A 57,151-nucleotide genomic window follows, 5' to 3' on the forward strand; every position below is an offset into this window, starting at 1 on the left:
CTTGGGGGGCCCTCGATTTTGGAAGCACCCTCTCCCCAGCCCTCCCCCGCAAGCGGGGGAGGGAGCGCACCTTCTTTTCTGCGCGATCAGCGCATGAAGCCGCCGCGACGGTGGCCGCCGCCGTTCATGTTCGCCGCCTGGTTCATTGACTGCCGGAAGTTGTCGTTGCTGTTGACCATGCGGTTCGGGATCGCATTGAACTGCGGACGATTGTTCAGGACCTGCACCTTCTTCACCGGGGCGCTGTTGGGCTTCACGATGCCGGTGTTGCCGTTGGTGATGCGGATCGGGCGGTTCTTCGTCTGAACATTGATCGGCTTCGCGTCGATCTTCGATCCGCCCTTGCCGACATTCACCGGCATGCTCACGATCTTGCCGGGGATGCGGTTGCCGGCGTCCGGCTTGGTGTTGGTCGCGGGCAGCGTCACGATCTTGCCGATGCCGCCATTGCTCTTGCTCGTGTTGCTCGGCGCAGGCAGGGTGACGATCTGGCCGCCATTGCCGAGCTTGCCGATGCCGTTGCCGTCGACCGGCTTCTGCACGACCGGCAGATTGCCGGTCACCTGCGCGCCATTGCCCTGCTGCATCAGCGGCATGTATTTGGGCTGGCCGAGATTGCCGATCTTGATCGTCGGCGCAATGTTCTGCGGCGCCAGGAACTTGGTCGCCTGCATCAGGGGGATCTGCTTCGGCTGCGCCTGCAGCTTCAGCGCGATCTGCGCATAGGGGCTGTTGCCGTAGCTGTCGTAGAAGCTCTTGTAGGCGAGCGGCGAGTTCGCGAGCACAGCCTTGTGCCAGGCCTGCGAGATCAGGAGGTTCTTGAGCAGCCAGCGGACGTGGTCGCACAGCGGATCGTGCGGATACATCTGGATGAACTCCTGATAGTATTCCGGACGGCCCTCGGACACGACGTAGTCATAGGCCTGGCGCGTCGAACGGCTCGGCAGGCTGGAGGCCATCTGCACGACAGGGGCCTTCACCGGCGGGCGGTTGGCGGCAACCGCGGTGTCGCCGAAGAAGGTGAAGTCACTCGTCAGCGAGGAGCTCTCCCACGGGATCTGCGCGCCGCTCGTGGTCTGGTTGACCTGCAGGCGCACGCGCTTGAACAGCTGCTCGATCGGCACGTTGGGCTCGCGCGCGACGTTCAGGAACGCCTGCGTATAGGGGCTGTGACCGCCCGTGCCGTCGAGCGCCTCGGCGCCCGGCGCCGTCGAGTAGCCGACGATCGATCCGTTCGGCGCATCGACGATCGCAAGGCCGCGGCCGGCATCGTTGACCTCGGGGAACGGGTTGTTGCGGCAGGCATCGAGAATGACGATGCGCATGCGGCTCGGGATCGTCTCCAGCGTCGACATCACGTCGACGAGGCGCACCGAATTGTTGACGAGCTCGGTCGGGCTGGAGACCTTGGCGTCGACGGGAACGAGATAGTTCTCGCCGGCGAGCTGCACACCGTGACCGGCGTAATAGACCATCGCCACCGTGTTGGGACCGCGCGAGGCGACCTTGGCGGAAAAGTCCTGGACGACGCGGAGCATGTCGTCCTGGGTCAGATCGGTCGCGGCGACGACCTCGAAGCCGGCCGAGTTCAGGAACTGCGCCATCGATTGGGCGTCATCGTCGGGGTTCGCAAGCTGCGGCGCGTTCTGGTAGTTCGCATTGCCGATCACCAGCGCCACCCGCTGCTCGGGGCCTTGCAGGGCGGTGGGGGCGGGTGCAACCGGGGCGACTTGCGCGGAAACGGGCCCGCAGGCGAAGCCGAACAGGCTTCCCAGCAGGCTCGCCGTCATCAGGAAAGGCTTTAAGCGGAACATGGCGTGCTCCTTTGGCACTCATCTCGATGCGAGATTGGTTGCGAGCAAGCTTGGCCGCGTTCGAGCCTGTGGTCCGTGATTCCTATCATCAGGGCCGCGTACGTGATCTGAATCACGCTTGGAACCTGCTATGGTGAACGATCGATTGGAGGATAGTCCGCCACATGCTGAAATCGATCGATCCGATCCTGACGCCCGACCTTCTCTGGCTGCTCGCCTCCATGGGCCATGGCGACGACCTCGTTTTCGTCGATGCCAATCACCCCGCCACCCGCATCGCGCAGAGCACCTCATCACAGTGCCTGATCCAATTGCCGGGCATGAGCATGGAGGTCGCCATCCGCGCCATTATGTCGGTCTATCCGCTCGACGATTTCGATCCCGATCCGGTGCGCGTGATGATGCCGGTCGACGATCCCGATCGGGTGCCCGAGGTGCAGCATGCGGTGCTGGCGGAGATCGCGCGCGCCGCCGGTCACCCCGTCACACCCGGCAAGCTCTCACGGGCGGATTTCTATCGTGCGGCAGCGGCAGGCTTTGGCGTCGTGCAGGTGGGTGACAGCAGGGGCTATGGCTGCTTCCTGATCCGGAAGGGCGTGATCAGCTAGCGCGCCTCATCAGCTCCGAGGGCCAGCCTATCCTAACGAGGAGGCCGTCAGGGCCGTTGATGCCGACTTCATACATGCCCCATTCGCGGTGACGCAGCACGCCGCCGGGGCGGATGATCAGATCGTCCACGCGCGCCGCGATGGTCTCGACCTCCGGCGTGCGAATGAAGACGCCAAAGGGATTGTGCTCCGGCACGCGCCACGGGCCGTCCCCGGCTGGCGTGAGATGCACCTCGCATCCCCAGCCCGTCACGATGACATAGCCGGTATCGCCGCCCGTGCGCGCGAAGCCGAGGCGTTCCCAGAACGGAATTGCAGCAGCAAGATCGTTGCTTGGAACGATGGCGAAAGCGCCGACGTGCGGGGTTTCAGACATGCGTTCACTCCGCAATATTATTCGCCCAGCTGCTGCTGCTGCGCTGGCAAGCTTATCGGGACAGGCCGGCATGTCGAAGCGGCAAAAAGCCTCCCACTCGAATTTGAATGGTCTTCCGACAGGCGAGCGTCTATCGTCGATTCATGTCCCGCCTCATGTGTCTATTCGTTGCCATCATCCTGTGTCTGCTGCCCGCCGTCGCGCCCGCTGAGGCCGCGCAAAAGCGTCCCAAGCCGGTCTGGAAGGGTTATGGCTTCCTGCCCGGCTATCGCCAGCCGCTGAGCAACAGCATTCCGCTCTACAAGCAGAAGGACGCGATGCGGCGCCTCGCGCGCAACGACCGGCGCCATTGGTACATCGACCCGGTTCCTCAATATTACCGTTGGGATGGCGAGTGGCATTATTTCGGCCGCCCCGGCTTCAACGGCGGCCGCTACAATGGCGGCAGCTTTGGTCCGTGCTGGACGCGCACGCCGATCGGCCCGATCTGGAATTGCGGGTGAGCGCGCGGCGGTTAGGGAAAGCTGCGGACGACCTCGATCAAGCCGACGATTGCGGCATTGAACGCATCGAGGTCCTCGGCCGTGTCACGAAGCCTGAGCCGCTCGCTGGGACGTTCCAATCGCGCGCAATCTTGATCGCGTAGTCTTCAGTCAGTACCGGATAGAAGATCGGCTGGTCGGGCAGGCGTGGCGGAAATGCGCGCATGCCGGATTGCTGATCAGCTCCAGCTCTTTCGGGCCGACAGGACGCCAGAGGGTGAGGGTGTCTTCGGTGGAAGACATCGCTGCCCCCTTACGAGAAGAACGCGATCTTCTCGGCCTGGGTCATGCGGCGGATCGGGGCGAGCGGGTCGTTGGCCGGCGCGCGGGGCTTCTGCAGGATGCCGCTGGCGAGGATGGTGGCGCCGAGCGAGGGCTCGGGCTGGGACGCGGACAGGGGCGAGGGCATCGGTAGGGTCGCGGTCGACGCTGCGGCGAATGTTGCCGTGGCCGCCATGGCCGGGGCCTGCTGCTCCATTACCTCGGCGGCGGCTTCCGCAATGGCGTCGGTGAGGCGCGCGAGCGAGTCCATCGCGATCGGCGCGTCGGCGGCGGACTCTTCCGCGACGGCTGCGACGACCGGCTCAGATGCGACCGGCTCCGGAAGCTCGGCGGCAACGGGCGCTGCGACATCCGAGGCCATCGGTTCCGGCGTCGGCGCGGCCAACTCGACCGGCTCGATGATCTCGTCGAACTCCGGATCGGGCGCGGCCATCTCCAGCGCGATGGCGTCGAGGATGGCTTCGTCCTCGGCTTCCGCGGCGGCATCGGGCGAGAACGCCTCGGCGGTCTCCGCGAAGGCGGCAGGTTCGGCGATCCGCTCCTCGAGAGCGACGTGTTCAACTGTGGCTGACTCGGGCGCGATGTCGCGTTCCGCAGCCGTCTCCGGCGCGGCGGCAGCCTGGTCGGCCATGGCGAGCGGCTCGGTGGTGCCAGCGTTCTCAGCGGCTGCTTCGGGCGCGAGAGTTGCTGCGATGTCCTGCGGCGTCTCCGTGAAAGCCACGGGGGCTGCGCTGGCCGTCTCGGCGGGCGCGGCCGCCGGCGCAGGCGCAGCCTCGGCGGACGGCGCGGCCTGCGGCGTTGCGCCGCCGTCAAGCTGCTCGACACGATCCCTCAGCAGATCGAAGGCGGCCTTGAGCTCGACGCGGGGGTCGATGGTCGACATCTGTCCGCAGGCGGCCTCGATCGAGGCGAGCTGCGAATCAATAAGGTCGCAGATTCGCCCGTCGGCGCCGATCTCGCGCCAGCGCCAGGAGATCTCCTTGATGATGCGCACCCCGCGCGGGATCGGCGCGAGGCTCGCCTCCATCGCCGCGGGATCGAACGCCGCGATCGCGATCGTCTCGGCCTCGCGAATGGCGCGACGGATCTCGACCAGCGCTTCGGGCAGGCGGTCCTCGACGACGGGTTGTCGCTGCGCCGCAAGGGTTTCTTCGATCCTTGCGACCGCATCCAGCACCATGCTTGTGTCGGCGTTGCGGTTGCGCCTGGCGTATTCGCCGAGGAACCAGCGGCCGCGCGCGGTCTCCATGAAGGCTTCGCGGATCGCGTCGTAATCCTGCTCGTTCGGCTCGGCCGCGCGGGCAGACATGGGCGAGAGGGCGAATGCTTCGTTGGCCATGACAATCTCGTCGCGCAAATCAGTGCGCGCTACTGTAACGATCACCACGATATCGACCGAATCGCAATTGGTTTGATGCAGTCCGACTCACAAATCCCCATCGCGGCAGCGAAGAAGCGGCGATTCGCCGTGAGCCTCGCCCTGTTCTATTCGGCCGTGTTCGCGGTCTCGGGCACGCATCTGCCGTTCTTCCCGGTCTGGCTCAAGGCGATCGGCATCGACGCGGCCTGGATCGGGCTCATCAACGCGCTGCCGGCGATCACGCGCTTCACCACGCTGCCGCAGGTCACGGCGTTCGCCGAGAAGCGGCATGCCATTCGCGCCGCCATGATGGTGTCGGTGCTGGCGACCGCGATCGGCTTCACGGCGGTCGGACTACAGCAGCAGCCGCTGGCACTGTTCCTGATCTATGCGCTGACCTGCATGATGTGGACGCCGACGATGCCGCTGACCGATGCCTATGCGCTGCGCGGTGTCGCCCGCTACGGGCTCGACTACGGACCCCTGCGGCTGTGGGGCTCGGCGGCGTTCGCCGCCGGCTCGCTCGCCTGCGGCTATCTCGTCGACGTCATCGCGGCCCGCGATCTGATCTGGGTCATCGTGGCCTGGGCGATCGTTGCGGTGCTCGCCAGCCTGCTGCTTCAGCCGCTCGACGATGTCAGGCACAGGACGACCGAGAGACATGCCGGCACGGCGCTGCTGCGCGATGCGGGCTTCTGGGCGATCATCGCCGCGGCCGCGCTGATCCAGGGCAGCCACGTCGCCTATTACACCTTCTCGGCCATCAACTGGCAGCTCAATGGGATCAGTGGGCTGACGATCGCGGGCCTGTGGACGCTGGGCGTGATCGCCGAGATCGTCGTGTTCGCGCTGTCGCCGCGCTTCTCGCTGCATCCGTCCACGATGATGGCGATCGGGGGGCTCAGCGCCGTCGTGCGCTGGGTCGTCACCGCCAGCGAGCCGCCGCTGGCACTGCTCGCGGTCGTGCAACTCGGCCACGGCTTCAGCTTCGGCATGACCATCCTCGGCACCATGAGTCTCCTGGTGCGGCGTGTGCCGCAGCACCAGATCGCGCGCGGGCAGGGCTACTACGCCGCGTGCAACGGCCTCCTGGGCGCAGCGACCTCGATCGCGTCAGGCGCGATCTACGCCCGCATCGGCGACGGCCTGTACTACGTCATGGCCGCGATGGCCGGCCTGGGGGCGCTCGTGATCTGGTCGGCGCGGCACCGCCTCATGGGTCATCCCCAGAGCGAAGAATCCGGCGGATAGACCAGGCTGCCGTCATAACGCAGCCCATGATCGCGGTCGCGCGCGAGCAGCAGCGGGCCGTCGAGATCGACGAAGCGGGCCTGCGGGGTGATCAGCATGGCGGGCGCCATCGACAGCGAGGTTGCGACCATGCAGCCGATCATGATCTCGAAGCCGAGCGCCTGCGCGGCATCGGCCATGGCGAGCGCCTCGGTGAGGCCGCCGGTCTTGTCGAGCTTGATGTTCACGGCATCGTAGCGCTCGCGCAGGGGCGCGAGCGAGGAGCGGTCATGCACGCTCTCGTCGGCGCAGACGGCGAGCGGCCGCCTGATCCGTGCCAGGGCCTCGTCCTTGCCTGCTGGCAACGGCTGCTCCACCAGGGTGACGCCGGCTGCGGCGCAGGCGGCGAGGTTCGCTTCCAGATTGGCTTCGGTCCAGGCCTCGTTGGCGTCGACGATCAGCTCCGATTCGGGGGCGGCCTTGCGCACAGCTGCGATCCGCTCCGGATCGCCGGCGCCGCCCAGCTTGATCTTGAGCAGCGGCCGGTGCGCCGCCTTGGCGGTCGCCGCGGCCATGGCTTCGGGGGCCGCTAACGAGATCGTGTAGGCGGTGATGCGCTCTCCGGGCGTTGGGCGGTTCAGCAGGTTCCAGGCCCGCAGGCCTGCCGACTTGGCCTCGATATCAATCAGGGCGCAATCCAGGGCGTTGCGGGCCGCACCGGGGGGCATGGCGGCCTGGAGAGCCTGCCGCGTGAGCCCGCCCGCGAGGGCCTGCTGCATGGCCTGGATGGCGGCCAGCGTCGCCTCGGGCGTCTCGCCGTAGCGGGGATAGGGCACGCACTCGCCGCGGCCGGTCAGGCCGTCCCGGCTGACCTCCGCCACGACGGTCACGGCCTCGGTCTTGGCCCCTCGGCTGATGGTGAAGCTGCCCATGATCGGGAAGCGCTCGATTCGCGCCGCCAAGGCAGCAAATTTCAAGGAAGTCATTTTGAACTCTGGCGAAATCTGAACCGGCTAGTTACCTCTATCAACTAACATTAACCACTTGGGGATACCTTCTCTGGGTAAGGGCGCGTGCGCAACAATCTGATTTTCTCCGCCCCGGTACGGGAGCGGATATCTTGAGCAGCGATCCGAAGCTCGAACGGATTGCCAAGGGCAACGCGCTGGCACTTTGCGCTACCGGGACCTGGACCGCGAGCTTCGCGCCGGTCCTGGAGCGGATGGTGGCTGACGCCGAGAAGCTCGCAGGCAGCCCGCAAAGCATCTTCATCGACGTCTCCGAGGTCGCCAAGCTCGACACTTTCGGGGCATGGCTGATCGAGCGGCTGCGCCGCAGCCTGACCCAGGGCACCGTCGAGGCGCAGATCGCGGGCCTCTCCGCCAATTATTCCAGCCTCGTGGACGAGGTGCGGCGGGTGCGGGCGACCCCAGTGGTCGACAGCAGCACGATCACCATCTCCGGCATGCTGGAGCAGATCGGCCGGACCGTGGCCGGTGTGGCCGGGACCGTGACAGGCCTCGTCGACATGCTCGGCGCAGTGCTCGCGGCGGGGGTTCGCGTCTTGATCCACCCGCGCTCGTTCCGCCTGACCTCGACCGTGCACCACATGGAGCAGGTCTGCTGGCGCGCGGTGCCGATCATCGTGCTGATCACCTTCCTGATCGGCTGCATCATCGCGCAACAAGGCATCTTCCATTTCCGCCGCTTCGGCGCCGACATCTTCGTCGTCGACATGCTGGGCGTCCTGGTGCTGCGCGAGATCGGCGTGCTGCTGGTCGCGATCATGGTCGCGGGCCGCTCCGGCAGCGCCTACACCGCCGAACTCGGCTCGATGAAGATGCGCGAGGAGATCGACGCGCTGCGCACCATGGGCTTCGATCCGATCGAGGTCCTGGTGCTGCCGCGCATGCTGGCGCTGGTGCTGGCGCTGCCGATCCTCGCTTTCCTCGGCGCGATGGCCGCGCTCTATGGCGGCGGCCTGGTTGCCTGGCTCTACGGCGGCGTCGAGCCCGAGGCCTTCCTGCTGCGCCTGCGCGACGCCATCTCGATCGATCATTTCATCGTCGGCATGGTGAAGGCGCCCGTCATGGCCGCCGTGATCGGCATCGTCGCCTGCGTCGAGGGGCTCGCCGTGCAGGGCAGCGCGGAATCGCTCGGCCAGCACACCACCGCATCGGTGGTGAAGGGCATCTTCTTCGTCATCGTCATGGACGGCGTGTTCGCCATCTTCTTCGCCTCGATCGGGATGTGACGATGGCAGGCGAGATTCAGGATCCCATCATCCGCGTCCGCGACATCACCGTGCAGTTCGGCACGACGCGCGTGCTCGACGGGCTCAATCTCGACGTCAAGCGCGGCGAGATTTTGGGCTTCGTCGGCCCATCGGGGGCGGGCAAGTCGGTGCTGACGCGCACCATCATCGGTCTCGTGCCGAAGGTCGCTGGCTCCATCGAGGTGTTCGGCGTCGACCTCGATTCCTCCAGCACGTCGCAGCGGCGCAACGTGGAGCGTCGCTGGGGCGTGCTGTTTCAGCAGGGCGCGCTGTTTTCTTCGCTCACCGTCGGGCAGAACATCCAGTTTCCGATGCGCGAATATTTGCGCGTCTCGCAGCGGCTGATGGACGAGATCACCATGGCCAAGCTCACCATGGTCGGGCTCAAGCCCGAAGTCGCCGAGCGTTTCCCGTCCGAGCTCTCCGGCGGCATGATCAAGCGCGTGGCGCTGGCACGCGCGCTGTCGCTCGATCCGGACCTCGTCTTCCTGGACGAGCCGACCTCGGGCCTCGACCCGATCGGCGCCGGCGACTTCGACGAACTGGTCAGAACCCTCCAGCGCACTTTGGGGCTGACCGTTTTCATGGTAACCCACGATCTCGACAGCCTTTACACCGCATGTGACCGCATCGCCGTTTTAGGGAACGGTAAGATCATTGCGGCAGGGTCGATCGCCGACATGCAGGCCTCGCAGCATCCCTGGCTGAGGCAGTATTTTCATGGCAAGCGCGCCCGCGCGGTCATGGGTTGAATAGCTGGGTTGAGTAGCCGGAGCACCTGATGGAAACGCGGGCGAATTACGTATTGATCGGCTCGTTCACGCTGGCGGTGATCGCCGCGGCGATCGGCTTCGTGCTGTGGTTCCAGTCGCTGCACACCACCAAGCAGCGCAGCCCCCTGCGCGTCGTGTTCGAGGGACCGGCTGCGGGCCTGCGTAACGGCGGCAGCGTCAACTTCAACGGTATCAGGGTGGGCGAGGTGGTCTCGGTGAAGCTGGACAACCCGCGGCGGGTTGTCGCACTCGCCATGATCGAGAACAACGCGCCGATCCGCAAGGACACCCTGGTCGGCCTCGAATTCCAGGGCCTCACCGGGGTTGCCGCCATCTCGCTCAAGGGCGGCGACGAGGCCGCCGCACCACCGCCGCTCGACCAGGATGGCATCCCGACGCTCACCGCCGATCCCAACAAGCTCCAGGACGTCACCGAGGCGATCCGCGGCACGCTGCAGAACATCAACAAGATCGTCTCCGACAATCAGGAGTCGGTGAAGAACTCGCTCAAGAACCTCGAGACCTTCACCAACTCGCTGGCGCGCAATTCCGAGAAGATCGACGCCGTGATGGCCAAGGTCGACGGCGTCATGCTCAAGGCCGACAGTCTCATGCTCGGCCTCAACACGCTGGCCGGCGGCAAGGACGGCGGCGAGCTGTTCCAGGCGGTGAAGTCGATCCGCGAGCTCGCCGACGATTTCGACAAGCGCTCCGGCGCGTTGATGGCCGACGGCCGCCGCACCCTCGGCGACATCAGCCGCGCCGTGAACAATTTCGACCGCAACCCGACCCGCGTGCTGTTCGGCGCCAGCAACTCGTCGCAACCCGCCCCGCCGCCCGAGCCGCCGAAGCCGGCGGCGGCGCCGAGGCGGTAGGCGATAGGGAGGCCTCTTCCCTTCTCCCCCTGTGGGAGAACGTGGCGCGCAGCGCCGGATGAGGGGTTGCATCCTCATATTCAACTGAGAGAGATGCGCGCGCCGAGAGAGACCCCTCATCCGGCGCGCTTCGCGCGCCACCTTCTCCCACAAGGGGAGAAGGAAGAAGAGAGCTCCGCGGCGGCAACTGTCTCCGAGACAGCATCGACTTCGTCGCCAGAGCGCAACGACGAGCTCAAACAAAAACGGAGGCCGTGAGGCCTCCGTTTTCATTCGCTATTCGTTGCGATCCTCGCTCACCCCAGCCGGCCCGCCGCATGCGCGAGCAGCGTGTACACCAGCCCCGTTTCCGAGGTGAGATGGCTGCGCAGCTCCTGCGGGCCGCGGCCGTCGCGGGCGACCTCGTCGAGCAGGCGCTCGAACTCGGCGACGTAGCGGTCGACCGTGCCCTTGAAGTTGCGGTCGGCGCGGTACTTGCGGGCGACCTCGTCGAACGCCTTCTGGCCGGCGGGCGTGTAGAGGCGCTTGGTGAAGGCCTTGTTCTCGCCGCGCTGGTAGCGGTCCCACATCTCGGCGGCGAGGTTGCGGTCCATCAGCCGGCCGATGTCGAGCGACAGCGATTCCAGCGGATTGCCGCCACCTTGCGGGGCCTGCGGCAGCGGCGCGGGTGCCGCGCGGCCGCGGGCGGCCTCACGGCCGGTCGGAGCGCCCTGGTTGGCGTCCGTGCGGCTCAGCAGATCCGACAGCCAGCCGTCGCGGCCCTGGTCGGTGCCGCCAGGTGCAACCGGCGGTGCTTCGGTGCGGCGCGAGGGAGCCGGCATGCCGAGGTCCGGCGGCGGCAGCGTCGAGGCGCTGCCGGTGTCGCGCATGCGCGTCTCGGCGGCCCGGCCGCCGACGGCCGCCAGCACCGGCTCTTCCTGGCGCTGCACGCTGGCGCGGCCCGCCGTGGTGACGTCGAGGCCGCGGCCATGCTGGGCCACGATGCGGTTGAGCTCGGCGAGGGCCTCGATCTGGTCGACGATCACCTTGCGCATCTGCGCGGTGCTCTCGGCAGCCTCCTGCGGCATCTCGAGCACGCCGCGGCGCAGCTCGTTGCGGGTGGCTTCGAGCTCGTTGTGCATCTCGAAGGCCATCTGCTTCATGCTGGAGACGAGGTTGGTGAACTTCTCGGTCGACTGCTTGAACATCGCATCCGCCTCGTCCGTGGTCTGGCGGTAGATGTCGTGCATCGCCTCGATGGTCTGGCGGTGCTCCTCCTCGGAGGCCGCGCGCACCGCCTCGAACTGGCGGGTGATCGCGGCCGAGCCTGCGCCGGCGGTCTCGGCGACCACGCGGGCGATGTCGCGGGCGCGCTCTTCGGCGGCCGCAAGGGATTCATCGAGCAGTCCGGTGAAGCGCGACAGCCGCTGGTCGAGATCGGCGGTGCGCAGGTCGATGGTGGTGACGAGCGATTCCAGCGCCTGCTTGCGTTCGGCGAGCGAGGCGGTGGTGTTCTTGTTGCTCTGCTCGACCACCTGCGCGGCCTCGACCAGCGCCTGGCCGTGCTTGTCGAACTGGATCGACAGCTCGCCGAGATCCTGGAGCGCCTTCGTGGTCTTGCTGTTGAAGACGTTGAGCTGCTCTTCCAGGTTCTGCGTCGCATCGCCGTTGCGCGAGGTGACGTCGTTCATCGCCGAGACAAAGTCGGCGACGCGCGTCACCAGCGCCCGCTCGAGCGAGTTGAGGTTGTCGTGCGCACCGGTCAGCACCTCCTGGAGCAGGATGTTGCCTTCGCGCAGACGCTCGAACAGGGCCACCGTGTCGGTGCGCAGGATCTTGCTGGTCTCCTGCATCTCGGTGACGGCCGCGATCGAGACCTGGCGCGACTGGTCGATCGCGGAACGCGAGGCCTGCTCGAGGTCCTTGAGCGACTTGCCGACCGCGCTGGTGGCGATCTCGCTCGCCGCGTTGATGGTGCGGGCGACTTCCGAGCCGTTGCCCATCATGGTCTGCGAGAAGGCCTGGCCGCGCGTCTCGATCGACTTCAGTGCATCGGAGGTGACGCGGTCGATGTCGAGCGTGAGCTGGCTGGTCTTGGAGCCGATCGCGTCGACGAGCGCGCCGCGCTTGGCGTCGATCATGTTCGAGAGGCGGTCGGCCTGCTGCTGCACATAGGTGACGATCTCGTCGGTCTTGCCGGTCATGGCCTGGCCGAAGCTGCTGCTGGCGGCGAGCACGGAGCGCTCGACGTCGGCCGAGCTCGACTTGACCCGCGAGCTCGCCTCGTTGGAGGCCGAGATCAGCGCGTTCTGGGCGTTGAGCGCGCTGGTCTGGATGTCATTGGTCGCGTTGGCAGCCGCCGCGCTCAGCGTCCGCTCGATCTCGGTCGAGATCGTGCGGATCTGGCTCGCGGCATCAGCCGAGGTCGAGGTCAGCGAGATCTGCGCCTCACGCGCGCTGCTGAGGATGGTCGAGGCGGTGTCGGCGCCGACCGCGGTCAGCGTGCGCTCGATGTCCGTCGTCAGCGACTTGATCTGGCTGGCCGCATCGCTCGAGGCGGAGATCAGCGAGCCCTGGGCCTCGCGAACACCGCTGGTGAGCGCCTCGATGGTGGCGCCGCCGGCGGTCGCCAGCGCCCGCTGCATCTCGGCCGCGAGCGAACGGACCTGACTGGTTTGTTCGGCCGAGACCGCGAGCAGGGTGGTCTGGGCGTCGCGGGCGCTGCTGGTGATCGTCTCGGCGGTCGACTGGCCGACCTGCGAGAGCGAACGATGCACTTCGGCCGCGAGCGACTTGACCTGGCTCGCCGCATCCGAGGATGCCGTGACCAGCGTGCTCTGGGCCTCGCGGGCGCCGCTCATGATGGTCTCGGCGGTCGAGGTGCCCGCCATCGTGAGCGAGCGCTGCACGTCCGAGGACAGCGCCTTGATCTGGTTGGCGGTCTCGGTCGAAGCCGCGACCAGCGCGCTCTGCGCATCGCGGGCGCCGGCGGTGATCGATTCCGCCGTGGTGGTGCCGGCCATGGTGAGCGAACGCTGCACGTCGGCGGTGAGAGTCTTGACCTGGTTGGCCGCGTCCGAGGACGCGGTGACGAGGGTGGTTTGCACCTCGCGGGCGCCGGCCAGGATCGAGGCTGCGGTGGCAGCGCCTGCTGCCGACAGCGTGCGTTCGACGTCGACCGCGAGGCCCTTGATCTGGTTGGAGGCATCGCCCGATGCCGCGACCAGCGTCGACTGCGCTTCGCGGGCGCTGGTCAGGATCGAGTTCGCCGCACCGGTGCCGACCGCGGTCAGCGCCTGCTCGACCTCGGCCGAGGTCATCCTGAGCTGGGCGTTGACGTCGGAGGAGACCGTCAGCAGCGACTGCTGAGCGGTGCGCGCGCCGGTCTGGATCGTCTCGCTGGTGTTGACGACGAGGTTGGTGAGCGAGCGCTCGGCGTCCTCGACATGCGAGCGGATCGCGGTCGAGATCATCTCGGCGCGGGACATCATGTCCTCGCTGGCCTGGCGTCCGCTGCTCTCGATGCGGCCGGCGACGGCCTCGACGCGCGAGCCGAGCAGGTCCTCGAACTGCGCCACGCGCACGTCGATGTCGCTGGCGACCGAGCCGACCTTGGTCTCGATGGCCTGATGGATCTCCTGGAAGCGCGCCGTGACCGTGTCGGTCAGGTGCGTGCTGCGTCCGTCGATGATCTCGGTGACGCCGGTGATGCGGCGGTCGACCGCCTCGATCGCCTGCGCGGTGCCGTCCGTGAGCGTCGAGCTCAGCAGCGTCAGGCGCGTGTCGATCGACTGCACCGCCTGCGAGGCGCCGTTGGTCACGGCGGTGGTCAGGTAGGTGAGGCGGGAATCGATGGATTCGAGCGCCTGCGTCGCGCCGCCGGTGAGCGTCGTCGTGAGATGCGTCAGCCGCGTGTCGATCGACTGGATGGTCTGGGATGCGCCGTCGGTCAGCGAGGTCGCGAGGTAGGTGAGGCGGCTGTCGATCGACTGGATCGCCTGCGCGGCACCGTCGGTCAGCGACGTCGCCAGCGTGTTGATGCGTCCGTCGATGGTTTCGGTCATGGACCTCGCGCGGCTGTCGAACGACTGTTCGAGCGCGGCGACCCGGCCCACGAGCTGCTCGTCGAAGGTCCTGATGTGGCCTTCGATCGTGCCGTCGAGGCTGGCGATCTTGCCGTTCAGCGAGGTGTCGAGATTGCTGACGCGTTCGCCGACCGTGGTCTCGAATTGCACGAGGCGCTGGTCGAGCACCGCCGTGATCTCGCCGCCGTTCGCCGTGAAGCGGGTATCGAAATTGTCGACATAGGTCTTCAGCGTCTCGGCGATGTCCTGCGTGCGCTGGCCCATGCGCTCGACGATCTCGCCGCCGAAGGTCTTTACGGTGCGGTCGAACTCGGAGATGTGGCGCGTGATCAGCGCGCCCAGCGTGCCGGAGTCGCGGGCGAACTTCTCGACCAGCTCGGTGCCCTGGTTCCTCACCAGCTCGTCGAAGGCGCTCATCTGCAGCGACAGCGAGTCGTGCGCGGTCTCGGTCTGGCTGACGACCTTGGCGACCAGGGTGTTGACGGTGGCGTCGAGCGCCTCGCTCGCCTTGTCGCCGCTCGTCAAGATGTGGTTGGCGAGCCGGTTGCCGGCGTCGTCGATCTTGGCCGAGAGGTCGTTGGAGCGCAGCTCGAGCTCGAGCAGAAGCGAGTCCGACGAATTCTTCAGGGAATCGTGCACCTGCTCGGTGCGCTCGGAGATGCCGTCGACGATCGCGGCGGAGCGCTGCTCGAATTCGCCGGTGATGCGGTCGATACGCTCGTTCAGCATCTCGTGGACGCGGTCGGCGAGGTCGACGAACTCGTCGTGGACGTGGCCGGTCTTGAAGTTGAGGCTGGTGGTCAGCCGCTCGCTGGCGTCGAGCACCGCGCGTGTGGTCTCGTTGCTGGCTTCCTCGAGCCGGTCGAGCAGGTCGCCGCCGCGCTCGCCGAGCGCCAGGATCATGTTGTCGCCGGCATTGCTCAGCGCCTGGGTGATGTGCGCCCCGCGCTCTTCGAGCGCGCCGGTGATCGATTTCGCAACCTCGTCGACGCGGGAGGCGATCGCATCGGAGATCAGCGCGATGTCGTGGCGCAGATCGATCTGCACGCCGGAGATGGCGCTGCGGACCTGCTCGGCCTGGCCGACCAGATTGTCGCGCTGATGCGCGATGTCCTGGAGCAGGGCGCGGATGCGCACCTCGTTGTCGCTATAGGCGCGCTCCAGCGCGGCGACCTCGTTCGCGACCAGCGTCTCGAGCTCGCCGGCGCGCGCAATCGCGCGCTCGATGCCGTCGCCCATCGCCGCGACCTCGCGGCGGATGGCCTGGCCGACGGTGACCATGGAATCGGAGGCCGAGCCTTCGGGCTCGGAGAAGCGGATTGCGACCTGCGCCATTGCCTGCGCGATCATGCGCATTTCCTGGCCGCGCCAGACGAGGCTGGCGAGGAAGTAGAACAGCATGATCGGCGCGAAGACCATCGCGATCAGGCCGGCGATGACGAGGACGCCGCCGCTCTGGCCCATGGCGGCCTGGATCGAGGGCAGGAAGCCGACGGTCAGCGCGGCACAGGCGGCGAGCCAGACGCCGGCGAAGATGGTGGCGAAGGTATAGACGCTGCGGGCAGGGCGGCCCTTCTGAAGCGCCTGGAGCAGCTGGCCGATGGTCTCGCGGTCGTCATTCGCGGCGCGGCGCGATGAGAGCGGCTCCTCGACCGTATCGAACACGGTCGACCGCTCATTGGCGGCCGGTCGCGGCTCGAAGCTCGGCTCATCGAAGATCGGAGGCGCGGGCGGCACCGGGGGCGCCGCTTCGTTGCGCGCGGTGGCGTTGCGGCTGGTATCGGCAGCCGTGTCACTGATGTTCAGGGCTTCCTGGATCGCAGAAAGCGCAACTTCTGTGGGGTCTTTGACCTTTTTCGGAGTGTTCGCCATGTTCAGTCCGAGCCCTCGTTACTTGTACGCGTCCCCCCCGCGAGCCCTGCGCTCGGCGCAAGCCCACAGACCGGATCATGCCGCTTGCGCGGATCTCCGAGCCGTCCCCACCCGGACGGCTTGTCCGCCAATTTCCGCAACATCCTATTGGCAGAGCGTCGCGAATGAAATGCCTGCGATTAAGACAATCTTAATCATCGTTAACAGGAGCGCGCCCTAACGCCTTAGCAATAAATGCAATTCTCCACCGAACTCGGCAGATTGCGGCAACTTTCCGTCAACAAACGGGCGGATCTGCGTCAAACGGCTCGAACATTTCGTTAACCATTTTCGTGCTTGGCTGGGGGGAACCTGACCGCCGGACCGGCGGCCGCCGCGCGATGCCGGGGCCTGCGCCATGACGCCTGAACTGCAACGGATGGACTGGATGCCTTCGCCCCCGCTTGCACCGATCGACAGCCCGCTCGACCTCGATCACCTCTCCCGGATGACGCTCGGCGACATTGAACTGGAGCGGGAAGTGTTGGCGATGTTCGCCGAGCAGGCGGGCCGCCTGCTCGCGGCGATGGCTGCGAGTCCGGCCGATGCCGGCGCGCTCGCGCACAAGCTCAAAGGATCGGCGCGCGGGATAGGCGCCTTTGCGGTGGCCGATGCCGCAGCCGGCCTGGAGTGTGCGATCCGGACCGGCCATGGCCGGTCCCATGCCTTCGCCGCTCTGAAAGAGACGGTGACCGAGGCCCGCGCCGCCATCGAGGCGATCCTGAAGCCGTAAGCCGATACGGTCGGAGACGGGCTCCTAGTCTTTTGTTTTGACGCGTTTTCTTCCCGCAAAGCGGGATTCATTCTTCGCATCAAAACGCTATGGCGCCGGGCTAACCGACCCGTTATAGGACAGCCCGGACCCTCCTTCATTCCCAGCACCGCGGCAGTACGAGCACACATGGCCAAGATTCACTTTGTCGACCACAAGGGCGAAACCCGCACGGTAGAAATCGAGAACGGCGCAACCGTGATGGAAGCCGCGATCCGCAACAGCATTCCCGGTATCGAGGCTGAATGTGGCGGCGCCTGCGCCTGCGCGACCTGCCATGTCTATGTCGACGAAGCCTGGCGCGAGAAGGTCGGCAGCCCGACGCCGATGGAAGAGGACATGCTCGACTTCGGCTTCGACGTGCGCCCGAATTCGCGCCTGTCTTGCCAGATCAAGGTTTCCGACGAACTCGACGGTCTCGTCGTGGCGACGCCGGAACGTCAGGCCTGATCGTCCCTCGCTATATCAACTGCGCGGTGCCGCGACCTCGATTCCGCGCTTGTGCCAGGGTCTGAGCTTCTCGATCACCTCTGCGGTGAGCGGCGCGGGGCGCCGCGTGGCCTCGTCGAGCAGGACGCCGACCGACGTCGCTGACGCAATGCACTTCCCGTTCGAGAACACGACCTGTTCGAAGGTCACGGACGTCCGTCCAAGCTTCACCACCCCAAGGCCAAGCTCGATCGTATTCGGCCAGTGCAGCTCGGCGCGAAAATGCATGTCGAGCCGCACCATGATCCAAGCGAGGCCCGGCGGGGTCAGCCCGTATTCGGGAAGCTTCATCAGCGTGACGCGGCCGGTTTCGAAATAGGTGGCGTAGACCGCGTTGTTGACGTGCTGGTTCGGGTCAAGGTCGCCGAAGCGGACGTTGTCGCTGAGGCGAAACGGAAAGTCCTCAAGGCGCGGCGTCATGTCGAGGCGGGCTGGTGCGTTCACCGGTTGATCTCCGTCATATCCAACCTCGTTACAACCCAGTTATTTTGGCCCGGCAAGTGGGCGCGGCTGCGGGGCGCTCCCGCTTTTATGCCTTCCCTGTTCCATCCCCGTTGGCTAGACAGGCAGGGTCACCTCTGCCCGACGGGCGCCGTCCAACCGATAACGACCAACAAAGAGACGACATGAGCGACGTGATCAAAACCGATGTGCTGATTATTGGCGCCGGCCCTTGCGGTCTGTTCGCCGCCTTCGAGCTCGGCCTTCTCGACATGAAGACGCATTTTGTCGACATCCTCGACAAGGTCGGCGGCCAGTGTGCCGAGCTCTATCCGGAAAAGCCGATCTACGACATTCCCGGCATTCCGCATGTCTCCGGGCAGGGACTCACCGACGCGCTGATGGAGCAGATCAAGCCGTTTCACCCGACCTTCCATCTCGGCGAGATGGTCGAGACCGTGGAGAAGATCGGCGATCCCGCCTTCCGCTGCACCACCGATGCCGGCAAGGTGTTCGAATGCAAGGTGGTGGTGATCGCGGCCGGCGGCGGCTCGTTCCAGCCCAAGCGTCCGCCGGTGCCGGGCATCGAGGCCTATGAAGGCACTTCAGTCCATTACGCCGTGCGCAAGATGGAGACGTTTCGCGACAAGAACGTGCTGATCGTCGGCGGCGGCGATTCAGCGCTCGACTGGACGCTCAACCTGCATCCCTTGGCCAAGCGCATCACGCTGTTGCACCGACGCGACGAATTTCGCGCCGCGCCCCACAGTGTCGAGCAGATGCGCGCGCTGGTTGCCGGCGGCAAGATGGATCTGCGGCTCGGCCAAGTCACCGCACTCTCCGGTGCTGACGGCAAGCTCGCCGGCGCGACCATCAAGGGCAACGACAACAGCGTGAGCGAAATTGCCTGCGATACCATGCTGCCGTTCTTCGGGCTGACCATGAAGCTTGGCCCGGTCGCGAACTGGGGCATCGCGCTGGAGAACAATCTGGTGCCGGTCGAGACCTCCGCGTTCGAGACCAACGTCCCCGGCATCTTTGCCATCGGCGACATCAACACCTATCCCGGCAAGATCAAGTTGATCCTGTGCGGCTTCCACGAGGGCGCGCTGATGTCGCAAAAAGCCCATCGCTACGTCTATCCGGAGAAGCGGCTCGTGTTCCAGTACACGACGTCGTCCTCCAGCCTGCAAAAGAAGCTCGGTGTCAACTGAGGGAACGCAGCGGGGAGGCGGTGCCCCATGTTTCTGGTGCTGGAACCGTTCGCGAAATCGCCGTAGTCTGCGGCCATTCCGGTTGTGGAATAGCAAGGTGATCTAATGCGGATTTTTTCCAGCTTTCGGCTGCTCTCTTTCCTCGCGCTGGCATTGTCGCTTGCGACGGTGAGCCCATGTGCGGCGCAGAGCGCCGAGCCCACGGCGGCGGGCCTCTGGCAGAAGGTCGAGGACGGCAAGACAGTCGGATGGTTCCTCTTCATCGACCACAACGGCGTCTTCGAAGGTGTGATCGCAAAGACCTTCCCGCGGCCAACTGACAATCCGAACGAGGTTTGCAGCAAGTGCACCGACGATCGCAAGAACGCGCCGGTGCTCGGCATTTCGTTCGTCCGGAACATGAAGCGCGAAGGATTGAAGTACGAAGGCGGCAACGTGCTCAATCCGCGCGACGGTCAGATCTGGAAGGCCAACATGCGGATCAGCCCCGACGGCCAGACCCTGACGCTGCGCGGCTATCTCGGCATCGCGCTGCTCGGCAAGGACGAGACCTGGACGCGTCTGCCGGATGCCAATATCGCGCAGATCGATCCTGCCATCGTGGCAAAATATCTCCCTGCACAGGCTGCCGTTGCGAAGCCGGCGGCGCCAGCGGCGAAGAAGGGCGGTGCGATGATGGCGCCGCCGAAGCAGTAGAAGCGTACTTCGCACCCTCTGCCGCTCGACTGCCGTAGCGTCGGCGCATGGTCGTTCCCCGCCACTCGCTCTCGCCTTCGGCGAGCCAGATGACAGGCTCAGCGGGGAAGCCAGTACGATATCGCTCCCCCCCTCATCCCTGAACGGCCCGTGCGGCCACGTTCGCCGAATGGCGACCGTGTGCCGGGTCCGCTCCAGTAGTTCCCCGGAATGCACGCTGGCGCCGGATTTGCATAGCTGTCAGCAAAGCTGCTGGGGAGCGAGTCGCCGTCTCCACGCCCGTCGCGCACCACGCGGAGGGTGGACGGCAGCGTTTGCCTCGCGGCGATCACTTCGACCGCGGAGACGACATGAGACCTGCCATATCAGGTGCTGCCACGCTGCTGGGGTTGACGACGCTGCTTGCGGCTTCGGCGCTGGCGCGCGACGACGGCCGCTACGCCAACTCGCCGTTAAAACCCTGGTTCGAGAGTCTGCACAGCGAATTCGGGCAGTGCTGCTCGGATGCCGACGGCTACGTCATTGCCGACGTCGATTGGGAGTCGGATCGCGGCCGCTACCGCGTGCGGATCGACGACGAATGGGTCGTGGTGCCCGACGGTGCCGTGATCACCGTGCCGAACAAGTTCGGCCGCACCATGGTCTGGAAGCACTATATCGACGGTCATCCGCGCGTGCGCTGCTTCATGCCGGGCAGCATGACGTAGCCGCCATCAATCTTCGATGCCGTTCCGGGGCGGCGCGGCAGCGTCGAACCCGGAATCCGGAGGTCGTTGCGCGAGATTCTCAGGTGTGCAATTGCGCACCAGAGTTCGCACGTCGTGCGCCGCGGAATGACGAATGAGCAGCTCAACGCTCTTGCAGATCAAGCTGCGGAGATTTGACCGGGGCGGCGGCCGCGGGAAAGCGCAGGCTCATCGTCGTGCCGCAGCCGGGCGCGGAAGAGACGATCAACTCGCCGCCATGGGCGGCCATGATCTCGCGGACAATCGACAGGCCGAGGCCCGCGCCATCGCCGGCGGCGTTGCCGGTCTGAAATGGCTCCAGCAGCTTGCCTTCCGCGCCGTCGGGCAGGCCCGCGCCGTCATCTTCAACCGAGATGCTGCCATGACCGACCGTGGCGACGATGCGTCGCGCACCACGGGCGTGGATGAGCGCGTTGCCGACGAGATTGGCGAGCGCGCTGCGAACGGCGGCGTCGACGCCCTGGACCAGGAACGGACCATCCCCGTCACGTTCCAGCGCAAGCTCGATGCCGGCATCCAGCGCCGAGGGACTGAAATCCGCGAGTACCTCCAGCGTGATCTGGGCCAGGTCGATCGGTCGCGTCTCGATCGTATGATTTTGCAGCCTCGCCAGGTCGAGCATGGCGGAGACCAGCGAGGTGAGGCGGCGGACATCGCGTACCAGCTCGGCCTTCAGGCCCGGCTCGGGCACGTCCTCGATCTTCGCGCGCAGCAGCGTCAGGGGCGTGCGCAGCTGGTGCGCGGCATTGCCGAGGAAGCGGCGCTGCATCCTGATATAGGCATCGATCTCACCGAAAGCGCGGTTCAGGGCCTCGACCAGGGGCTTCAACTCGGAGGGGACCTCGGACAGCGATATCAAACCTTGCGGGGCCGAGGGATCGATCGCGAGCGCGCGGCGCGCGACCCGTTCGATGCCGCGCGAGACGAAACGTGCAGCGAGCGCCGAGCCGATGGCGACGGTCGCCGCAAAGGCCAGTGCCACCAGCAGGATTGAAAAAATGCGGCGGGCGAGGAAGTTTCTCGCGATTCGGCCGAAGCGGACCTGAGGCTCGCCGAACATTATCGTGAGCCGCAACGAGCCCCGTTGCGCAACGGCGAGACAGAAGGTGCTCTTCTGGTCGAGCGTGCTGAAGACGGACGAGCCGACGGGCCCGCGATACGGAAAGGCGAAGGGGAGGGCAGGCCGGTGTTCGCTGCCGTACTCGCTGACCAGATCGCCCGCCGACACCACGTACCAGAGGTTCGGGCTGTCCCCCTTCAATTCCTCGAGTGCGGGAGTCGAACGTACCGTCAGGGTCTGCGCGTCGATCACCGTGGCGCGGTCGAGAAGGTTCGCTACGACCCCGCAGGCCCTGAACTCGCGTTCCTCCATCGGGTATCGCCAGACGAAGATACCGACCATGATCAGAAAGATCGCTGTGGCGGCGATGCCGAGCGAGAACGCAAACGTCCGGGCGATCGATCTCATCGCGGTGTCGCCAGCCGCAGGATGTAGCCAATGCCCCGCATGCTGCGGATCTCGACGTCGCCGCCGAATGCGGCCAGCTTCTTCCTCAGGCGCGAGACCTGCGCTTCGAGCGTGTTGGATTCGATCTCGTCGTCGAAGCCGTAGATCTCCTCGATCAGCGCGGCGCGGGTGATGACGCGGTCGCGGCGCATCAGGAGGGCGGCGAGGATCAGTGCCTCGCGCCGCCGCAGCAGGATCTTCCTGTCGGCGACCACGACTTGGTTGCTGCCGAGATGCAGCTCGACATTACCTAGCGAAAGCACGGAGGGCGCGAGCAGCCGGGGCCGTCGCAACACGGCGCGCACGCGCGCTATCAGTTCCTGAGGCTCGAACGGCTTGCCGAGATAGTCGTCGGCGCCGCCGTTGAGGCCCTCGACGACGTCTTCCTTGGCGTCCTTGGACGTCAGCATGATGATCGCCGGGCGCTCCGGCGACTGGCTCAGCGCCGTGACGACCTGGAGCGCATCGCCGTCGGGCAGCATGCGGTCGACGATCGCGAGGTCATATTTGAAGTTCTCCAGCGCCTGGCTGGCCTCCGCAATCGAGCCGACGAGGTCGACGATACCGTGCAGTTGACCGAGCAGCCGGGTGATATAGGCGCCGATCTGCGGTTCGTCTTCGATCACGAGGGAGCGCACGCGGGGTCGTCCTTGACTCTGCTGGGGTAACAAAAACCCTGACCGTGACGCTCCCTGACCGACGCCTGGCGTTTCGGCTCGTGCGCTAGGGTTCCCATTAGGGTGGCGAGCTTGGCGAATAAAAGGCAGGAACGGGAGAGTTCGCGGGCACTGCCCGTCAAGATTTGAGGGCGCGGCTGCGGCGCGGCAATGTTCGGGCAATGTTGATCCGGCGGCGCCTGGCGCGCGACGTCTCGGACGACGGCTCTCGCCTTGCAATCTTGGGGCAATTTTGCCGGACCACATGCTGTGGCTCTGAACCACACGAGTCGACCAGGCCCGCAAGGCCGGTCCGGGGGCCCCGCAATGATGTTTTTCGAAGAAGCCGCTCTCCGCCTCACGGCGACCGCGCGGCGGACGACAGCCTGTCTCGCTGCGCTCGGTGCGATCTTGACGAGTGCGCAATCTGCATCGGCGCAGAGCGCGTTCACGCTGCCAGCACCACCGTTCGAACTGCCGATGCTGCCTTCACCGTCCGGAAATTGGACCGTCATGGTCGGCATCGGCGGCGAATACACGCCTGACTTCGTCGGATCGAAAAGCAGCAAGTTTGTGCCGATTCCGATTTTCGCCATTCGCCGCGCCGGGTCGATCGACCAGTTTCGCGGTCCGCGCGACAGCGCCAGCATCGCGTTGCTCGACGTCGGCAATTTTCACGCCGGGCCTGCGTTCAAATACGTCTCCTCGCGCAAGAGCGACAAATATTCCGAGCTGACCGGCCTCGGCAATGTCGACGCCGCCTACGAGCTCGGCGGTTTCGTCGAATATTATCCGGTCGACTGGCTGCGCCTGCGCAGCGAGCTGCGTCAGGGTTTCGGCGGCCATACCGGCACCGTGGCCGACGTCTCGGCCGACGTCATCGTCCCGCTCATCCAACGGCTGACGATCTCGGCCGGCCCCCGCTTCACCTGGAAGAGCACCAACGCGACCGCGCCGTATTTCGGCGTCGACGCCGCGCAGGCCCTTGCATCGGGGTTGCCGATGTACGATGCCAGGGGCGGCGCACACTCTGTCGGCTTTGGAAGCCAGATCTCCTATCGCATCAATCCGCAGTGGGAGGTGCATGCCTATGTCGAGTACGAGAAGCTGCTTGGCGACGTCGCGGACAGCCCGCTGGTGAAGCTGCGGGGATCGTCGAACCAGACCACCGTTGGCCTCGGCGCGTCTTATTCGTTCGATTTCAGAATCCGATAGGTCGTCATGCGCCGCATTGCTTTTCTATGGGTTGGCCTCGCGGCCGCGTGTATCGCCCTTGGCGCTGCCGCGGCGTTCGAGACGCGCGCGACGAAGCTCCAGGCGATCAAGACCGTCGGCATCGTCTCGGCGATCGGCGAGGAGATGAGCCTGACGCAAGCCGGCCTGACCGCGATCGGCAACACCGGGCAAAGTGTCTCGATCAGCGCATGGGGGCTGGACGAGCTGATCGTCCAGCAGGCGACGAAGCTGCTCAGTGGACGTTTTCGCGTGCAGCCGGTGAACTACAGGCGCGCAGCCTTCGCGGCGATCAGGGATTCGGCGGTTGCGCCCGTCAATCTGCTGCGCAGCGATCCATTCAAGGAACTCGTTCGCAGCGATGTCACGCCGCAGGGACTGGATGCGTACATCGTCATCACCCGGGCGAGATCGAAACTTGGAAACGGCCGCAACGTCGAGGGCGTCGGGCTCGCCGAATACCGGACGCTGCTCGCGGACTACGGCCTGATCCACGCGCTGTACGAGGTCCGCGTCATCGACGGCAAGACGTTCGACGTGATCGAGAAGCGGGCGGCCGCGCCGCTCGACAACACCGGGACGGTGAGGATCGCCGGCCCGAGCGGATCGATCGATGAACCGCTCAAGGGCTCGGTTTCGAGCGAACGGCTTCGCGCGGCGATAGCGGACCTCATCATCCGCAGCCTGCCGCTGACGCTGGGCGACATGCACCTGATCGACGGTCCGTGACCCCTCAGGTCACGGGCGCCGGATTGAACAGCGTCAGATCGTTGTGAATGCCCCAGCGGTCCGACCACGGCTTGGTGCGGCCAGAAGCGACGTCGAGGATCAGGCGGAACAGGTCCCAGCCGCATTCCTCGATGGTCTTCTCGCCGGTGGCAATGCTGCCGGCGTCGAAATCGATCAGGTCCTTCCAGCGCCGCGCCAGCTCGCTGCGGGTGGCGACCTTGATCACGGGCGCGGCGGCAAGGCCATAGGGCGTGCCGCGGCCGGTGGTGAACACCTGCAGCGTCATGCCGGAGGCGAGCTGCAGCGTGCCGCAGATGAAGTCCGAGGCGGGCGTCGCCGCGAACAGCATGCCCTTCTGCGTCGCCTTCTCGCCGGGCGAGAGCACGCCGGTGATCGCGCTCGAGCCGGACTTCACGATCGAGCCCAATGATTTCTCGACGATGTTGGCGAGTCCGCCCTTCTTGTTGCCCGGCGTGGTGTTGGCGCTGCGATCGGCGCCGCCGCGGGCGAGGTAAGAATCGTACCAGGCCATCTCGCGCACCAGCGCGCGGCCGACATCCTCGTTGACCGCGCGCCGGGTGAGCAGCTGGATGGCGTCACGCACCTCGGTGACTTCGGAGAACATCACGGTGGCGCCGGCGCGCACCAGGAGGTCGGCGGCGAAGCCGACGGCGGGGTTCGCGGTAACGCCGGAGAAGGCATCGCTGCCGCCGCATTGCAGGCCGATGACGAGATCGGAGGCCGGGCAGGTCTCGCGCTTGCGGGCGTTGAGCACCTTCAGCCGGGTCTCGGCCTGGGTCATGATCGCATCGACGATGGCGCCGAAGCCGTCGAAGGCTTCGTCCTGCATGCGCACGATGGCATCGCCCACGCCCTCCGGCACCAGCCGTTCCGGCGCCAGCTTCTCGCAGCCGAGGCCGACGACCAGGATCTCGCCGCCGAAATTCGGATTGAGCGCGAGGTTCTGCAGGGTGCGGATCGGCACCACCGCGTCGGGTGCATTGATGGCGACGCCGCAGCCATAGGCATGGGTCAGCGGCACGACGTCGTCGACGTCAGGGTATTTCGGCAACAGCTCGGCGCGGATGCGCTTGACCGCATATTCCATCGTGCCCTTGACGCATTGCACGGAGGAGGAGATGCCGAGGATGTTCTTGGTGCCGACCGAGCCGTCCGGATTGCGATAGCCCTCGAAGGTGAAACCTTCGAGCGGCGGCAGCGGCGCGGGGACGGCAGTCGAGATTTCCAGTCTGTCGAGGGCAGGAGCCTCCGGCATGCGAATGCGCGCTTCATCCACCCATTCGCCGGCCTCGATCGGCGACAGCGCATAGCCGATGATCTCGCCATAGCGCATGATTGGCGCATCTTGCGCGATGTCGACCAGCGCGGTCTTGTGCCCTTGCGGCACGAAGGCGCGCAGCGTCAGTCCGCTGGCGAAGCGGGAGCCCGCGGGAAGCCCGAAATCGTTGACCACGATCGCGACATTGTCGCGCTCGTTGAGCTTGATGTAGCGGGGCTGCTCTTTCGCTGCGACGTCCTGGTCCATTTGCGCTTGTCTCCGAAGCCGCAGGGTGGGCAAAGGCGCAACGCGCCGTGCCCACCATGCTTCACGCCCAAACGTAGGTGGTGGGCACGCTTCGCTTTGCCCACCCTACGAGATATTCCCCGCGGTTAGCCCGGGAACGTATAAGCCGTCTTCACCGTCGTGTAGAACTCGCGCGCATAGGAGCCTTGCTCGCGGGCGCCGTAGCTCGAGCCCTTCCGGCCGCCGAACGGCACGTGATAGTCGACGCCGGCGGTCGGCAGGTTGACCATCACCATGCCGGACTCGCTGTTGCGCTTGTAGTGCGAGGCGTATTTCAGGCTGGTGGTGCAGATCCCGGAGGCGAGGCCGAACTCGGTATCGTTGGAGATCGCGAGCGCCTCCTCGTAGTTCTTGGCGCGGATGACGGCGGCGACGGGGCCGAAAATCTCCTCACGCGCGATGCGCATGTTGTTGCTGGCTTCGGTAAACAGCGCCGGCTGAAGATAGTGACCGGGGTTCTCGCGCTTGAGCAGCTCGCCGCCGAAGGCCAGCTTGGCGCCCTCGTCCTGGCCGATCTTGATGTAGCGCAGGTCCTGGTCGAGCTGGCTCTGGTCGACCACGGGGCCGATATGCACGCCGGCCTTGAGCGCGTCGTCCACCGACAGGCCCTTGAGCCGCTCGGCCATCGCCGCGACGAAGCGGTCGTGGATGCCTTCGGTGACGATGAGACGGGAGGAGGCGGTGCAGCGCTGGCCGGTGGAGAAATAGGCACCGTTGACGGCAACCTCGACGGCGGTCTTGAGGTCGGCGTCGTCGAGCACGACCAGCGGATTCTTGCCGCCCATCTCGAGCTGGAACTTCTTCATGGGGTTCGACAGCACGCAGGCCTGCGCGATCTTGCGCCCCGTTTGCACCGAGCCGGTGAAGGAGATCGCGGCGACATCGGGATGCTCGAGCAGCGTCTGGCCGACCACGGAGCCGGAGCCGACCACGAGGTTGAACACGCCGGCCGGAATCCCGGAGCGGGTGATGATTTCGGCGAGCGCATGGCCGGAGCCGGGCACCAGCTCGGCCGGCTTGAACACGACCGTGTTGCCGTAGCAGAGCGCCGGCGCGATCTTCCAGGCGGGGATCGCGATCGGAAAATTCCAGGGCGTGATCATGCCGACGACGCCGACCGGCTCGCGCGTGAGCTCGACATCGAGGCCGGGACGCACTGAGGCCCCCTTCTCGCCGATCAGCCGCAGCGCTTCGCCGGCGAAGAACGCGAAGATCTGGCCGGCGCGCGCGACCTCGCCGATGCCTTCCGGCAAGGTCTTGCCTTCCTCGCGGGCGAGCAGGCGGCCGAGCTCTTCCTTGCGGGAGAGGATCTCGGCGGAGATCTTGTTTAGCGCGTCATAACGCTCCTGCGGGGTCGAGCGCGCCCAGGCGGGGAAGGCGGCCTTCGCGGCGGCGATCGCCTTCTCGGTCTGCGCCTTGTCGGCCTTGGCATATTCGCCGACGACATCGTTGGTGTTGGAGGGGTTGATGTTCCTGGTGACGCCGGAGCCCTCGACCCATTCGCCGCCGATGAAGTTCCTCAGGATCGCTGTCATCTTTTCCTCCTTGTACAAGGGACATGATCCTATCGGAAAACCGGTGTCCGCTTTCCCGGGATCATGCCTGACGTTTCTTATCGCACGAGGCACGGACGCTTGTCGTCGAAGGTCCAGCCGGGGATCAGGTCCTGCATGGCCATAGCGTCATCCCGGGCGCCGAGTCCATGCTTCTTGTAGAGCTCATGCGCGGCCTCGATGGCGGCGCGGTCGATTTCGATGCCGAGACCGGGGCGATCGGGCACCGCGATCTTGCCGCCCCTGATCTGGAGCGGCTCTTTCGTCAACGCCTGGCCGTCCTGCCAGATCCAGTGGGTATCGATCGCGGTGACCTTGCCGGGGGCGGCGGCGGCGACATGGGTGAACATGGCGAGCGAGACGTCAAAGTGGTTGTTGGAATGCGAGCCCCAGGTTAGGCCGTTGTCGCGGCAGGTCTGGGCCACGCGCACGGAGCCTTGCATGGTCCAGAAATGCGGATCGGCGAGGGGGATGTCCACCGCGCCCAGGCGCAGCGCATGGGAGAGCTGCCGCCAATCGGTGGCGATCATGTTGGTCGCCGTCGGCAGCCCCGTTGCGCGGCGGAACTCGGCCATGATCTCGCGGCCGGAGAAGCCGGCCTCGGCGCCGCAGGGATCCTCGGCATAGGCGAGGATGCCGTGCATGCCCTTGCAGAGCCTGACGGCCTCGTCCAGCGACCAGGCGCCGTTCGGGTCCAGTGTGACGCGCGCGTTCGGGAAACGCTTTGCGATGGCCGTGACGGCCTCGATCTCCTGCTCGCCGCGGAGCACGCCGCCCTTGAGCTTGAAGTCGGCGAAGCCGTAATGGTCGTGGGTCGCTTCCGCGAGCCGCACCACGGTCTCGGGCGTCATCGCTTCCTGATGGCGCAGGTTGAACCATTCCGCCTTGCCGCTCTCGCCCGCGACATAGTCGAGCTTCGACTTGCGGCGATCGCCGACGAAGAAGAGATAGCCGAGCGTCTCGACGCTCTTGCGCTGCAGGCCTTCGCCGAGCAGGGCTGCGACCGGCAGGCCGAGATGCTGGCCGAGCAGATCGAGCAGTGCGGCTTCGATCGCCGTGACCGCGTGGATCATCACGCGCAGGTCGAAGGTCTGCTTGCCGCGGCCGCCGGCGTCGCGATCGGCGAAGGCGGCACGGACATCGGCGAGGATGTTGTTCATGGCGCCGACGGTCTTGCCAATGACGAGATCGCGGGCATCCTGCAGTGTCTGCCAGATCCTCTGCCCGCCCGGCACCTCGCCGACGCCGGTGTGACCGGAATTGTCGGTGAGGATGACGATGTTGCGGGTGAAAAACGGTGCATGCGCGCCGCTGAGATTGAGGAGCATGCTGTCGCGGCCCGCGACCGGGATCACCTGCATCGCTGTGACAACAGGTGCGCCAGAGATCTCAATCCGGGCCATCGCGAGCTCCTCCCCGTTGTCTTGGTTATTCTGCCGCCTGTTGTGTCGATCGGATGGCGGGCAGATTCTTCACCAGTGCGGTCAGCTCCGCCATCTCCTGCTCGGTGAGGTCGGTCAGCGGCGGCCGGACCGGGCCGGAGTCGCGGCCGATCACCTTCATGCCGGCCTTGATGATCGAGACCGCATAGCCCTTCCTGCGGTTGCGGATCGCGATCAGCGGCAGGATGAAGTTCTTCAGGCCGGCATGGATCGTCTCATGGTCGCGCCTGCGCACCGCGGCGTAGAAGCTGGTGGCGAACTCCGGCACGAAGTTGAACACGGCCGAGGAATAGGTGGTCACGCCCATGTCGAGATAGGGCAGCGCGAAGGTCTCCGCAGTCGGCAGGCCGCCGATATAGGTGAGGCGATCGCCGAGCTTGGTGTAGACGCGGGTCATCAGCTCGATGTCGCCGATGCCGTCCTTGTAGCCGACCAGGTTCGGGCAGCGCTCGGCGAGGCGCGCCAGCGTGTCGGGCTGGAGGATGGCGTTGTCGCGGTTGTAGACGATGACGCCGATCTTCACGGCGGCACAGACGGTCTCGACATGGGCGGCGAGGCCGTCCTGCTCGGAATGGGTGAGATAGGGCGGCAGCAGCAGCAGCCCATCGGCACCCGCCTTCTCGGCACCGATGGCGATCTCGCGCGCGATCGCGGTGCCGTAGCCGGTGCCGGCAAGCACGGGCACGCGGCCCTTGGTCTCCTCGACGGCGACCTTGACGATCTGCGGGACCTCAGATGGCGTCAGCGAGAAGAACTCGCCGGTGCCGCCGGCGGCGAACAGGCCGGCAACGTCGTAGCCGCACAGCCAGTCCATGTTGGCGCGGTAGGTCGCCTCGTCGAAGGAGTAGTCAGCCCTGAACGGCGTGACGGGGAAGGACAGGAGGCCGGATCCGATCGTCTTGGCCATTTCCTGCGGGGTCATCTTGCTCACGGGCGCGGCTCCCTTCGTGCGTGTTGCGGAGGACGCAAAGCCTGCGCGTCCATGCGCCGAGGTTTAGGAGACCGTTCGATGCGCGTCCAAGCCAAATCCTATATCGACCGATGCGGATTGAGCATCAATCCTCCGGCAGCTCCGCGGAGGACAATTCGCCGGCGGTTTTGACCAGCGCCGCCAGCAGCGGATTCTCGTCCTCGCGCCGCCAGACCATGAACAGCTCGACGGGCACGCGGTTGCGCAGCTTCAGCGGCCGCAGCCGCACGTCGGAGATCTTCAGGTTCGCGGCTGCGGCCGGCACGATGGCAAGGCCGAGGCCGGCGCGCACCATCGCGAGGATCGAGTGGATCTGGCTGAGATGCTGGACGTAGCGCGGCAGCACGTCGGCGCGGGTGAACAGCGCGACCAGGAGGTCGTGGAAGTAGCGGCTCTCATAGGGCGAGTACATCACGAAGGGCTGGTCGTCGAAATCCTTGATGGCGATGCTCTCGGCGTTCGCCAGCGGATGCTTTCTCGGGATCGCGGCGAGCAGGGGCTCGGCGACGACGCGGCGGCTGGTGAGTTCGGGACGCGCGATCGGCGGCCTCAGCAGGCCGGCATCGATCTGGCCGGAGGTCAGTGCCTCAAACTGGTCGCCGGACACCATCTCCTTCAGCGAGAAATCGACTTCGGGCAGCTTGGCGCGGCAGGCGGCGACGAGCTCCGGCAGGAAGCCGTAGGCCGCAGCCGCGGTGAAGCCGATCTTGAGCGAGCCGATCTTGCCGAGTGCGATGCGGCGGGCGACTTGCGAGGCGCTTTCCGCCAGCTTGAGGATGCGCCGCGCCTCCGGCAGGAAGCTGCGCCCGGCAGGGGTGAGGCGTACCGAGCGGCTGGTGCGTTCGAGCAGCGGCGCATCGATGATGTGTTCGAGCACCTGGATCTGCCGGGACAGCGGCGGCTGGGTCATGTTCAGCCGCGCAGCGGCGCGGCCGAAATGCAGTTCCTCTGCCACCGTGACGAAGCAGCGGAGCTGGTTGAGGTCGAACATCGATACATGCCTTAGATGGATAAGGCGTTTCCCCGGCACTTCTAGCATCGATCACCCCCAATACAAAGGCGGCGGCTGGTGAGCCGCCGCAAGTTGCCTGGTCAAGCTCCCGTGAGAGCCCTCAGGAGGAACCTTTGAGCACCACCCGCTCGATCTTGCCGACGATGACGAGATAGGCGAACGCCGCCACCAGCGCGTTGAGGCCGACGAACACAAGCGCGCCGTTGAACGAGCCGGTCGCGGCCAGGATGTAGCCGATCACGATCGGAGTGGTGATCGAGGAGAGATTGCCGAAGGTGTTGAACAGGCCGCCGGAGACGCCGCCGGCCTCCTTCGGCGACGTGTCGGAGACGACGGCCCAGCCGAGCGCGCCGATACCCTTGCCGAAGAAGGCGAGCGCCATGAAGCCCACCACGAGCGCCTGTCCGTCGACATAGTTGCAGGCGATGATCGACATCGACAGCAGCATGCCGCCGACGATCGGGATCTTGCGCGCCATGGTCAGCGAGCCGGTCCCGCGCAGGATCGCATCGGAGATGATGCCGCCGAGCACGCCGCCGATGAAGCCGCACAGCGCAGGAAGCGTCGCGACGAAACCGGCTTGCAGGATCGACAGCCCGCGTTCCTTGACGAGGTAGACCGGGAACCAGGTCAGGAAGAAGTAGGTCAGCGTGTTGATGCAGTACTGGCCGAGATAGACGCCGAGCATCATCCGGTTGGAGAGCAGCTGGCGGATGTGGTCCCACCCGGAGCCGGATTGCGCTGCGCGCTCCTGCTTCGGATCGTTCCTGGGCACATCGAGATCGACCAGCGCACCGCCGTTCCTGATGTAGTCGAACTCGGCCTCGTTGATCGAAGGATGCTCCTTCGGACCATAGATGGTCTTGATCCAGACGAGACCCATGACGATGCCGAGCGCCCCCATCACGAAGAACACGAAGCGCCAGCCATAGGCGTGCGCGATCCAGCCCATCAGCGGCGCGAAGATCACGGTCGCGAAGTATTGTCCCGAATTGAAGAAGGCCGACGCGGTGCCGCGCTCGTTGCCGGGAAACCACGCCGCGACGATGCGGGCATTGGCGGGAAACGACGGTGCTTCCGCGACGCCGACGAGGAGGCGTAGCGCGAACAGCACGACGACGGCCGGGCCGGCGCTGAGGAAGCCGACCCAGCCCTGCATCAGCGTGAACAGCGACCAGATGATGATGCTGAAGGCATAGACCAAGCGCGAGCCGTAACGGTCGAGCAGCCAGCCGCCCGGCACCTGCGCCACGACATAGGACCAGCCGAAGGCCGAGAAGATCCAGCCCATGGCGACGGGATCGAGATGCAGCTCCCTGGAGAGCGCAGGGCCCGCAATCGACAGCGTGGCGCGGTCGGCGTAATTGACTGTCGTGACCAGGAACAACATGGTCACGATGAACAGCCTGACGCGAGACCTCCCCACGTCCGCGGCGGACACCACTGCGCTCATCATGCGCCTCCTTAGAACTCGAACATTTCCTCGAGGCGAGTCCTAGAGGCGCGCGCGGCAAAGTGTCCAAGTTCAAGGGAGTATCGATCGATGCCGTCTTTGGATCGATGGAACGGCGGGTGAGGGGAACGACCGGGGTGTTGGCAAACGTGCCCACCACGCACACCGCTGTCATTCCCCGCCACCGGGTCTCGCCTTCGGCGAGCCCGATGACAGGCTCCGGCGGGGAATCCAGTACGCCGCGGCGTTTCGATTCATCACGACCGTTACGGAGTACTGGATCGCCCGATCAAGTCGGGCGATGACCATAGAGGTTGTGGAGACAGTGCGCCGCTACTGCTGTGCGCTCGGCAATAGCTGCGGCAGGAATCCGCGCGTCACGTTCGGCGGTACAGCATCGAGCCCCAGCACGGCGCTCGCGGCCGGCAGCGCCGCATCCGCCATGGCGGCGTGACCTTCGGCGCTCGGATGCACGGCGCCGCCATAGACGGCGGAGAGCACGCCCCAGGTCGCATCGTGAATGTCGGTCGGCTGGCTCGCCGCCGGCAAGCCCTGCGGATAGGTCATCGCTGCGAAATAGCTGTCATTGGCGTCGCGGATCCAGCGCGCGCGGGGGAGGTAGGCGCGATACTCCGAGGCGCCGCGGCCGCACAGCATCGGCTGGCTCGCTGCGCTGACGATATCGGGATTGAAGCTCTGGCCGTTCTCGGCAAAGCAGGCCCGGTCGAATTCGGGGTCATTGCCCGAATGGGCGCAGAAGCCGTGGTCGGCGAACGTGGCCTGGTGCGCATCGACGAAGGTCATGCGGTCGGCTTCGGGATCGCGGCACAGCGCCCCGCGGGTGCAGGTTGCGAGCCCCTTCAGCTGCGGCAGGAATTCCGTGTCGACGAAGGTGGAGACGCGGGCGAGGCGCTGCGGATCGGCGTTGAAGGACGGATGGATGTCGAAGCCGGCGCGGCCGCCGCGGCAGGGAACGCCGCCGTCGGCGAGCGCAGGATTGGCGTAGGAGACATAGACGACGCGTGAGAGGTCGCCGCCGACGAGCGGCTTCAACGCCTCGCGCAGCTTGACGAAGCTTTGCGGCAGCTCACGCGTCAGCGCATCGCGAGAATCATCGACACTCGCCATCACGCCGGAGCGGCGGAACAGCGTCCGCTCGGTCGCGGTGTCGACGATGACGTCGGCGACGAGGCCGGAGAAGTAGACGTCGTTGGCGCCGACCGAAAGCAGCACGAGATCGAGCGTTCGATCGGGCTGGCGCTTCTTTGCCGCGGTGAGCGCTTCGCGCAGCTCGGCGACCTGCGCGTTCACGCTGGTGTTGCAGACGCCGGTCTTGCCGGGCGGGCATTCGCGGGCGCGCTGCGAGCCAAGCAGCCCGTCGGCAATGCTGGCGCCGGTGCAGGCGAGCGGCAGGAAGGTCACGGCGATGTGGGTGTAGCGCACCGCGAGCGCCAGCGCGGTGCGGGTTTGGTAACTATAGAGCGAGCGGTGGCAGGGCGCGTTGAACCAGAGCGCGCTGTAGCGCTGCCAGTTGGCGAGCGTATCGGGCGCCTCGCAGGCGCGGCCGCCCTTGAAGCCGTGGCGGCTCGGCCGGTAGTACTGTGCGCCTGCGGTACCGAGATAGGAGCGGAAGCAAAATCCTTCGTCCGAGAGTGCCAGCGGCCGGTCCGGATTGCCCTCGCCGGAGGCGATGCTGTCCCCGAGGCCGGCGACGAAAATGTCGCGGACACGGATCTCGGTCTGGAGGCGCTGGGTCGGATCGGAGCCGGCGGAGACATCGACGGTCGCGACCGTCTGCCTGCCGTAGCGGACGCGCAGATTGATCGGCTCGGCGCAGTCGAAGGTCGATTGTTGCGGCCCGTCGCCGTCGTCGAACGACCAGGCGCAGGTGGCGCCGACCGGCACCGCGCCGGTCAGTCGCACCGTCACCGGATGGTCGATCGGGGTGATGTAGTTCTCTTTGACGTTGTCGCGGGTACAGGGCTGGTTGACCCGGCCCTGGAGGTCGATGCAGAGCCGGTTGACCATGTTGCGGGCCCAGCCGCGGCCCTCGCTCTGCAGCTCCAGCGATTGCTCGGCGGCGAGGATGCTGCGGTTGCGCGCGTTCTCGACATGGAGCAGGAAGTCGCGCTCCTCGCGGAACAGCCGGAAGCGGTTACGCACCTCCCAATCGATCTGCATGGCGCCCGCATCCTGCGCGGCGGCGCGCTCGGACGGCAAGGCGGTCAGAAGCCCGGCAAGCAGCAGAGCGCCCGCGGCGAGAGTACGAAGGGATAAAGGGATCATAGCCCGGTCTTCAACGGCAAAGTTGAGGCGGAAATAAGAGAGCATTGCTCCGCCGCCCGCAACCTTTGTCTGCGCCGGCTCCTTAGCGCTTGTTGGCCTGCCGCAGCAACCGCTCCCGCTCCATCGGTGTCACCTGCTTGGGCAGGTTGGCCTGCGCGCAGGCCTCCGCCAGCCGCCGCCGCTCCTGCCAGGGTTCGACCACGTTCATCCAGAGCTCGCGCGCGCCCATGATGGAGATGGCGAGGCCGAACGGGATCACGAAATAGAGGATGCGGAACACCAGCAGCGTCGCCAGAAGCTGCTCGCGGCCGAATTCGGGCAACGCCACCAGCATGGCAGCATCGAACACGCCGATCGAGCCGGGGGCATGGCTGGCAAAGCCGATCAGGGTCGCCAGAATGAACACGACGGAGAGCGACATGAAGTCGATCGGCGGGTTGGCCGGCATCAACAGGTACATGGCCGTGGCGCAGAAGCCGAGATCGACCACGCCGATCAGGATCTGCACCAGGGTCAGCGGTGCCGATGGCAGCACCACCTTCCAGCCCTTCTGGCCGAGCTCGCGGCGTTTCTCGCCCATGCAGAGCCAGACCAGATAGGCGCCGATCGAGGCGAGGCCGCCGAGAGCGATCAGACGGTTGATCGACGAGGGGAGCTGATCCATCGCGGAGGCGGCGTCCGGATGGATGGCCATGCCGATCGAGAGCACGAAGATGTTACCGAGCCAGAAGGTCAGGCCCGACAGGAAGCAGATTTTGGCGACGTCGATCGCGTTGAGCCCGTAGTCCGAATAGATCCGGAAACGGATGGCGCCGCCGGTGAATACCGTCGCGCCGATGTTGTGGCCGATCGAATAGGACGTGAAGCTGGAGAGCGCCGCGATGCGATAGGGCACGTGCTTCTTGCCGATCGTTCGCAGTGCAAAAAAGTCGTAGAAGGTCAGCGTGCAGAACGCGAAGAAGACGCAGATCGCCGCCAGCCCGATATTGCCGCGGGGAATCTCCGTCAGCGCGGTCAGGATGACGCCGGTATCGATGCCCTTGAGGGTCCGCACCAGCGTGGTGATCGCGAAGGCGATGATGAAGACGCTCGCGGCAATTCCAAGCCGTCGCCAGCCGATCCATCTCTTGAAGCCGCGTTTCAGCGCGGGCAGCAGTCCGTGCATTCATCCTCCCGGCGGGGGGCAAGACCGACCGGGCCAGGCATTGGCCGGTCGGACGCGATCATGGCCAAAGGCAGGCATCGATCGCTAGGCATGATCAAGCTCATTTAAGGCAAAATCAGCGGCTTGTGCAGCCCTTGACAACAATAGGTTCTGCGTTGGACGGCCACTTTTGTCATACGCGGTTCACATCGGATGCGCGTTAAGCATATGAGTCGTGAAACCGGCTCCGCTCGCGCGTTTGGTGCGCCGACACGATTTCAAATCCTGGCGCCGTCCGCATTGTTCCAGCGCAAACGGTATCGGCGCTTTTTGGAACGTCGATGCCACGTGCTCGTTAGGTTTCATCAGCAATCGAACATGGCGGAATATGCGGCTTTTCGTGCAAGCCGGCGCCTCCGTGTTCCCCGAAACCCCGAGAGGATCGGAACGATGGGACTGTTCACAAAAGACATCAAAACCATGAACGACCTGTTCGTGCATCAGCTTCAGGACATCTATTACGCCGAGCAGCAGCTCACCAAGGCGCTGCCGAAGATGGCAAGCAAGGCCACCGATCCGCAGCTGAAACAGGGCTTTTTGACGCACCTCGAGGAAACCAAGCAGCACGTCGCTCGACTTGAGGAAGTGTTCAAGATGCACGGCGTCGCCGCGAAGGCAGTCGACTGCCCGGCCATCGACGGCATCATCGAGGAAGCCGACGAGACCGCCGGCGAAGTCGCCGACAAGGCGGTGCTCGACGCCGCGCTGATCAACGCGGCGCAGGCCGCCGAACACTACGAGATCGTGCGCTACGGCAGCCTGATCGCCTGGGCCAAGCAGCTCGGCCGCAACGACTGCGCCAGCGTCCTCGCCAAGACGCTGGAGGAGGAGAAGGCGACCGACAAGAAGCTGACGACGCTCGCCGAGAGCAAGGTGAATCTGCGCGCGGCGAGCTAGCCGTCACGGTGCAGACGGGAAAGCGCTGCGCGGCCACGCGCGGCGCTTTCTTTTCGACGTGTATGCTATGAGCGCGCTGGCGTGGGTCGGCGGAGCAGGTCAGCCGCGTCGCAACGCGAAATGCGCGCCGCAAAATGCCATCACGGCACCGAGGCAGAGCGCGGCGAGCCCGGCCAGCACGCCCGAGACGGTCGGGATCGGGCTCGGCGCCGAGGCCGCCTGGCCTGCTCCCGCAAGCAAGAGCACGCCGACCGCGATCAGGAATTGCCGCATCCTTTGCGGGATCTGTCCGGAGACGGCGCTCTGCATCAGGCTCGCCGTGAAATAGCCGCCGGAGAAGCCGACCGTGGCGATCAGCCACCACGCGATCGCCGCGCCCGTCGGCATGAACTCCTGCGTGTCGGAGCGCCAGAGCCCGCCGAGGTCGAGGCCATAGCGCGCGCCCAGCATGTGGACCGCGAGTGCGAGCAGCACGCCGGAGATCATAGCGGCGCCGAGAATCAGCCGGCGCGGAAAAAACATCGTCTCAGCCATGCCTCGCTTGTAGGATGGGCGAGGGCGATCGCGCAAGCGGATCGCGAATGGGACCTGTGATCGATATGCCGGGAGCTGAAGCCGATGCGGCCACGAGCTACGCCTACAAGGCCTCGCTGATCGGGTCGGCGCATCGTTTCGAGCTGACGGAGCAGGGGCTGTCCTGGCACATCGCCGGACGCTCCGGCCTGTGGCGCTACGACGAGATCTCGGCGATCCGGCTGTCGTTCCGCCCGGTCTCGATGCAGCAGCACCGTTTCCGTGCCGATGTCAGCCGCACCGGCGGCGGGCGCATCGCGATCCTGTCGACGAGCTGGCAGACCGCGGCGCTGATGGCGCCGCAGGACACCGGCTTCCGCGATTTCATTCTCGCGCTGCATGCGCGGATGGCGCAGGCCGGCAGCCGGGCCGAATTGACCGCCGGCCTTGGCCGCAGGACCTATGCGGCGGCGCTGGCGTTCCTGGCGGTGCTGACCGTGGCGATGGCGGCGCTGTTGATCCGCGCGCTTCTGATCGGCGAGTTCGCCGGCGCTCTGTTCATCCTCGGCTTCGCCGCGCTGTTTGCCTGGCAGGTCGGCGGCTTCGTGTGGCGCAACAAGCCGCGGAGCTACAGCTTCGATCGCGTGCCGAAGGCTCTGCTGCCTTGACCGCAATCGGCCGAAATCAAACGTGACTTCGCGTCGCGGCGCCGGCGTCGCATCTTGCGTTCATGTCAGTCATGGACCGCAGCACCCGTCTGCCGACGGCAGATGAGATCGCCAGAATCAACCGTACGCATCTGGTCGACACGCCGCTGCGGTCAGCCGACCTGCTGTTCATGTTCGGCACCCGCGAAGACGTTGGCTTGCGCGCCGGCACTGCCGCAAGGCTCTGGCGCGAGGGGCTGTTCCGCTGGTCGATTGTCAGCGGCGGTGTAACGCCGGGCTCGGAGCAATCCGAGTGCACGATCATCAAGGCGGCGATGATCGCGGCGGGCATTCCGGTGGACCTTATCCTTGAGGAGCATCGCGCGATGAACACCGGCGAGAACGTGATCTTCTCGCTGCCGGTCATCGATGCGGCGCTCGGACTGCGGAACATCCGCAGCGTGATCTGCCTCGGTAATACCTGGACCGCGCGGCGTTACCCGATGACGCTGCAGCGGCACTGGCCGGAGGTCGAGAAGATGCTGCTCACCGTCGACAGCTTCGCGACGCCGCGTGCGCTCTGGCATACCGATGCCGAATTTCGCCGCCGCATGCTGCACGAATGGGACAAGATCGAGCCTTACAAGGCGAGGGGCTTCATCGCGGATTGGCCGGAGGTCTGAGCTACTCCGTCGAATCGAAATCCTCTTCCTTGGTGCCGAGCAGCGAGGCGATCGTGCGCAGGCCGGAATCGAGCTGCTCGGGCGACGGCGGGGCGAGGGCGAGCCGCACCGCGTTTGGTGCATGACCATGCGCGATCGCGAAGGTCGAGGACGGCGTCAGCGCGATGCCGCGCCTTGCCGCCGCGGCGACGAAGGTCTGCGAACGCCAGTGCGGCGGCAGTGTCAGCCAGAGGTGATAGGAGCGCGGATCGGCGGCGAGCTGGTAGCCGGCGAGCAGCCTTGCGGCGGTCTGCTGGCGGCGCGCCGCGTCGATGCGCTTCAGGCGCGTCAGCTCGGCGACGGTGCCGTCGGCCATCAGCCGCTGCCCGGCCGCCAGCGCGTGGCCGGAGGCGATCCAGCCGCCGGTGCGGACCGCGCTCATCACGCTTTCTCGCAAGTAAGGCGGCGCGACCAGGATGCCGAGCGCGAGGCCGGGCGCGACCTTCTTGGACAGGCTGTCGATCACGATGCAGCGGTCCGGCCCGAGCGCGGCCAGCGGCGCGTCGTCGGCGAGGAAGCCGTAAACGGTGTCCTCGATGATGGGAAGATCGAGCTTTTCGGCGACGCGCATGATGTCTGCGCGCCGCGTCGCGTTCATGGTGACGCCGAGCGGATTCTGGATGATGGGCTGGAGATACAGCGCCGACAGGTGCGCCTCGCGGTGCGCCTTCTGGATCGCATCCGGCCGCGCGCCGTGCTCGTCCATCGGAATCGGGACCAGCGTCACACCCAGCCGCGCGGCGATGCTCTTGACGTATGGATAGGTCAGCGCCTCGACGCCGCAGCGGCCACCGGTGGGAACGAGCGCCGCAAGCGCGGCCGCGAGCGATTGCTTGCCGTTGGCGGTGAAGAAGATCTGGTCCGCCTGCGGCGTAAAATCCTTGCGCGCGAGATAGGCGGCGGCCGCATTGCGCGCGCTCCTGGTGCCGGTGCTGGTCGAAACGCGTAGCGCGGACTCCAGCGCGTCGACGCGCTCCAGCCCCGCAAGGCTCTTGGCGATCATCGCCCATTGCTGCGGCAGCAGCGGGTAATTGACCTCGAAATTGATGCGCGCCTCGGCCGGCTCGCGCGTCGTCTCGACCTGGCGCCTGATGTCGCCGGAGATGAAGGTGCCGCGGCCGACCTCGCCGACCACGAGGCCGCGGCGGAGCAATTCCGTATAAACCCGGCTCGCGGTCGAGACCGCGATGCCACGGTCATAGGCAAAATTGCGCTGCGGCGGCAGCCGGTCGCCGGGCCTTAACGTGCCGTTAGTGATATCGGCCGCAATGGCATCGGCAAGCTTCACGTACTCGAACTTGGACATTATTGCACCGAGAGCAATGTTTTGCTTGCTCCGAGAAGTGTACCGGAGCATTTAAGTTCCATCAAGATCCGCGATTGAGCCGAGGGGAGCGAGAGCAATCCAACGGCAAACGAGGTGCAGGCGCTGACAGCGTCCGCGCCAAAGGCATCGGCTTCGCCGCGGAACGACACGCCGGAGAAGAAAAATGACCACGATTTCGCAAACTGCCGGGCGGAGTTTACGCCCATCCTCGTCGGGCGGGTTTTTAGGTGCGCTCGCTCATGGCGTCACCGCGCTGTTCGACCGCCTCGAGCGCCGCTCCGCCGTCAAGACGCTGAGCGAGCTCGACGACCGCGCCTTGCGCGACATCGGCATCAATCGCAGCCAGATCGAGGACGCGGTGTACGGGCAGTTCAAGGCCGAGCTGTCGCGGTATCTGTGAGACTCTCGTATCCCGGACGCGTTGCAGCGCACCGTCGAAGCGAACGCTGCGCTGCGTCCGGGGCGCGAGAGTAGCGTTTTCGTACACAGCTGTCTCAATCTCGTCGTTGCGAGCGCAGCGAAGCAAACCAGAATCTCTCTGCGGAGGCAGTCTGGATTGCTTCGTCGCAAGGGCTCCTCGCAATGACGGAGCACGGGTGAAGGCGTCGTTCGCTCCTTCGCATCTTCATCGCAGACACGCCTTCGCAGCCCCGCGGCTGATCTCGCCCGAGCTTTGCTTCGATATCTCACCCTCTGAAATGAAAGAGGGCGCAGGGAAGACCGGGAGCCCGCAGGCACCCGAGGTCCACTGTGCGGAATCTGCGTGGTGAGAAGCTGCACAGCGGCATTCAGGTGTAGCCAGGACATCCCGGCCTTCCCTGCGCAGTGGTTTGACGGCTTATGTCGTGCTCTCCCCGGGGAGCGATGCACTATTGCCCCCGTCGCCTTGCGGATGACTGACGCGCGTGCCCGGTCGGGCCGCCACATCACCGCAACACTTGGCGCACAGACCCCGGGCGCCAGGACCACACGATTTTGCCGTACGCTGGAATCACACCGGTCGTGTGCGCGACGGCTATGCTCACAGTTGCCTGCCCTGCAAAACCCTTCGCGCCGATGTGACCCGCGTCCACCGCCGCCCGGCCCGCGTCGTGACGATCGCGATACGCCCCTCTTCCTTGGGCCGGGTTGCGCAACGCATACGCCGTTTCCGAATTTCGGTAAAGCGGAATATTCTCGCTGGCGCGCATTGACCAGCAGCTTGGGTGTTTTGTCCGGCGGGCAACGCGATATCTTGTGGCCGAGGGCCTCGGATTTCGCTTCGTTCCATCCGAGCTGCAAGGCTATATCCAGGATCAACCGGACAAATACTCGAGGTCTAGACGATGGCCTACAGCTTCAATTCCTTGCCGTGGCACGATGCCGAGTTGCTGGAGTTGACGATTGACCGACGTGACTCTGGGGTGCGTGATGAGGTTCGCCTTCAAGTCATTTGGCCCGACGGCGGCCGTGCAACCATATTGTTTCGCGATTGCTATGCCGTGACGGCCGAGATGAACTTCGGCATCATCGGCGAAGAGCGAATTTTCAGCGCTTCCCTGATCGAAGATGATCCGGGCTTAACCTCAATTCGAAGCCAGTGGAGGCCACTTGGCGTATCGCTGGAAATGCTGCGCTGCTATGGGCTGGAGATGTCTTCGACATCCAGCCTCTTACGAATCTACGCCGAGAAGTTTGAAGTCGCGTAGTCTTGTAGCCCGGATTACGCTTCGCTCCATTCGGGCTACAAGCTGGTGCCTTATTGCCGAATCAGGCGACCCTGACCTGGTCCCACACGCCGCCATAGGCCCGACCGTCTATGGGCTGGTCGGGTTTGCGGCGGGGTCTCGTCGGCGCGCCGCGTTGGCGTCGATGCCTCACGTCCAGACGCTGCGCATGCGCGACGACCCTGCCGGCGAGCAGGGCGATGCGCGCCGCTGACTGTTTGACAACGAATAGGATCGTCGTGACGCGGCCCATCACGCCGAGCAGGATCAGCACCGAGAAGATGTCGATGTAGGCGAGGAAGTCGCCGATCAGCATCAGTTCCGGCGGAATCGGGATCCTGTGGTAGTAGGCCAGCACAAGGATCACGACGGGGATGAAGGCAATGACCTTCCTCACCGTCAGTCTGTCCAGCAGTGCGGCCAACTGCACGACGAGCACTTCCCATAGTGCATCGCTGATCGCGAGCGGGACCTCGTAAGTCCATCTCCGCCACCATTGCTTCACAACATTGCTCCGAGCTCAATGCCTCACCACCAGCACCGAGCACTTCGCGTAGCGCACGACGTGCCCGGCGTTGGAGCCGAGGAAATAGGTGCGCATCGCCGGCCGGTGCGAGGTCATCACGATCAGGTCGGCCTTCATATTCGCGGCTTCCTCCAGGATTTCGTGGTAGATGCCGCCCTGGCGCACGATGCTGGAGATGCGGCTCGGCTCGATGCCGGACTCGCGCGCGACGATGGCCAGGGCCTCCTCCGAGGTCTGGCGCTGCTGCTCGTCGAAATCGGCCGGGACGTATTCGGCCAGCATCACCGGCGTCATCGGCAGCACGTTGAGCAGGCGCACCGTGCCGCTCCAGGTCTCGGACAACGTCGCCGCGGTTGCGATCGCCGGCTTGGCGAGATCGGTGTCGGCGAGGTCGATGGGCACGAGGATGGACTTGAACATCTGCGCCTCCAAATCTTTCGGTCAGCACGTCTTGCCGGTACGTCGCGCGATCATCCCGATCGAAGCAGCTTGGGACTGACGAATAGCACCAGCTTGCCGCGGCGGTAGGCCACGTCACCCCAATCCTTGACGTCAAAGTCGAAGATCGCAAGCCCCGCGGTGGGCAGGTTGTCGCTGAGCGCCTTGGCGCCATCAGGGTCGCCGCCGCCTATCAGCATCAGGGCGGCCTCGTGCATGCCGGGGTTGTGGCCGATCAGCAGCAACTGCTTTGGGTCGGCCGGGGCGGTTGCGGTGCGAATGGCTTCCAGGATTTCCGCGGAATCGGCGCCGTAGAGTTCCGGCAGGACCTCGACCTGCGGCACGGGGACGCGGTCCTTCATCGCCTCCCAGGCGATGTCCCAGGTCTGCCGAGCCCGCACGGCATGTGACACCAGCACGGTATCGGGGAAGGGGGGATGGGCGGCGATCCAGTCGCCCATCCGCGCAGCATCCTTGTGGCCGCGCTCGTCGAGCCGGCGGTCCTGGTCACGGCCGCTCGGCGCGTCGGTCTCGGTCTTGGCGTGACGCAGCAGCATCAAACGGCGCATGGCATTCTCGAATCGTTGTGTGTCCAGGATAATCTACGGGCGCAGGTCGAGAACAAGGTGACAAGCGCCGGACAGATCCAAGAGCGCGGTGAGATTGGGACGAATCGCCATCGCGCCTTAGAGTTATCGTTTTGAGCATGATCTCCGCGCAAACGCATTTTGCGTTCGTGGAGAGGGAAAACCGCTGCATACTTCTTCGGATCATGCTCTAAGAAAACGACATGAGCGAGACTTTCACAAGCGTGTCCCAGGAAGAAGCCGGCCTTCGCGACCGCGTGCGGCTGACGTTCGATCTCGACGCCGACATCTGCGTCATCGGCGCGGGGCTTGCCGGCCTTTCCATCGCGCTGGAGGCGGCCCGGCTCGGGGCCAGCGTCGCGGTGCTCGAGGGCCGGCATATCGGTTGGAACGCCTCCGGCAACCAGCTCGGCACCGTGATGCCGGGTTTCGCGCTGCCGCTCACGGACCTGATCGAGCGCATCGGCTTCGAGGACGCGCGCGAGTTGTGGGCCCTGTCGAAGGAAGGTGCCGAGTTCGTCCGGGCCAACGCCACGGAAGAGAACATGCCGGGCATCGGCCTCAGCGACGGCGTGCTGGAGGTCTCCAACGTCGATACCGGCGACCGGCTGATCAGCCGGTTGCAGATGCTGAACGAGGATTTCGATACCGAGGTCGAGGGCTGGCAGGCCAATCACGTCCGCGGGCTGCTCAAGACCGACCGCTACTTCCACGGCGTGTATTATCCCAGGGCGTTTCAGGTCGACGGACGGAAATATGTGCACGGCCTTGCGGCGCTGGCGCGGCGGGCAGGCGCCCGCATCTTCGAGGACACGCCGGTCGTCAGCATCGATCATTCCGGCATCCGCAAGCGCATCGTCACGCCCTCGGCGCGGCTGCGCGCAACCCACATCGTGCTCGCCGGCAACATTCATCTCGGCGCGCCCCTGAAGCGCCTTTCGGAGACGCTGCTGCCGGTCTGGCGCTATGCCGGCGTCACCGCGCCGCTCGGCGAGCGGCTTCATGAGATCATCGCCTTCAAGGGATCGGTGATGGATTCCGACGGCGTCGATCATTTCAGGATCGTCGACGGCGATCGGCTGATGTGGGAGAGCCCGGAGACCACCTGGGCGGCGCGTCCGCAGCGCTTCGCGGGCGCCGTGAGGCGGCGGATCCGCACGATTTTTCCCGAGCTCGGCAATGTCGAGATCGCCGACATGTTCGGCGGCGTCACAGGCCAGACCGTGCACGGCATGCCGCAGATCGGCCAGCTGCGCAAAGGACTCTGGGTGGCGAGCGGGTTCGGCCGCCAGGGCATGAACACCTCCGCCATGGCCGGACAGATGATCGCGCGCAGCATTCTGCGCGGCGATGAGCGCTGGCGGCTGTTCTCGCCGTTCGAACTGGTCTGGGCGGGCGGCGCCACGGGGCGCGTCGCCGGCCAGCTGGTCGGGATCTGGAGCAGGGCGAGTTCCGCCGTGGCAGGCTCGCTCGCCCGCTATCGCGAACGTGCAAGGGTCAAGGACAGGGAACGCGAGGCCCGCCTCGCCAAGGCCAACCGGGCCGCCGGCACCGGCCCGCGCCGTCCCCCGCCCGGCGTTCGCCCGCGGCCGGCCCCGCCGAGACCTGCGGCCCAAGACATAGCGATAGAACAGGTCGAACAGGGCAGGGAACCGGCCTCTCACGACGCCGGCATCTCGCGATAAGGTCCAAGAAAAATCCCGCCCGGAAGTGTAACATCAGCCGTTAGAGCCCGTATCTCAGGGCGTGGACTCCCCGCGCACGGAGAATGAGATGGTTGACCGCCGCATCCTGTTGACGACTGTTGCCGGCCTGTTTGGCCTTTCGGCCTTCCGCTGGCTGAGAGCATCCCCCGCCGAGGCCGGCGAGAAGGCCGCGGAAAAGTTCGAGATTGTGAAGACGGAGGCCGAATGGCGTGCCCAGCTCACGCCGCAGCAATATGAGATCCTGCGCAACCACGGCACCGAGCGGCCCGGCTCCAGCCCGCTGCTGAAGGAGCACCGCAAGGGCATTTTCGCCTGCGCCGGCTGTGACCTGCCGCTGTTTGCGTCCGAGACCAAGTTCGAGAGCGGTACGGGATGGCCGAGCTTCTACCAGCCGATCGAGGGCAATGTCGGCAAGACCGAGGACCGGACCTACGGCATGGTTCGCACCGAGGTGCATTGCCGCCGCTGCGGCGGCCACCTCGGCCACGTCTTCGACGACGGCCCGAAGCCGACCGGCTTGCGCTATTGCATCGACGGTTTCGGGCTGGTCTTCCATCCGGCGGCGGCGTCGGCGACGTAGTGAGTTGAAACGTCATTCCGGAGCGATGCGCGAGCATCGAATCCGTAATCTCGAGGTTCCGGATTCGGTCCTGCGGACCGCTCCGGAACGACAATGTGCCCCGGCAATTGTTGCCGGCCCGGCAATTGTGCCCCGGTCGTCCGACCGGGGTCTTTTTGTTTAAGTTATTGATTTCCTGAAGATCCTCGCATTGGCATAGGCCTTGCGACGTCTCTTCCGACTGCGGCCATGGTCGACCGGCCGCCGGGATCGGATTTGGAGACAAAGTTATGGGTATCTTCGATGCAATGAACACCTCGGTGGGTGGCCTGCAGGCGCAGTCGTTCGCGCTGCAGAACATTTCCGGCAACATCGCGAACTCATCCACCACCGGTTACAAGGGCATCGGCACCAGCTTCGTCGACCTCATTCCCGACTCATCCGTTCCGAGCAAGCAGGTCGCAGGCGGCGTTCAGGCCAACGCGAAGGCCACTATCACCACGCAGGGCACGATCTCATCCTCCACCGTCGCCACCAACATGGCGATCACCGGCGACGGTTTCTTCTCGATCCAGAAGGCCAGCGGTGTCGTCGACAACGTGCCGGTGTTCACGGGGGTCACCTACTACACGAGGCGTGGCGACTTCCAGCTCAATGCCAACGGCAACCTGGTCAACGGCGCCGGTTATTACCTGATGGGCGTCACGGTCGACCCGAAGACCGGCAACCCGACCGGCAGCGTGGCGAACGTCCTGCAATTCCAGAACAACTTCATTCCGGCGCAGGCGACCACCTCGATCCAGTACGCGGCGAACCTGCCGACCCAGCCGAACACGGTGGCGAAAACCACCGCCTCGACCGGCACGTTGCTGGCGGCCGGTGGGCTCAATCCGTCCGATTTCGCCGCCAACCCGCTGCCGGTCGGCACGCCGCCGGCGCCCTATGCCAACGCAACGGTGTCAGGCGCGGCAGCAACCGGCAACATCCGCTCGGCCTATTCGTCGACGGCGGCGACGGGCACGGTTGCGCTCCAGAACAATTCGTCGGCGGTCGCCTCGACAACCACGTCCCTTGACAACGCCGCCGGCACACATCTCGCCTCCAGCATTCTGACCGCGTTGAGCGGCCAGACGCTGACCATCAACGGCAACACCGTCACGTTCAACGGCGGCACCACGGTCTCGACCGTCGGCAGCAATACGACGATTGGTCTCGGTGCAGGCACGACGGCGACCGTGGCCGACATCCTGAATGCGATCCAGACTGCCGGCGGCGCCGGCGTCACCGCTTCGCTCTCGGTCAGCGGCAATATCCAGATCTCGACCGGCACCGGCACTGACGTCGCGATCGGCAGCGGCACGGCCGCCACCGCGCTCGGCATCAGCAGCGTGACGCGCGGCGGCAACGTGCTGTCCTCGCCCGCGATCTCGGGCGCGACCGTGCTGAGCGGCACAGCGACCGCCGGCGGCGCCCAGGTGCTCTCGTCCGGCTTCTCCGCCGGCGACACCATCACGGTCAACGGTCAGACGCTGACATTCATGAACTCGGGCGCCGCGGGACCGAACCAAATCAACATCACCGACAACGTCACGACCCTGCTGGGCAAGATCGACGCGCTCTCCGGCGCCTCGGGGTCGTCGGTCAGCAGCGGCGGCGTGATCACGCTGAACACCGGCACTGTCTCCAACCTGTCGGTGTCGAGCTCCAACAGCGCTGCCTTCTCCGCGCTCGGCTTCACCTCGACCATCACCAAGAATCGCGACGGCGGCGGCACCGCCGGCACCGGCGGCGTGATCGGCAACGACATCGCCACCTTCACCAAGGAATCGATCAGCGGTGGCGCGGTGACCGCCTACAACGCCGCCGGCACGCCGGTGAACCTGCAATTGCGCTGGGCCAAGACCGACAGTGCCTCGCTGGGCGCGGGCCATTCCGATAGCTGGAACCTGTTCTACCAGACCGACCCGAACGCAACCGGCACGACCGTCGGCTGGGTCAACACCGGTCAGACCTTCACCTTTGCCGCCGACGGCTCGCTGACCTCGCCGAGCGGCTCGGGCATCACCATCAACAACGTCACCGTCAGCGGTCAGTCGCTCGGCTCGGTCGCCTTCAACATCTCCTCGGGCGGGCTGACGCAATATGCCAGCACGAGCGGCGCGGTGACCATCAACACCATCACGCAGAACGGCTATGCCGCCGGTCAGCTCCGCTCGGTTGCCGTCAACAACAATGGCGTCGTGGTCGGCACCTTCTCGAACGGCCAGAACCTCAACCTCGCTCAGGTGCAGCTGTCGCATTTCAACGGCACCAACTATCTGAAGGCGCTCGACGGCGGCGCCTACGCTGCGACTGAACAGTCGGGAGACGCCATCGACGGCGCCTCGGGCACCATCAGCGGCTCGTCGCTGGAGGGATCCAACACCGACATCGCCGACGAATTCACCAAGCTGATCGTGACCCAGCAGGCCTATTCGGCCAACACCAAGGTGATCACGACCGCGAATTCGATGGTGCAGGATCTCTTGAACGTATTGCGCTGATCGGCGCGTAACGTAACCAAAGGCGGGTCAGTGACATGGGTTTGAGTTCAGCCCTCGCCAGCGCGATGAGCGGCCTGCGTGCCAACCAGGCCGCGCTCTCGATCGTCTCATCAAACGTCGCGAATTCGCAGACGCCGGGTTACGTCGTCCAGACGCCGAACCAGATCGAGGTCACCACCGGCGATTTCGGCTCGACGGTGATGACCACCGGCGTTAGCCGCGCGCTCGACAGCTACGTGCTGAACCAGCTGCGGACCGAGACCGGCGGCAGCGGTTACGCCGACCAGATGGCCAACATCCTGAAGCAGCTTCAGAATGTCTATGGCACGCCCGGCAACAGCGGCACGCTCGAAGACGCACTGAACAAGTTCACCACGGCGCTTCAGGCGCTCTCGACCAGTTCGGGGGCGTCGTCGGCGCAGACCGTCGCGCTCGGCGCGGCGCAGGCCCTGGCGCAGCAGCTCAACGTCACCACCACGGGCATCCAGTCGCTGCGCTCCAACGTCGAGCAGGATCTCGGCAACTCGGCGCGAGCCGCCAACGCGGCGATGCAGCAGATCGCCGACATCAACACCAGGCTCCAGGGCCTGTCGGTCAACGATCCCTCGGCCGCCACGCTGATGGACCAGCGTGACCAGGCCATCAACACGCTGTCGAAATATGTCGACGTCCGTGTCACCACCGACGGTTCGAACCAGACCAACATCTACACCACGACCGGTATTCAGCTCGTCGGCGCCGGGCTGGCCTCGGAATTCTCCTTTGCCTCCGCTGGCGCGCTGTCGGCGACCTCGCTTTACAACATCGACCCGGCCAAGTCCGGCGTCGGCGCGTTCAACATCAAGCTGCCGAACGGCTCCCAGGTCGATGTCGTCGCCAACAACGTCGTTTCGTCCGGCCAGATCGCGGCCGACCTGAAGCTGCGCGACCAGACACTGGTGCAGGCGCAGGACCAGATCGACCAGCTCGCCGCCACGATGGCGAGCGCGCTGTCCGACAAGACCACGGCCGGAAGCACGGTCACCGGCCCGCCGGCCGGGTTCGATCTCGACCTTGCCGGCGCGGCGCCGGGCAACACCGTCAACATCACCTACACGGACACGGCGACGAACACCCAGCGCCAGATCACGCTGGTCAACGTGACCGATCCGGCCGCGCTGCCGCTTCAGAACGCGACGAACGCCAATCCGATGCGGATCGGCGTCAACTTCTCCGGCGGCATGGGAGCGATCGCCTCCGCGCTCAACACCGCGCTGTCGGGCGCGCATCTGTCGTTCTCCGCCGCCCCGGCGCCGGCGACCGCCACGACGCTGCGGGTGACCGACGACAACACCGGCCTCGCCAAGGTGAGCGCGGCGTCGACCACGAAAACGATCACGTCGCTGACCTCGGGCAATCCGCAGCTGCCGCTGTTCACCGACGGCGGCCAGGCGCTCTACACCGGCGCGATCACGGCGTCCGGCTCGCAGATGACCGGCTTTGCCGGGCGCATTGCCGTGAACACGCAGCTGGTTTCCGATCCGAGCCGGCTGTCGGTCTACAACACCTCGCCGGTGACACCCGCGGGCGACACCACGCGTTCGGACTATCTCTATTCGCAGCTCACCAATGCGGTGTTCTCCTATTCGCCGCAGACCGGCCTCGGCTCGGCGAACCAGCCCTTCACCGGCAGCGTCTCGAACTACCTCCAGCAGTTCCTGAGCGTCCAGGCCAACGCCGCCACCCAGGCGACCCAGCTCCAGCAGGGCCAGAGCGTCGTCGTCTCGACGCTCCAGGCCAAGTTCGACTCGACCTCCAGCGTCAACCTGGACTCGGAGATGTCGAACCTGATCCAGCTTCAGAATGCCTATGCCGCCAACGCCCACGTCATGTCGGTGGTGCAGAGCATGATGAACACGTTGCTCCAGGCTCAAGTGTAACAAGTAACAGGGCTCTGAAAGATGTCGATCAGCAGCATCAACTACTCTTCGTCGATTCTCGGCGCACAGATCCGCAACATCAATCAGCAGCTCACCGACCTGTCGACCCAGCTTTCGACCGGCAAGCTGTCGCAGAACTATGCCGGCATGGGCACCAACGAGGGCTTTGCGATCGCCGGGCGCGCGCAGCTCTCCAATATCGCCGGCTATACCGACACGATCACCAACGTCAACGTCAGCATCAACCTCGCCAATACCGCGCTGCAGTCGCTGACGAAGATCCGCAACACGGTGCAGACGGGCTCGGCCAACACCGCGCAGGACCTCAACGTCAACGGTCAGACGATCGCGCAGAACACTGCCGCGGCGCAATTCGGCTCGATGGTCGGCGTCCTCAACACGCAGACCGGCAGCCGCTATCTGTTCTCCGGGACGGCCGTCAACACGCAGTCGGTTGCGGATGCCGGCGACATCATCAACGGCACCACGACGCAGGCCGGCTTCAAGACCGTCATGGCGGAGCGCCAGGCCGCCGATCTCGGCGCCAGCGGCATGGGACGGCTGGTGCAGACGCAGCCGACGCCGAGCTCCGTGCAGGTATCGGAGGACGTCGCCGGGTCGCCGTTCGGGCTCAAGATCAAGGCGGTGTCCTCGACGCTGACGGGCGCGACCGTTACCGGCCCGAGCGGCTCGCCGGTGTCGTTCTCGGTCGATCTCAACGGCGTCAACCCGAACAACGGCGACAAGCTCAGCATTCAGTTCACCCTGCCGGACGGCACCACCGAGCAGATCGACCTGACCGCCTCGACGGCGACGCCGACGCCGCTCGGCAGCTTCGCGATCGATGCGAGCACCCCCGTCAATCCGAACAACACTGCGACCAACCTCAATACCGCGCTGAACACCGCGATCACCAAGCTCGCCAACACCTCGCTGGTGGCGGCATCCGCGGTCGTCGCCGGCGACAACTTCTTCAACACCGCGAGCTCCGCGATCGGCACGCCGGTCAACAACCAGGCGGCGCCGCCGGCCCCCGTCACCGGCGCGACGGCGCTGTCAGGCACGAGCCCCTCGGACTCGATCTCGCCGGGCTTCGTCGCCGGCGACACCATCACCGTCAACGGCACCACGCTGACCTTCGTCAGCTCGGGAGCGACCGGCGACCAGCTCAACGTCACCGACAGCATCCAGACCCTGCTGAGCAAGATCGACCAGATCACGGGGACGTCGAAGCCCTCGACGGTCCATGGCGGTTCGATCACGATCAACACCGACGACGCGGCGAGCCTCAACATCACGAGCTCGAATACTGGGGCGCTGGGTTCGCTCGGCTTCGGCGCGACGCCCGTGACCGCCACGCAACCGCCGCTGCGCGTCGGCTCCTCGCCCGCGAGTTCGGCGACGACGCTGGTGAACGGCTCGGCCACCACCGTGAAGTGGTACCTGGGCAATGACGGGCCGGGGTCGCCGCGCTCCACGGCGACGGCCCGGGTCGACGATGCCGTCACGGTGCAATATGGCGCGCAGGCGAACGAGGACGCGATCCGCCGGCAGTTGCAGGCGATCGCGGTGTTCGGGACCTTCTCGACTTCGCCGACCGGCCAGTATTCGGGCGGGCAGGTGTCGGCGCTGAGCCTGCGGGTGACGCAGGCGCTGACGCAGCAGCCCGGCCAGCAGCGCATCGAGGACATCCAGACCGACATCGCGATGGCCCAGAACACGATGAAGGACGCGACCACGCGCCAGACCCAGGCCAAGGCGCAGCTCCAGGGCATCATCGACCAGGCGGAATCGGCCTCGCCGGACCAGGTCGCGAGCGAGATCCTGGCGCTCCAGAACGCGCTCCAGGCGTCCTACCAGGTGACCTCGAACCTCGCGCAGCTGTCGCTCGTCAAGTTCCTGTAAGGGGACGTTAAGGCGCCGTTAACCATGCCTGTTTACCTCTTGGTGAGGATTGGAGCGGGGCGGGGCGGTCGATGTCGGACAGGATGCAGCTGGTGGTGGCAACGCCTTGCTTCGGCGGGCAGGTGTCGAGCATCTATGCGAGCTCGATCTTCGCGCTGCAGCGCGCCGTGCACGGCATGTCCAACCTCGAGCTCAAGGTGCACCTGCGCGACGGCGACGCCCTGATCACCCGCGCGCGGGCCAATTTGGCCGCGATGTTCCTGGACGATCCCAAGGCGACGCATTTCCTGTTCATCGATGCCGATATCGGGTTCAAGCCGGAGCAGGTGTTCCGGCTGATCGAATGCGGCGCGGACGTCGTCGCCGGCTGCTATCCGATCAAGCGGGTCAACTGGGACAAGGCCGCGCGTGCGATCCAGTCCGGTCGGGCCGACGTGCCGGCCGCCTCGCTCGACTACGTGCTCGAGATCGAGGATCCAGACCGCATCGTCGTGGTCAACGGCTTCACCCGCGTGCGCTACGCCGGCACCGGCTTCCTGATGATCCGGCGCCACGTGCTGGAGGCGATGTGCCGCCACCCGGCCTATGCGAACCTGCAATTCTTCCGCGAACATTCGCACGACACGCTGACGGCGAGCCAGAACCGGTTCGCGCTGTTCGAATGCATGATCGACCCCGCGACCGGCACGTATCTTTCCGAGGATTTCGCCTTCTGCAAGCGCTGGACCGATATCGGCGGCGAGATCTGGGCCGACATCCAGAGCTCGCTCGACCACGTCGGGCCGTCGGTGTTCCGCGGCGATATCGCCTCGCAATTCGCAGCCGTGCCCGCGGCGGCGGCCGATGCCGCAGCGTGAGGCTGGCGGGATGAGCGGCGGCGCATCCCGTTGGTCAGAACCGGAACACGCGTCCGACAGCGGTTCGCGCTATCGCCTGCGCGATCTCTTCACGCCGCTCGACACGCTGCTCGTCTCCGGCGGAGATCCGCGGCTCGCGCTCGATCCCGAGGACCGTGTCAACGCCTATGGCTGCGCGGCCTCGCCGGAGCCGGAGATCTGGAATTTCGCCTCCTCGACCGCATCGACCATCTCGCAGGCGGCCTATGACCGCGCCGCGCTGGCGCGCGAAGAGCTGATGCACAAGTGCCTGTTCGACGAGGTGGAAGTCGCTTTCGATGCACGCTGCGAGGACATGCGCGACGAGCTGCGCGGTCATCTCCAGCTCTCGCCGCGCGTCGACGTGGTGTTCTCGCCGTCCGGCACGGACTCCCAGCTCCATGCCCTGTTCCTGGCGCGCACGATCCTCGGCGCGCGGCCGGTGACGATCGTGGTCGGCGCCGACCAGACCGGAAGCGGGACGATCCATACTGCCCGCGGACACCATTTCAGCTCCATGACAGCGAGCGGCGTTGCGGTTCGCAAGGACGGAGCGGTTGCCGGGCTCGCCGGCGCCAGCCTTGCGTTGCCACTGCGCGAGGCCGCACCTGGGATCGCGATGCGCGCAGACGCCGATGCCGCGGTGCTGCATGCGGTCGAGGCCACGATCGCGCAAGGCGCGCCCGTGCTGCTCCAGATCATGGATTCCTCGAAGCTCGGATGGCGTGCGCCGAGCGCGGCCTGCCTCGACGAGATCGCGCGGCGCTGGCCGCGCGAGGTCCAAATCATCGTCGATGCCTGCCAGGCCCGGCTCGGCCGCCGCCGGCTGCGCTCTTATCTCGACCGCGGCTATATGGTGCTGATCACCGGCTCGAAATTCTTCGGCGGGCCTGCCTTCAGCGGTGCGCTGCTGGTGCCGAAGGGCCTTTCGCGCTCGCTCGACCGGGGTGAGGGGATCGCGCCTGGTATCTTCGACTACGCTGGCCGTTGCGACTGGCCGGTGGCCTGGACGGCGCTGCGTTCGCGCTTCGAGCGCCGCCCGAATTTCGGTCAATGGCTGCGCTGGGAGGCTGCGCTGGCCGAGATCGGCAGCTATTACGCCGTGCCCGCGGTTTCCCGCGCCGAGATGCTCGCCGAGCTCGGCGCCGGCATCGACGGCATGATCGCGTTGTCGCCGTCGCTTCGCTCTGTTCCAACTCCAACCGCGATCACCACGGCCGACGCGGACGACGAGGAATTCGCGCAAGCCACGATCTTTCCGTTCACGCTGCTGCGCGACGGCAAGCCGGTCTCGATCGCCGAGACCTGGGCCGTCCACCGTGCGCTGGCGCGTGACATGAGCGATGAGATCAGCGGCAGCACGGCGGACCGAGAGGTCGCCGCGCAGCGCTGCCTGGTCGGCCAGCGAGTCCGGATGGAGCAGCAGGACGAGACGCCGCAGGCCGTGCTGCGCCTCTGCGTCGGCGCACGGCTCGTGACGGAAGCCTGGTCGCCGGATACGGCCAAGGCGCGACGCAATGTGCAGCACGTTCTCGACCGCATCGCCCATGTCCTGGTGAAGATCGAGCTGCTGCTCGACCGTGGTGCAGCCGCGACCGTGCCGGTCAAGTCCGTATTCGAGGTGTGAAATGCAGCATCCAGTTTCCGCGCCGATCGGCTTGACCGCGGCGAACTATGCCGACCGCATCGGCTTTGCGCAGCTGACGCGCCAGGCTTTCGAAGGCGTCGATCTGCATCCGTTGCGGGACCGGCTCGTGGCGCGGATCGCGGCGGGGACCGCGCTGGCGGGCGAAGGGCTGGATCTCTCCTTGATCACCCAGCTTCTGGGCGACAAGGATCAGGGGCTTGCGATCCAGTCCGAAGTGCTGACCTTCCATCAACTCTTCCGTACGTCCAGCGCGGCTCCGGAGCCCGGCTTGCGCGTGCTCGCGCTTGCGGCCGACATCGACATGGGCGGCAACACGCCGATCGATTTCCTGCTCGAAGGTTTCGACATCGAGCTGCTGACACTCTATGTGGTCAAGGGCGTCGGCCTGCCGGAAACCTTGCCCGAGCACGACGTCGCCATCGTGGTCGCGTCCGATTCCGAGGAATGCCGCGAGGCGCTCGCGCTGATCGAAAAGGCCGCGCCGCACTGGCCGCGGCCGCTGCTCAATCCGCCCGATCGCATCGGCAATCTCGATCGCGACAAGCTGTATCGGCTGCTGGCTGGTGTGCCGGGTCTGGACATTCCCGCGACCATCCACGCGACGCGTGCGCAATTGTCCGATCTCGCCCAGGGCCGGATCGCCTGTGAGGACATCGCGGGCGAACTGCACTTTCCGATCATCGCGCGCCCGCGCGGCTCGCATGCCGGCGTCGGGCTCGCGAAGCTCGACGATGCGGCGGCGCTCACGGCCTATCTCGCCGAACGCAAGGAGCAGGACTTCTTCGTCGCACGCTTCGTCGACTATGTGAGCCCCGACGGGCTCTACCGCAAATACCGCCTCGCGATGATCGACGGCAAACCCTACGCCTGCCACATGGCGATCGCCGACCGCTGGGACATCTGGTATCTCAACGCCTACATGGCGTTCAGCGAGGAGAAGCGGGCCGAAGAAGCTGTCTTCATGCGCGACTTCGACCGCGACTTCGCCGAGCGCCACAGGAGCGCGCTCGACGAGATGAGCCGCCGCGTCGGCCTCGATTATTTCATCGTCGATTGCGCCGAGAACGAGAGGCGCGAGCTTCTGGTGTTCGAGGCCGACAACACCGCCGTCGTGCACAACATGGATTCGCCAGCCGTGTTTCCTTACAAGCCGCCGCAGATGCGCAAGATCTTTGCCGCGTTCACGGCGATGCTGTCGCGGCATGCAAGGACGGGCAAGGGGAGCGCAGCATGAACGAGATCATCCGCAACGCGCAAAGCGCCGTCACGAGCACCTCGCTCGATCCGCAGGACTGGAGCGAGTTTCGCGCGCTCGCCCATCGCATGCTGGACGAGACGATCGACGGCATCGCCAACGTTCGGGCGCGGCCCGTCTGGCAGCCGATCCCCGAAGAGGTCCGTGCGGCATTCAGGGCCGACCTGCCGCGCGAGGCGAGCGATCTCGCCGAGGTCTATCGCGAATTCGCCGAGCATGTCGCGCCCTATGCGACCGGCAACGTCCATCCCGGCTTCATGGGCTGGGTGCATGGCGGCGGCACCGCGGTCGGCATGCTCGCGGAAATGCTTGCGGCAGGCCTCAACGCCAATCTCGGCGGGCGCGACCACATGCCGATCGAGGTCGAGCGCCAGATCGTCGACTGGATGCGCCGCCTGTTCGCCTTCCCCGACAGCGCGAGCGGCATCTTCGTCACGGGCACGTCGATGGCCAATCTGATGGCGGTGCTGGTGGCGCGCACGAGTGCGCTCGGCACGCTGGCGCGGCAGCACGGCATCGGCAATGACGGTGCGCTGCTCACGGCCTACACCTCGCGGGCGGCGCATGGCTGCGTCTCCAGGGCGATGGATATTGCCGGGCTCGGCACCGATGCGCTGCGCAGGATCGATGTCGATGCCGATCATCGCATCGACGTCGCAGCGCTGCGCGCGCAGATTGCCGTTGATCGCGAGGTCGGCTTCAAGCCTTTTCTGGTGGTCGCGTCCGCCGGCACGGTCGATATCGGCGCGATCGACGACCTCGGGGCGATCGCGGAGCTGTGCCGGGAGGAAGGAATCTGGTTTCACGTCGACGGCGCTTTCGGTGCGCTGGCGATCCTGTCGCCCGAGCTTGCGCCGCTGCTCGGCGGCATCGAGCTCGCGGGTTCGATCGCGCTCGACTTCCACAAATGGGGACAGGTGCCTTACGACGCAGGCTTCCTGCTGGTGCGCGACGGCGAGCGGCATCGGCAGGCTTTTGCACAGCCGGCGGCCTATCTGCGCCGCGAGGCAAGGGGGCTTGCGGCGGGCGCGATCTGGCCCTGCGATCTCGGCCCCGATCTGTCGCGTGGCTTCCGTGCGCTGAAGACGTGGTTCACGCTGAAGACGTTCGGCACCGACCGGCTTGGTGCGGCGATCGCGCGAAGCTGTGCGCTGGCGAAATATCTGGAGGCGCGCGTGTTGGCCGAACCTCGGCTGGAATTGCTGGCGCCGGTCAATCTCAACATCGTCTGCTTCCGCTACCGTGCCGATGATGCGGTCAATCGCGAGATCGTCGCCGAC

49 protein-coding genes (1 of these 49 only partly in view) are annotated in these 57,151 nt (G+C 65.9%); 27 read left to right on the forward strand and 22 right to left on the reverse strand.

The window, feature by feature from the left end; translation table 11 throughout:
• Positions 1-86: 86 nt before the first annotated feature.
• Positions 87-1,814 carry a caspase family protein gene (locus XH96_RS13845; RefSeq protein ID WP_194392973.1) on the reverse strand — a complete coding sequence of 576 codons (1,728 nt, stop codon included), beginning with the start codon at positions 1,812-1,814 and terminating at the stop codon, positions 87-89.
• A 164-nt stretch (positions 1,815-1,978) separates the two neighbouring features.
• Here XH96_RS13845 and XH96_RS13850 point away from each other — a divergent pair, with 164 nt between their 5' ends.
• Positions 1,979-2,422 carry an RbsD/FucU family protein gene (locus XH96_RS13850; RefSeq protein WP_194392974.1) on the forward strand — a complete coding sequence of 148 codons (444 nt, stop codon included), beginning with the start codon at positions 1,979-1,981 and terminating at the stop codon, positions 2,420-2,422.
• On the opposite strand, the gene XH96_RS13855 is transcribed toward XH96_RS13850, so the two are convergent.
• Positions 2,415-2,798: a glyoxalase gene (locus XH96_RS13855; RefSeq protein ID WP_194392976.1), complete on the reverse strand. Its 384-nt coding sequence runs from the start codon at positions 2,796-2,798 to the stop codon at positions 2,415-2,417. The two genes, XH96_RS13850 and XH96_RS13855, sit on opposite strands and share 8 nt — an antisense overlap.
• 143 nt (positions 2,799-2,941) lie before the next feature.
• Here XH96_RS13855 and XH96_RS13860 point away from each other — a divergent pair, with 143 nt between their 5' ends.
• Positions 2,942-3,301, forward strand: coding sequence for a hypothetical protein (locus XH96_RS13860; RefSeq protein WP_061878910.1), 360 nt, complete (start codon positions 2,942-2,944; stop codon positions 3,299-3,301).
• Between the two features lie 150 nt (positions 3,302-3,451).
• Here XH96_RS13860 and XH96_RS39840 read toward each other — a convergent pair whose 3' ends face one another.
• Together XH96_RS39840 and XH96_RS13870 are read right to left on the reverse strand one after the other, a co-directional pair.
• Complete coding sequence (locus XH96_RS39840) at positions 3,452-3,583, reverse strand: hypothetical protein (RefSeq protein WP_371740084.1); 132 nt, start codon at positions 3,581-3,583, stop codon at positions 3,452-3,454.
• Positions 3,584-3,593: 10 nt separating this feature from the next.
• Positions 3,594-4,961: a hypothetical protein gene (locus XH96_RS13870; RefSeq protein WP_194392979.1), complete on the reverse strand. Its 1,368-nt coding sequence runs from the start codon at positions 4,959-4,961 to the stop codon at positions 3,594-3,596.
• A gap of 75 nt (positions 4,962-5,036) precedes the next feature.
• On the opposite strand from XH96_RS13870, the gene XH96_RS13875 reads away from it, so the two are divergent.
• On the forward strand, positions 5,037-6,233 hold the full coding sequence (locus XH96_RS13875) for a major facilitator superfamily domain-containing protein 6 (RefSeq protein ID WP_194392980.1): 1,197 nt from the start codon (positions 5,037-5,039) through the stop codon (positions 6,231-6,233).
• On the opposite strand, the gene dgcA is transcribed toward XH96_RS13875, so the two are convergent.
• Positions 6,203-7,198, reverse strand: a complete 996-nt coding sequence (gene dgcA, locus XH96_RS13880; RefSeq protein ID WP_194392982.1) for an N-acetyl-D-Glu racemase DgcA — start codon at positions 7,196-7,198, stop codon at positions 6,203-6,205. The genes XH96_RS13875 and dgcA overlap by 31 nt on opposite strands.
• A gap of 134 nt (positions 7,199-7,332) precedes the next feature.
• On the opposite strand from dgcA, the gene XH96_RS13885 reads away from it, so the two are divergent.
• The 3 genes from XH96_RS13885 to XH96_RS13895 are packed head-to-tail and all read left to right on the forward strand — an operon-like array spanning position 7,333 to position 10,135.
• Complete coding sequence (locus XH96_RS13885; protein ID WP_194392983.1) at positions 7,333-8,466, forward strand: ABC transporter permease; 1,134 nt, start codon at positions 7,333-7,335, stop codon at positions 8,464-8,466.
• Between the two features lie 2 nt (positions 8,467-8,468).
• Positions 8,469-9,239, forward strand: a complete 771-nt coding sequence (locus tag XH96_RS13890; protein ID WP_028177433.1) for an ABC transporter ATP-binding protein — start codon at positions 8,469-8,471, stop codon at positions 9,237-9,239.
• 29 nt (positions 9,240-9,268) lie between these two features.
• On the forward strand, positions 9,269-10,135 hold the full coding sequence (locus tag XH96_RS13895) for an MlaD family protein (protein WP_194392984.1): 867 nt from the start codon (positions 9,269-9,271) through the stop codon (positions 10,133-10,135).
• Positions 10,136-10,431: 296 nt separating this feature from the next.
• Here the strand turns inward: XH96_RS13895 and XH96_RS13900 are convergent, their stop codons facing one another.
• Positions 10,432-16,071 (reverse strand): negative regulator of septation ring formation, encoded by a 5,640-nt coding sequence (locus XH96_RS13900; protein WP_194392986.1) that lies wholly within the window; start codon positions 16,069-16,071, stop codon positions 10,432-10,434.
• A 397-nt stretch (positions 16,072-16,468) separates the two neighbouring features.
• On the opposite strand from XH96_RS13900, the gene XH96_RS13905 reads away from it, so the two are divergent.
• A complete protein-coding gene (locus XH96_RS13905; RefSeq protein WP_194392987.1) occupies positions 16,469-16,843 on the forward strand; it encodes an Hpt domain-containing protein in 375 nt (124 codons plus the stop codon).
• Positions 16,844-17,011: 168 nt separating this feature from the next.
• The gene (locus XH96_RS13910; RefSeq protein WP_008143731.1) at positions 17,012-17,332 is read left to right on the forward strand and encodes a 2Fe-2S iron-sulfur cluster-binding protein; all 321 of its coding nucleotides are present in this window, start codon (positions 17,012-17,014) and stop codon (positions 17,330-17,332) included.
• Positions 17,333-17,347: 15 nt separating this feature from the next.
• Here XH96_RS13910 and XH96_RS13915 read toward each other — a convergent pair whose 3' ends face one another.
• Positions 17,348-17,815 carry a thioesterase family protein gene (locus XH96_RS13915; protein WP_194392989.1) on the reverse strand — a complete coding sequence of 156 codons (468 nt, stop codon included), beginning with the start codon at positions 17,813-17,815 and terminating at the stop codon, positions 17,348-17,350.
• A 182-nt stretch (positions 17,816-17,997) separates the two neighbouring features.
• On the opposite strand from XH96_RS13915, the gene XH96_RS13920 reads away from it, so the two are divergent.
• The 3 genes from XH96_RS13920 (at position 17,998) to XH96_RS13930 (ending at position 20,429) form a co-directional block, all read left to right on the forward strand.
• A complete protein-coding gene (locus XH96_RS13920; protein ID WP_194392990.1) occupies positions 17,998-19,026 on the forward strand; it encodes an NAD(P)/FAD-dependent oxidoreductase in 1,029 nt (342 codons plus the stop codon).
• Positions 19,027-19,131: 105 nt separating this feature from the next.
• Positions 19,132-19,722 (forward strand): DUF2147 domain-containing protein, encoded by a 591-nt coding sequence (locus tag XH96_RS13925; protein WP_194392991.1) that lies wholly within the window; start codon positions 19,132-19,134, stop codon positions 19,720-19,722.
• Positions 19,723-20,072: 350 nt separating this feature from the next.
• The gene (locus XH96_RS13930; protein WP_028177426.1) at positions 20,073-20,429 is read left to right on the forward strand and encodes a hypothetical protein; all 357 of its coding nucleotides are present in this window, start codon (positions 20,073-20,075) and stop codon (positions 20,427-20,429) included.
• A gap of 142 nt (positions 20,430-20,571) precedes the next feature.
• Here XH96_RS13930 and XH96_RS13935 read toward each other — a convergent pair whose 3' ends face one another.
• The gene (locus XH96_RS13935; RefSeq protein WP_194392993.1) at positions 20,572-21,936 is read right to left on the reverse strand and encodes a HAMP domain-containing sensor histidine kinase; all 1,365 of its coding nucleotides are present in this window, start codon (positions 21,934-21,936) and stop codon (positions 20,572-20,574) included.
• Entirely contained in the window at positions 21,933-22,613 is a 681-nt protein-coding gene (locus XH96_RS13940) for a response regulator transcription factor (RefSeq protein WP_194392994.1), read from the reverse strand. The genes XH96_RS13935 and XH96_RS13940 overlap by 4 nt, the downstream gene beginning before the upstream one ends.
• Before the next feature lie 345 nt (positions 22,614-22,958).
• Between XH96_RS13940 and XH96_RS13945 the strand changes: the two genes are divergently transcribed.
• Both XH96_RS13945 and XH96_RS13950 read left to right on the forward strand, forming a co-directional pair.
• Positions 22,959-23,846 (forward strand): MipA/OmpV family protein, encoded by an 888-nt coding sequence (locus XH96_RS13945; RefSeq protein WP_194392996.1) that lies wholly within the window; start codon positions 22,959-22,961, stop codon positions 23,844-23,846.
• 6 nt (positions 23,847-23,852) lie between these two features.
• Positions 23,853-24,593: a hypothetical protein gene (locus XH96_RS13950; RefSeq protein WP_194392997.1), complete on the forward strand. Its 741-nt coding sequence runs from the start codon at positions 23,853-23,855 to the stop codon at positions 24,591-24,593.
• A 4-nt stretch (positions 24,594-24,597) separates the two neighbouring features.
• Here the strand turns inward: XH96_RS13950 and garD are convergent, their stop codons facing one another.
• The 8 genes from garD to XH96_RS13990 all read right to left on the reverse strand — a co-directional run bounded on the left by garD (position 24,598) and on the right by XH96_RS13990 (position 36,059).
• Positions 24,598-26,139 carry a galactarate dehydratase gene (gene garD / locus XH96_RS13955; protein WP_194392999.1) on the reverse strand — a complete coding sequence of 514 codons (1,542 nt, stop codon included), beginning with the start codon at positions 26,137-26,139 and terminating at the stop codon, positions 24,598-24,600.
• 125 nt (positions 26,140-26,264) lie between these two features.
• Positions 26,265-27,713: an aldehyde dehydrogenase family protein gene (locus XH96_RS13960; RefSeq protein WP_194393001.1), complete on the reverse strand. Its 1,449-nt coding sequence runs from the start codon at positions 27,711-27,713 to the stop codon at positions 26,265-26,267.
• A 77-nt stretch (positions 27,714-27,790) separates the two neighbouring features.
• Positions 27,791-29,134: a glucarate dehydratase gene (gene gudD / locus XH96_RS13965; RefSeq protein ID WP_194393003.1), complete on the reverse strand. Its 1,344-nt coding sequence runs from the start codon at positions 29,132-29,134 to the stop codon at positions 27,791-27,793.
• Positions 29,135-29,159: 25 nt separating this feature from the next.
• Positions 29,160-30,104, reverse strand: a complete 945-nt coding sequence (kdgD, locus tag XH96_RS13970) for a 5-dehydro-4-deoxyglucarate dehydratase (protein WP_194393004.1) — start codon at positions 30,102-30,104, stop codon at positions 29,160-29,162.
• A gap of 124 nt (positions 30,105-30,228) precedes the next feature.
• Positions 30,229-31,134 carry a LysR substrate-binding domain-containing protein gene (locus tag XH96_RS13975; RefSeq protein ID WP_194393006.1) on the reverse strand — a complete coding sequence of 302 codons (906 nt, stop codon included), beginning with the start codon at positions 31,132-31,134 and terminating at the stop codon, positions 30,229-30,231.
• Between the two features lie 121 nt (positions 31,135-31,255).
• Positions 31,256-32,608 (reverse strand): MFS transporter, encoded by a 1,353-nt coding sequence (locus tag XH96_RS13980; RefSeq protein WP_194394135.1) that lies wholly within the window; start codon positions 32,606-32,608, stop codon positions 31,256-31,258.
• A 333-nt stretch (positions 32,609-32,941) separates the two neighbouring features.
• Positions 32,942-34,894: a hypothetical protein gene (locus XH96_RS13985; protein WP_194393007.1), complete on the reverse strand. Its 1,953-nt coding sequence runs from the start codon at positions 34,892-34,894 to the stop codon at positions 32,942-32,944.
• 82 nt (positions 34,895-34,976) lie between these two features.
• Complete coding sequence (locus tag XH96_RS13990) at positions 34,977-36,059, reverse strand: YbhN family protein (RefSeq protein ID WP_194393009.1); 1,083 nt, start codon at positions 36,057-36,059, stop codon at positions 34,977-34,979.
• Positions 36,060-36,488: 429 nt separating this feature from the next.
• Between XH96_RS13990 and XH96_RS13995 the strand changes: the two genes are divergently transcribed.
• Complete coding sequence (locus XH96_RS13995) at positions 36,489-36,995, forward strand: ferritin-like domain-containing protein (RefSeq protein WP_194393010.1); 507 nt, start codon at positions 36,489-36,491, stop codon at positions 36,993-36,995.
• A gap of 99 nt (positions 36,996-37,094) precedes the next feature.
• Here the strand turns inward: XH96_RS13995 and XH96_RS14000 are convergent, their stop codons facing one another.
• Positions 37,095-37,529 (reverse strand): hypothetical protein, encoded by a 435-nt coding sequence (locus XH96_RS14000; RefSeq protein ID WP_194393012.1) that lies wholly within the window; start codon positions 37,527-37,529, stop codon positions 37,095-37,097.
• A gap of 47 nt (positions 37,530-37,576) precedes the next feature.
• Between XH96_RS14000 and XH96_RS14005 the strand changes: the two genes are divergently transcribed.
• The gene (locus tag XH96_RS14005) at positions 37,577-38,176 is read left to right on the forward strand and encodes a hypothetical protein (protein WP_371740085.1); all 600 of its coding nucleotides are present in this window, start codon (positions 37,577-37,579) and stop codon (positions 38,174-38,176) included.
• A gap of 62 nt (positions 38,177-38,238) precedes the next feature.
• The gene (locus tag XH96_RS14010; RefSeq protein WP_194393013.1) at positions 38,239-38,838 is read left to right on the forward strand and encodes a YdcF family protein; all 600 of its coding nucleotides are present in this window, start codon (positions 38,239-38,241) and stop codon (positions 38,836-38,838) included.
• 1 nt (position 38,839) lies between these two features.
• On the opposite strand, the gene XH96_RS14015 is transcribed toward XH96_RS14010, so the two are convergent.
• Positions 38,840-40,183, reverse strand: coding sequence for a PLP-dependent aminotransferase family protein (locus tag XH96_RS14015; RefSeq protein ID WP_194393014.1), 1,344 nt, complete (start codon positions 40,181-40,183; stop codon positions 38,840-38,842).
• Between the two features lie 184 nt (positions 40,184-40,367).
• Here XH96_RS14015 and XH96_RS14020 point away from each other — a divergent pair, with 184 nt between their 5' ends.
• Both XH96_RS14020 and XH96_RS14025 read left to right on the forward strand, forming a co-directional pair.
• Positions 40,368-40,604 (forward strand): DUF1127 domain-containing protein, encoded by a 237-nt coding sequence (locus tag XH96_RS14020; protein ID WP_194393016.1) that lies wholly within the window; start codon positions 40,368-40,370, stop codon positions 40,602-40,604.
• Positions 40,605-41,529: 925 nt separating this feature from the next.
• Positions 41,530-41,892: a hypothetical protein gene (locus XH96_RS14025; RefSeq protein WP_194393017.1), complete on the forward strand. Its 363-nt coding sequence runs from the start codon at positions 41,530-41,532 to the stop codon at positions 41,890-41,892.
• Between the two features lie 61 nt (positions 41,893-41,953).
• Here the strand turns inward: XH96_RS14025 and XH96_RS14030 are convergent, their stop codons facing one another.
• From XH96_RS14030 to XH96_RS14040, 3 genes are read right to left on the reverse strand one after another with little or no spacing between them, the layout of a single operon-like run.
• Positions 41,954-42,415 (reverse strand): hypothetical protein, encoded by a 462-nt coding sequence (locus XH96_RS14030; protein WP_194393019.1) that lies wholly within the window; start codon positions 42,413-42,415, stop codon positions 41,954-41,956.
• Positions 42,416-42,430: 15 nt separating this feature from the next.
• Positions 42,431-42,856 (reverse strand): universal stress protein, encoded by a 426-nt coding sequence (locus tag XH96_RS14035; RefSeq protein ID WP_194393020.1) that lies wholly within the window; start codon positions 42,854-42,856, stop codon positions 42,431-42,433.
• Between the two features lie 50 nt (positions 42,857-42,906).
• On the reverse strand, positions 42,907-43,443 hold the full coding sequence (locus XH96_RS14040) for a histidine phosphatase family protein (protein WP_194393021.1): 537 nt from the start codon (positions 43,441-43,443) through the stop codon (positions 42,907-42,909).
• Positions 43,444-43,664: 221 nt separating this feature from the next.
• Between XH96_RS14040 and XH96_RS14045 the strand changes: the two genes are divergently transcribed.
• The 9 genes from XH96_RS14045 to XH96_RS14085 form a co-directional block, all read left to right on the forward strand.
• A complete protein-coding gene (locus XH96_RS14045) occupies positions 43,665-45,146 on the forward strand; it encodes an FAD-binding oxidoreductase (RefSeq protein WP_194393023.1) in 1,482 nt (493 codons plus the stop codon).
• Positions 45,147-45,234: 88 nt separating this feature from the next.
• Positions 45,235-45,747, forward strand: coding sequence for a peptide-methionine (R)-S-oxide reductase MsrB (msrB, locus tag XH96_RS14050; RefSeq protein ID WP_035671899.1), 513 nt, complete (start codon positions 45,235-45,237; stop codon positions 45,745-45,747).
• Between the two features lie 269 nt (positions 45,748-46,016).
• Positions 46,017-48,269 carry a flagellar hook-basal body complex protein gene (locus XH96_RS14055; RefSeq protein WP_194393024.1) on the forward strand — a complete coding sequence of 751 codons (2,253 nt, stop codon included), beginning with the start codon at positions 46,017-46,019 and terminating at the stop codon, positions 48,267-48,269.
• Between the two features lie 35 nt (positions 48,270-48,304).
• The gene (gene flgK / locus XH96_RS14060) at positions 48,305-50,188 is read left to right on the forward strand and encodes a flagellar hook-associated protein FlgK (RefSeq protein WP_194393025.1); all 1,884 of its coding nucleotides are present in this window, start codon (positions 48,305-48,307) and stop codon (positions 50,186-50,188) included.
• A 21-nt stretch (positions 50,189-50,209) separates the two neighbouring features.
• The gene (locus tag XH96_RS14065) at positions 50,210-52,093 is read left to right on the forward strand and encodes a flagellar protein (RefSeq protein WP_194393026.1); all 1,884 of its coding nucleotides are present in this window, start codon (positions 50,210-50,212) and stop codon (positions 52,091-52,093) included.
• 71 nt (positions 52,094-52,164) lie between these two features.
• Positions 52,165-52,950 (forward strand): hypothetical protein, encoded by a 786-nt coding sequence (locus XH96_RS14070; protein WP_035694438.1) that lies wholly within the window; start codon positions 52,165-52,167, stop codon positions 52,948-52,950.
• Between the two features lie 10 nt (positions 52,951-52,960).
• Positions 52,961-54,595, forward strand: coding sequence for a hypothetical protein (locus tag XH96_RS14075; protein ID WP_194394137.1), 1,635 nt, complete (start codon positions 52,961-52,963; stop codon positions 54,593-54,595).
• 1 nt (position 54,596) lies between these two features.
• A complete protein-coding gene (locus XH96_RS14080) occupies positions 54,597-55,850 on the forward strand; it encodes a RimK family alpha-L-glutamate ligase (RefSeq protein ID WP_194393027.1) in 1,254 nt (417 codons plus the stop codon).
• Positions 55,847-57,151, forward strand: partial view of an aspartate aminotransferase family protein gene (locus tag XH96_RS14085; RefSeq protein WP_194393028.1) — the 5' portion only. Its footprint extends 195 nt past the window's final position; 1,305 of the gene's 1,500 nt are visible here — the first part of the coding sequence; the start codon lies at positions 55,847-55,849; its stop codon lies off the right edge, out of view. The genes XH96_RS14080 and XH96_RS14085 overlap by 4 nt, the downstream gene beginning before the upstream one ends.

The organism is Bradyrhizobium sp. CCBAU 51765 (assembly GCF_015291725.1).
GTDB lineage: Bacteria > Pseudomonadota > Alphaproteobacteria > Rhizobiales > Xanthobacteraceae > Bradyrhizobium > Bradyrhizobium liaoningense.

What these genes read in the sequence shown, in the direction of transcription:
- XH96_RS14025 (WP_194393017.1), top strand. Translation starts at nt 41,530, where the DNA reads ATGGCCTACAGCTTCAATTCCTTGCCGTGGCACGATGCCGAGTTGCTG.
- XH96_RS39840 (WP_371740084.1), bottom strand. Translation starts at nt 3,583, where the DNA reads ATGTCTTCCACCGAAGACACCCTCACCCTCTGGCGTCCTGTCGGCCCG.
- XH96_RS13905 (WP_194392987.1), top strand. Translation starts at nt 16,469, where the DNA reads ATGACGCCTGAACTGCAACGGATGGACTGGATGCCTTCGCCCCCGCTT.
- XH96_RS13860 (WP_061878910.1), top strand. Translation starts at nt 2,942, where the DNA reads ATGTCCCGCCTCATGTGTCTATTCGTTGCCATCATCCTGTGTCTGCTG.
- XH96_RS13995 (WP_194393010.1), top strand. Translation starts at nt 36,489, where the DNA reads ATGGGACTGTTCACAAAAGACATCAAAACCATGAACGACCTGTTCGTG.
- XH96_RS14020 (WP_194393016.1), top strand. Translation starts at nt 40,368, where the DNA reads ATGACCACGATTTCGCAAACTGCCGGGCGGAGTTTACGCCCATCCTCG.
- gudD (WP_194393003.1), bottom strand. Translation starts at nt 29,134, where the DNA reads ATGGCCCGGATTGAGATCTCTGGCGCACCTGTTGTCACAGCGATGCAG.
- XH96_RS13895 (WP_194392984.1), top strand. Translation starts at nt 9,269, where the DNA reads ATGGAAACGCGGGCGAATTACGTATTGATCGGCTCGTTCACGCTGGCG.
- XH96_RS13890 (WP_028177433.1), top strand. Translation starts at nt 8,469, where the DNA reads ATGGCAGGCGAGATTCAGGATCCCATCATCCGCGTCCGCGACATCACC.
- XH96_RS13855 (WP_194392976.1), bottom strand. Translation starts at nt 2,798, where the DNA reads ATGTCTGAAACCCCGCACGTCGGCGCTTTCGCCATCGTTCCAAGCAAC.
- XH96_RS14065 (WP_194393026.1), top strand. Translation starts at nt 50,210, where the DNA reads ATGTCGATCAGCAGCATCAACTACTCTTCGTCGATTCTCGGCGCACAG.
- garD (WP_194392999.1), bottom strand. Translation starts at nt 26,139, where the DNA reads ATGGACCAGGACGTCGCAGCGAAAGAGCAGCCCCGCTACATCAAGCTC.
- XH96_RS14005 (WP_371740085.1), top strand. Translation starts at nt 37,577, where the DNA reads ATGGGACCTGTGATCGATATGCCGGGAGCTGAAGCCGATGCGGCCACG.
- XH96_RS13935 (WP_194392993.1), bottom strand. Translation starts at nt 21,936, where the DNA reads ATGAGATCGATCGCCCGGACGTTTGCGTTCTCGCTCGGCATCGCCGCC.
- flgK (WP_194393025.1), top strand. Translation starts at nt 48,305, where the DNA reads ATGGGTTTGAGTTCAGCCCTCGCCAGCGCGATGAGCGGCCTGCGTGCC.
- XH96_RS14080 (WP_194393027.1), top strand. Translation starts at nt 54,597, where the DNA reads ATGCAGCATCCAGTTTCCGCGCCGATCGGCTTGACCGCGGCGAACTAT.
- XH96_RS14055 (WP_194393024.1), top strand. Translation starts at nt 46,017, where the DNA reads ATGGGTATCTTCGATGCAATGAACACCTCGGTGGGTGGCCTGCAGGCG.
- XH96_RS14040 (WP_194393021.1), bottom strand. Translation starts at nt 43,443, where the DNA reads ATGCGCCGTTTGATGCTGCTGCGTCACGCCAAGACCGAGACCGACGCG.
- XH96_RS13975 (WP_194393006.1), bottom strand. Translation starts at nt 31,134, where the DNA reads ATGTTCGACCTCAACCAGCTCCGCTGCTTCGTCACGGTGGCAGAGGAA.
- XH96_RS14045 (WP_194393023.1), top strand. Translation starts at nt 43,665, where the DNA reads ATGAGCGAGACTTTCACAAGCGTGTCCCAGGAAGAAGCCGGCCTTCGC.
- msrB (WP_035671899.1), top strand. Translation starts at nt 45,235, where the DNA reads ATGGTTGACCGCCGCATCCTGTTGACGACTGTTGCCGGCCTGTTTGGC.
- XH96_RS14015 (WP_194393014.1), bottom strand. Translation starts at nt 40,183, where the DNA reads ATGTCCAAGTTCGAGTACGTGAAGCTTGCCGATGCCATTGCGGCCGAT.
- XH96_RS14070 (WP_035694438.1), top strand. Translation starts at nt 52,165, where the DNA reads ATGTCGGACAGGATGCAGCTGGTGGTGGCAACGCCTTGCTTCGGCGGG.
- XH96_RS13950 (WP_194392997.1), top strand. Translation starts at nt 23,853, where the DNA reads ATGCGCCGCATTGCTTTTCTATGGGTTGGCCTCGCGGCCGCGTGTATC.
- XH96_RS13925 (WP_194392991.1), top strand. Translation starts at nt 19,132, where the DNA reads ATGCGGATTTTTTCCAGCTTTCGGCTGCTCTCTTTCCTCGCGCTGGCA.
- XH96_RS13930 (WP_028177426.1), top strand. Translation starts at nt 20,073, where the DNA reads ATGAGACCTGCCATATCAGGTGCTGCCACGCTGCTGGGGTTGACGACG.
- XH96_RS13875 (WP_194392980.1), top strand. Translation starts at nt 5,037, where the DNA reads ATGCAGTCCGACTCACAAATCCCCATCGCGGCAGCGAAGAAGCGGCGA.
- XH96_RS14035 (WP_194393020.1), bottom strand. Translation starts at nt 42,856, where the DNA reads ATGTTCAAGTCCATCCTCGTGCCCATCGACCTCGCCGACACCGATCTC.
- XH96_RS13980 (WP_194394135.1), bottom strand. Translation starts at nt 32,608, where the DNA reads ATGAGCGCAGTGGTGTCCGCCGCGGACGTGGGGAGGTCTCGCGTCAGG.
- dgcA (WP_194392982.1), bottom strand. Translation starts at nt 7,198, where the DNA reads ATGACTTCCTTGAAATTTGCTGCCTTGGCGGCGCGAATCGAGCGCTTC.
- XH96_RS13985 (WP_194393007.1), bottom strand. Translation starts at nt 34,894, where the DNA reads ATGATCCCTTTATCCCTTCGTACTCTCGCCGCGGGCGCTCTGCTGCTT.
- XH96_RS14075 (WP_194394137.1), top strand. Translation starts at nt 52,961, where the DNA reads ATGAGCGGCGGCGCATCCCGTTGGTCAGAACCGGAACACGCGTCCGAC.
- XH96_RS14000 (WP_194393012.1), bottom strand. Translation starts at nt 37,529, where the DNA reads ATGGCTGAGACGATGTTTTTTCCGCGCCGGCTGATTCTCGGCGCCGCT.
- XH96_RS13900 (WP_194392986.1), bottom strand. Translation starts at nt 16,071, where the DNA reads ATGGCGAACACTCCGAAAAAGGTCAAAGACCCCACAGAAGTTGCGCTT.
- XH96_RS13910 (WP_008143731.1), top strand. Translation starts at nt 17,012, where the DNA reads ATGGCCAAGATTCACTTTGTCGACCACAAGGGCGAAACCCGCACGGTA.
- XH96_RS13870 (WP_194392979.1), bottom strand. Translation starts at nt 4,961, where the DNA reads ATGGCCAACGAAGCATTCGCCCTCTCGCCCATGTCTGCCCGCGCGGCC.
- XH96_RS13960 (WP_194393001.1), bottom strand. Translation starts at nt 27,713, where the DNA reads ATGACAGCGATCCTGAGGAACTTCATCGGCGGCGAATGGGTCGAGGGC.
- XH96_RS13990 (WP_194393009.1), bottom strand. Translation starts at nt 36,059, where the DNA reads ATGCACGGACTGCTGCCCGCGCTGAAACGCGGCTTCAAGAGATGGATC.
- XH96_RS13920 (WP_194392990.1), top strand. Translation starts at nt 17,998, where the DNA reads ATGAGCGACGTGATCAAAACCGATGTGCTGATTATTGGCGCCGGCCCT.
- XH96_RS13845 (WP_194392973.1), bottom strand. Translation starts at nt 1,814, where the DNA reads ATGTTCCGCTTAAAGCCTTTCCTGATGACGGCGAGCCTGCTGGGAAGC.
- XH96_RS13945 (WP_194392996.1), top strand. Translation starts at nt 22,959, where the DNA reads ATGATGTTTTTCGAAGAAGCCGCTCTCCGCCTCACGGCGACCGCGCGG.
- XH96_RS14010 (WP_194393013.1), top strand. Translation starts at nt 38,239, where the DNA reads ATGTCAGTCATGGACCGCAGCACCCGTCTGCCGACGGCAGATGAGATC.
- XH96_RS13850 (WP_194392974.1), top strand. Translation starts at nt 1,979, where the DNA reads ATGCTGAAATCGATCGATCCGATCCTGACGCCCGACCTTCTCTGGCTG.